This is a genomic window from Streptomyces sp. NPDC020996 (genome assembly GCF_040641355.1).
Classification (GTDB): Bacteria; Actinomycetota; Actinomycetes; order Streptomycetales; family Streptomycetaceae; genus Streptomyces.
In genome coordinates, this window is sequence record NZ_JBFADM010000010.1 from 1 (window position 1) to 57,671 (window position 57,671).

Here is a 57,671-nt window from a genome sequence, read left to right on the forward strand (position 1 = left end):
CGTGCACGGTGACCTGCCCGCCCGGCAGGACGGAGGCCGGGTACACCACGACGTCGTCGTCCTCCCCGGCCGCCTGCGCGGCGGGCGCGGCGGCGTGGCGACCTTGAGGGACTGCTTCTCCAGGGAGTCCACCGTCTTGGTCTCCGTCGTCTTCAGCGCGTCCTTGAGCGTGCCCTGGCCGCCCAGCGCTCCGGCGATGCCGTCGCCCATGAAGCGGTAGGTGTCCGTCATCGTCGGGCCGAAGGTCCAGTCCGTGGTGACGTTCTTGGCGGCGTCCGCGAAGACGTCGAAGATCTTCTGGCCGCCGTAGAAGTCCACCGGCTTCTTCAGCGCCGCCAGGTCGAGGCCCGCGGTGGCCGCGGGGTAGAGACCGCCCTCACGGTTGAGGATCTCCAGCGCCTTCGGGTCGGTGTTCAGCCACAGCGCGAACTTCGCCGCCTCGTAGGGGTGCTTGCTGTCGCCGAGGACCGCCGTCGTCGAGCCGCCCCAGTTGCCGGCCTTGTTCTCGCCCGCGGACCACTGCGGCATCGGAGCCACGCCCCACTTGCCGGCGGTCGCCTTGGCGTTGTCACGGATGGTGCTGTAGCCCCAGGCGGCGCTGACCCAGGTCGCCACCTCGCCGTTGTTCCACGCCTTGTAGAGCGCCGGGGAGAAGCCCTGCAGGTCGGTCGCGACCAGCTTCTCGTCGATCATCTTCTGCCAGTAGTCCGCCACCTCGCCGGCGGCCGCGTTGTCGACGTCGACCTTCCACGTGTCGCCGTCCTGGCCGAACATGTTCGCGCCCTTCTGCCACAGCAGACCGCTGAACCAGTTCGGGTCCGTCTGCGAGAAGTGCGTCATGTACGCCTTCGGGTCGGCCTTCTTCAGCTTCTTGGCCGCCTCGTAGTACTCCTGCCAGGTCTTCGGGACCGATATGCCGTACTTCTTGAACAGGTCCTTGCGGTAGAAGAGGGCCATCGGGCCGGTGTCCTGCGGCACGGCCCAGACGCCGTCCTTGCCGTCGGCGCCGAAGGTCACCTGGGACCAGGTCCAGTCGACGAAGTCGCCCTTGGCCTGCTTGACGCCCGCGCACGAGGCGATGTCGGTGAGGCCGTCCTGGAGGCGGAAGCTCGCCAGCGAGTCGTACTCGATCTGCCCGAGGTCGGGGGCCTTGCCCGCCTTCAGGGCGTTCGACATGTTCTGGTACGTGCCGGCGTTGCCGTTCGGGACCGACTTGACGGTCACCTGGATGTCGGGGTTCTGGCGGTTCCACTCGGCCACCGCCTTGTCCACGCCGGGGATCCAGGACCAGTACGTGAGCTTGACCTTGCCGTCGCTCTTCTCACACTTGGCCTGCTCGCCCGACGCGCTGTCCTTGCTGCCGGAGCCGCCGCACGCCGCGGTGGCGAGCAGGGGGAGTGCGGTAAGGGCCACCAGGGCGCGGCGAAGCGCAGGGCGATGGGTCCGCAGTGACATGGCGTCTCCTCGAGTGCGTGCCGCTCCGCTACGTTCCCGGAGTGGCGGGGTGCGGACACATTGACTGTTACCTCCTCGTAAAGTCAACACACTCGATCGCTGGATAACGGAATCAAACATGAACCGTTATCGGGCGAGAGGGCGGCTCGGGCGTTGCTCCCTGCCTGGGGGGATTGGCTTTGCCGATCACGGGACGGGATTGCCGAACGCTGTCCGGAAACGATTCAGGGAATGTGCACATGTGAATGAGGGGTGTGGTGGGCGGTGCCTGCCCGGCTGCTCCGGAGCCTCCGGTACCCGATGGCCCGCCGCCGGGGTGATGCCCCGAACGGTGCTGTTCGACGGGCTGAACGAGGGGTCGGGCGGGCCTCTCGGGGCGGCGGACCGGATGGGCCTCAGCCGCGGTCCCGGGCCGGATACGGCCTATGCGGGCGCATACGCGCCCTCGGCCGCCGGACGCGGGCCGGCGGGCTCGACACGCCCGCCAGCGGCGGCCGAGGGCCGCGGACTCGGACCGTTCCCTGTGACGCCCGCAACACCGCCCCGGGCACCGGGCCGGCCGGCGCGGTTCCGTGCACATTCGAGCGTGATGTTCTGTCCGACGGGGCCGTGTGCGGCCGAGGGGCCGACGCGGCACGGCACGGGGCGGTTTGCTGGACCCCGGGTGTCTCCGGTCCGGCCGGCCCCGTCACCACGACCTCTTCTCAGGAGTTCCCTCCCATGACCCTTGTCTGCGGGCACGACGCGCATCCCTACGGCCCGCCCCTGTGCGCACATCTCCGTGCTGCTGCCGCGACGGACTACTTCCTGCGCTACACGGGCGCCGGCCTGAGCACCGAGCACGTCTGCGAGGTCTGCCGGGACGGCGGCGCCGCCGCCGGGCGGGTGTGCGAGGAGTGCTTCGACGACGCGCTCGGCAGCGTGCTGGGAGTGGTCGGAGCACCGGAGACCGTCGAGGCGCCCAGGCCGCTGGACCCGACGGTGGACAGCACGCCCCTCCCCGGGCGCGCCGGCAAGGTCGTGGACATCGCCCCCACGGAGCGGGGTCTGCTGCTGCTCTGCGCGGACGGACGCCTCCTGCTCTGGGACGCCCCGGGCGACGACTGCGCGGAGGTGGGCCGCAGCTCCGTCGCCCCGGACGCCGCCGCGGAACCCTGGTGCGGGCGCTCGCAGACCCGACGCCTGCACGCCTCGTCCGACGGCCGTTTCGCCGCCGTGGTGATCGACTACGGGCGGCACGGCGAGGTGATCGATCTGACCCGTGGGACGGTCACCCGCAGCCTGGAGAACGACGGCTACCACAGCGACACCGTTCCCTTCTCGCTCGCCTTCACCACCCTCGGCGAGCGCCAGGCCGTCCTGTACCGGGAGCGGTGGAACCGGATCTTGGTCTGCGATCCGGCGACGGGCGAGACCCTGACGACGACACCGACGGGCGCTGCGGACGCCCCGTGGAACAGCTGCTTCCACGGAGCGCTGCTTCCCAGCCCGGAGGGCACGCGCATCGCCTCGGACGCCTGGCAGTGGCATCCCGTCGGCTCGGTGCTGGTGTGGGACCTGCCCGCGTGGCCGGCCGACGGCGAGGACGCGCGGCCGGGACCGGCCGGCTGGTCCCAGCTCGCCCTGTGCGACTACTACTGGGACCGGCCCCTCGCCTGGCTCGGCGAGAACCGCCTGGCGATCGGCGGCCTCGGGGACGACGAGCAGACGCTGGTGAACGGCGCGACCGTCTACGAGTTCACCGGCGCGGGCGACGCGCGCTGCGTCGAGGCGGGAGCGTTCCCGGGGCCGTACGGCCGTTTCTTCGCCGCGGACGGGCTGCTGTTCTCGACGGGCGAGTCCGGACTGGACGTCTGGGACCCCGCCGAGGGAGCCCGCACCGGTTCGGTTCCCGGCTTCCGGCCCACCCGTCAGGACCCGCGGACCGGGGAACTCCTCCAGCTCGACGCCCACGCGGGCGTCGTCCGCAGCTGGCACGTCGGCAGGGCTGCCCGGGCGGAGACGCCCGGAGCCTAGGCGCCACGGCCCTTCGCGACGGGCCGGAAATCCCGGCTGCCCTCCTGCCTCAGACGGCGGCCGGCGCCTCCGTCGGGGTCAGGAGGGAGGCGCGTACGGCGGGGTACAGCCCCCGGCCACGCCGACGGCGACCGCTCCCAGGACCCGGCGCCGGGGGATCGCTGTCCGCCTGCGGGGCGACGCGCAGCGTGTTCGTACCGAGCGCGGACGGCCGGTCCGTCAGGGCCCGCCGGCTGGAGGCGGGAACGGCGGTCACCACGCCGAGGGCCGCGATGCCGATGGAGACGCCGAGCGCGGACAGCGTGGCCTGCGGCCTGCGGCCCGCGGGTCCGGATGCCGAGCAGGGTCGGCCGGCACCAGTGCGGGGCTGTTGACCAGGGCGCGCGCGATGGCGACCCGCCGGCGCTTGCCCCCGGAGATCTGCTGGGGAAGACGGCCGGCGGGCCGCCCTGCGGGGAGTGACGGTGTTCCAGCTCCACCCTGGCCGGCGCCTCCCGCGCGAGGGGCCTGCCTGCGGTGGGGGACACCCGCGTACAGCAGGCCGGTGGCGACGTTCTCCGCATGCCCCGCGCTGCGGACGACGCCGGTCGTCGGCCGGTCCAGGGCGGCCACAACGTGCAGCAGCGTCGACCTGCCCGGCCCGGACGGCCCAGCGATGGCGGGGAGTTCGCCAGGAGGAACGGGGCCGTGGTGCCGGTGGCGGCAGGCCGGGTCATCCCGTCGTCACCGCGACCGCGGTCGCCGAATCGCGTGCGGTCAGGGTATTGACGCCTCTCCCGGCCGGTGTCATTGTTTCCGGCACATGGACATCAGATGTCTGATGCCAGATATGGACCGGTTAGATGCGATCACCGAACGAAAAGGCTCCCACCATGTCGCTCGCGGACGATCTCGCCGAGCAGCTGCTCACCGCGATCATCGACGGCCAGTACCCGCCGGACTCCGCCCTCCCGCCCGAGGGAGAGCTCTCGGAACTCAGCGGTGTCAGCCGCCTGACCGTGCGCGAGGCGGTCAAGCATCTGCGGGCCCAGAACGTCGTCAGGGTGGTGCGCGGCCGGGGCACCTACGTCAACGCGCCGGACCGGTGGACCGCCCTGGAACCGGTTGTGCGGGCGGCCTCGCGCACCGCCAGCGGCGCCCTGTCGGAGCGGTTGATCGAGGCCCGCCGGCTCATCGAGAACGGCGCGTGCGAGCTGGCCGCCTCCCGCCGCAGCGAGGAGGACCTGGAAGAGCTGCGCCGGCACCTGACGGTCATGCGCGAGGCCGCCGACGCCGGCGACACGGAGCAGTTCGTGCAGGCCGACATCGACTTCCACGACACGGTGATGCGGGCTACGGGCAACCTGTTCGTCCCGCTGCTGTTCGAGCCGTTCGGCCCGCTGCTCGTCGAGGGCCGCCGGGAGACCTCGGCCGTCCCGGAGATCCGCAGTAACGCGATCGCACACCACGAACGGGTGCTCGCCGCGCTCGAGTCCGGCAGTCCCGATGCCGCCAGGGCCGCCATGGACGGCCACATGAACCAGACCGCCGACGACCTGCGCACCCATGTGATCAAGCGCGACCTCGACTGACCAGCCCCTCGCTCGACTCTTCGTCACAGACCAGGAATCCACCATGTCCCTACCCCGCCATGCCCAGACCGGCCCCGTCGCGGAGGCCGCGGTGCTGGAAGGGCTGCCCCCGGTCCGCGCGGTGAGCGCCACCGAGGTGGCCGCCCGTATCTCCGGCGGCCCCCGTCTCGTCGTCCTCGACGACGACCCGACCGGCACCCAGACGGTCGCCGACGTGCCCGTGCTGACCTCCTGGACGGTGGAGGATCTGCGCTGGGCACTGCGTCAGGACAGCGCCGCCTTCTTCGTACTCACCAACACCCGCAGCCTGTCGCCCGAGGACGCCGCCGCCCGCAATCGTGAGGTGGTCCGCGCCCTGCACGCGGCGTCCGAGGCGGAGGGCGCCGACTACGTCCTAGCCAGCCGCAGCGACTCGACCCTGCGCGGCCACTTCCCCCTGGAGACCGACGTCCTCGCCCGGGAACTCACCGAGCTGGGCGCCAAGGCGGCGGACGGCGTGGTGCTGGTCCCCGCCTACATCGAGGCGGGCCGGCTGACCATCGGCTCCCGCCACTGGATGCGGACGCCCGACGGCCTGCTGCCCGTCGGTGAAAGCGAGTTCGCCCGCGACGCCACCTTCGGCTACCGCAGCTCCGCCCTGCCCGAGTGGGTCGAGGAGAAGACGGACGGGCGCGTGCCGGCGGAAGAGGTCATGCGCATCACCCTCGACGATCTGCGGGTGGGCGGGCCGGCACACACGGCACGGCTGCTGTCCGCACTGCGCGGCGGGCGTACGGCCGTGGTCGACGCGGTGTGCGACGACGATCTGCGGGTACTGGCCCTGGCCCTCGCGGAGGCGGAGGAGAACGGCACACGGCTGCTGTACCGGGTCGGCCCGTCCTTCGTCAGGGCCCGCGCGGGCCAGGCCGGGCGGGCCCCGCTCACCCCCGCCGAACTGCGCCGGTCGCGCAGCCAGGCGCGCCACGGCCTGATTGCCGTGGGGTCCCACGTCTCCCTGACGACACGGCAGCTCGGGCGGTTGCGGGAGCGCGGCGGGATCATCGAGTACGAACTCGACATGGCCCTGCTGCTCGACGAGGAGCGGTGCGAAGCCCATCTCGCCGAGGTCGCGGCCGCGGCCGCCGACGCGCTGGACTCGGCCGACGCCGTGATCCGCACCTCGCGCACGCTGGTGGCGGGTGCCGACGCGGACGAGAGTCTGGCGATCTCCCGCCGGGTCTCCGCCGCGCTGGTGGAGACCGTGCGCCGGGTCACCGCCCGGCGCCTGCCCGCCTTCGTCGTCGCCAAGGGCGGCATCACCTCCAGTGACACCGCCACCCATGGCCTTCGGATCCGCCGCGCCTGGGCACGGGGCACGCTGCTGCCGGGCATCGTCTCCCTCTGGGAGGCCGTGGACGGCCCCGCCGCCGGCATTCCCTACATCGTCTTCGCCGGGAACGTCGGCGGCCCCGACGCCCTCGCCGACGCGATCGACCTGCTCAGGAGCGCGTGATGCTGCTGCACGGAACCGAAGCGCTCAAGCAGGCCGCGCACACCGGACACGCCGTGCCGGGGTTCGTCGCCTACAACCTGGAGACGGTCAGCGGCATCACGGCAGCGGCCGAGGCCGCCGGGCGCCCCGTCCTGGTCCAGGCCGGCTCCAGTCCGTTCAAGCACGCCGGACGCCGTGCCCTGATGCGGCTGGCTCTGGACGCCGCCGAACACTCCGGCGCCCTCATCGGCGTCCACCTCGACCACAGCCGCGATCTGCACGAGATCACCGTCTGCCTGGAGGCGGGCTACACCTCCGTCATGGTCGACGGGTCCCACCTGCCGTTCGCCGAGAACATCGCTCTGACGAAGGAGGCGGTACGGCGGGCTCGTGACCACGGCGCCTGGGTGGAGGCCGAACTCGGTGCCCTGGAGGGCGACGAGGACGTCTCCACCGACGCCGTGGCCGAAACCGCGTCGCTGACCGACCCACGGCAGGCGGCCGAGTTCGTGGAGGCGACGGGCGTGGACGCGCTCGCCGTCGCCGTCGGCAACGTCCACGGCTTCACCAAGGACCCCGTCCGCCTCGACCTGGAGCGGCTGGCCTTGATCCACGAGGCCGTCCCGGTCCCGCTCGTCCTGCACGGCGCCAGCGGCCTGCCCGTCGGGCAACTGCACGGAGCCCTCGCGCGTGGCGTCGCCAAGGTCAACGTCAACGCCGAACTGCGCCGCGCCTATCTGGAAGCCGTCCGCACGGCCCTCCCGGCCGCCCTGCCCGGCTCCGACGCCGTCTCCCTGTGGGCGGCAGGCCGCGACGCGGTCCGGGACGCCGCCCTGGAGGTCATCAGCCGTCTGAGTCCGTCCCCCGAAGGGAGGGCCGGGTGACTCCGGCCCAGCCCCGCTGACCAGTCGTCATCCCCACGTCCAAGTTCGATCCGGACAGCACCGCCGTACGGCGCGAGAACCCCGTACGGCCCCGAACCCCCCGCACCCGGTCCCGTGACCCACCGGGCGGCCCCGGGCCCCACAGCCCCCACGCCCCCGTCGCGCCACCCACGCGAGCAGCCCCGGGTCCCCACGCCCCCGTCGCGCCACCCACGCGAGCCGCCGGGAGTCGCCGGCCCTGCGCCATCCCCTCGCAGGCACCCCGACGCGCGTACTCCCTCCCCTTGCCGGACCCTCCCCGCCTCCGGCAGTGAATCCGCTCCTCTCCCCTTACCTCTTCAGGAGTACGAAGATGTCTCCCCACCCCCGTCCCCGAACGGCCGTCATCGGCCTGGGCGCCATGGGACTTCCCATGGCCCGCCGCCTGGCCGGTGAGCTGCCCGTCTCCGTCTACGACATCGCGGAGGACCGGCGGGCCGCCCTGGCCGCCGAGGGCGCCCGCGACGCCGCCTCTCCGGCCGAGGCCGCGCGTGACGCCGATGTCGTCGTGCTCGCCGTCCGCGACCAGACGCAGGTCGAGGGCGCGCTGTTCGGTGAGAACGGCGCAGCCGAAGCCCTCCGCCCCGGCGCGGTGGTGATCCTCACCAGCACCGTGGGCCCCGAGGCGGCACGCACCACCGCCCGACGGCTCGCCGAGCACGACGTGCTGACCGTGGACGCGCCGGTCAGCGGTGGCCCGGTGCGAGCCGGCAACGGCGATCTGCTGATCGTCGTCGGGGCCGAGGACGTCGCGCTGAAGACGGCCCGGCCGGTCCTCGACCTGCTCGCCTCGACACTCACCGTCGTCGGCCCCCGCCCCGGCGACGGCCAGGCGATGAAGGCCGTCAACCAGCTGCTGGCCGGCGTGCACATCGCGGCCGCCGCCGAGGCGATCGCCCTCGCCCGCGGCCTCGGGCTGGACCCGGGCACGGTCGTCGACAGTCTCAAGCACGGGGCCGCCGGCTCCTTCATGTTCGCCGACCGCGGGCCGCGCATGGTCCAGACGTACGGCGACGGCCCCGGTCCCGAGGTCAAGTCGCGGCTCGACATCTTCGTCAAGGACATGGGCATCGTCACCGGCATCGCCAAGGACGCCCACGTCCCCGTGCCGCTGGCCGCCGCGGCCGAACAGCTCTACCTGCTCGGTGAGCACGCCGGGCTCGGTGCCCACGACGACTCCTCCGTCGTCACCGTCCTGTCCCCCAAGTCCCCCAACGCCTCGGAAGGAGAGGGACGATGAGCCACACCGCCCTGCTCACCATCGCGGTCGCCGGTGTCGCGGCCCTCCTCCTGCTCATCCTCAGAGCCAGGGTCCAGCCCTTCGTCGCCCTCGTGGTCGTCAGCATCGGCGTCGCGCTGGCCGCGGGTGTGCCCGCCGCCGACCTGGTGAAGACGATCGAGGAGGGCATGGGCGCCACGCTGGGTCACATAGCCACCATCATCGCGCTGGGCGCGATGATCGGCCGCGTCATCGAACTCTCCGGCGGCGCGCATGCCTTCGCCCACTCCCTCATCGAGAAGTTCGGCTCCAGGCGCACCCCGCTCGCCCTGACCGTCGCCGGGTTCGTCCTGGGCATTCCGGTCTTCTTCGAGGTGGGCCTGATCATCCTGATGCCGATCGCGTACGGCGTCGCCCGTACCGCCCGCAAGCCGCTGCTGGTGTACGCGCTGCCGATGGGCGCCGCGATGCTCACCGTGCACGCCTTCCTGCCGCCGCACCCGGGCGCGGTCGCCGTCGCCGAGGCCATCGGCGCCAGCCAGGGCCTGGTGCTCATGATGGGCATCCCCATCACGGCCCTCGTCGTCCTGACCGGCTACCTCGTCTCCCGGCGCCTGACCCGCCGCGAGTACCCGATGGACCCCGCGGTGCACGCCGAGGTGTACGGCGAACCGGAGACCGGCGGCGGCACCGTGCCGGCTCCCGCGGACACCGGCTCGGCCCCCTCCGGCGACGGCCGCGCCACCGCCGTGCTGAACAGGACCGTGTCCTCGGGCAGCGAAGTGCGGCCGCCGTCCTTCGGCATGGTCCTGGCGCTGATCGTCACCCCGATCCTGCTGATCCTCGTCGGCACCATCGGCCAGAACATCCTCGCCGAGGGCTCCGGCCTGCGCGCCGTGCTCACCGTCCTCGGCGCCCCGATGGTGGCCCTGCTCATCGACGTCGTTCTGTGCGGGTTCTTCCTGGGCGCCCGCCGCGGCTGGGACCGGTCACGCATCGCCGAGGTGATGGGCTCCGCGCTGCCGCCCGTCGCGATGGTGATCCTGGTGGCGGGCGCGGGCGGCGTCTTCGGCAAGGTCCTGGTCGCCAGCGGCATCGGCGACGCGATCGCCGACGTCCTGGAGCACACCGGGCTGCCCGTGCTCCTGCTGGCCTTCCTGACGTCCCTCGCCCTGCGCGCGGCCCAGGGATCGGCGACGGTCGCGCTCATCACCACGGCCGGAATCCTCACCCCGCTGCTGCACCGCGCCGATCTGTCCACCAGCCACCTGTCCCTGGTGGCACTGGCGATGGGCGCGGGCGCCCTCGCGCTGTCCCACATCAACGACGCCGGGTACTGGATGTTCACCAAGCTCGCCGGTCTCGACGTCGCGGCGGGCCTGCGCACCTGGACCGTCCTGACGACCGTCATGGGCTGCGCCGGTTTCGCCCTCACCGCAGCGCTGTGGCCGCTGGTCTGACCACGCGTACCGACGCGCGGTGACTGCCCGCCCAGGCCGGCCAGGTCCTGGGCGGGCAGTCGCCACGCGCGGACCCGCCCCAGAGCCTCGGCAGGGACGACGGGACGGACGGGGCGGACAGGACGGACAGGGCGGACAGGACGGCGAACCGGCGGGCGCGCAACGCGGAGGCCCGAAGCCTCAGCCGAGCGGGGCGGCCAGCCGCCAGCCTTCGTCAAGCAGCCGGTCGACCGCCTCCAGGGCGAGTCGCAGCCGCGTCGGGCGGTCGCCGCGCACCTCCTGCCAGGGCACGCCGCGACCGGACAGCACCTTGCGGAACCGCTCGGTCATCCAGGGCCGCAACTCCTCGCCGTCGCGCAGGCCGTCGTCGTGGAACGGCACGTCCTCATGGCCGGTGAGCAGATACAGCGCCCTGGGCGGCATGGCGTCCGCGAGGAGGTGCACCGCCTCGGTGGTCCGGCCGACGTAGCGCTCCTGCCAGACGGTGGTGGCCAGTGCGTCGGTGTCGCAGACCAGCACGGGCCCGCCGGTCCGGGCGGCGTGTTCCTCCTCGGCCGACTGGCGGGCGGCGACGGCCTCGAAGTCGGCGTCGCTCCATTCCAGGTCGAACACGGTGGGTTCCGGAGCGCCGCGGCGGGCGGCCAGCGCGCGGGCCACCGCGAGCTTGGCGACGGTCAGTTCGCGCCCGTACTCGGGCACCCACCGGGTGAGCGCATGCGGGCCACCGCGGCTGCGCAGCGCCTCCGCCAGGTCGCGGGAGAGCGTGGTGGTGCCGGTGGACTCGGCGCCGAGCACCACCACCCGACGGGCGAACCAGGCCCGCACCGGCGGCTCCAGCGCGTCCCAGTGGCCCACCGGGTCGCCGCGGACCGCGGTGCCGGAGACCGCGAAAGTCTCACGTGCGACGTCCAGGCGGACGTCCGCCGCGCCGAACCGGCGTGCCAGTTCGGCGCCGTACGGCTCCGAGGTGAACACCGCGTCCACCGGGACGGCGGCATGGGCCGCGGCGGCGACCGCCTCACGCATCAGGGCCACGTGCTGGGTCCAGACGCTGTCGCTTTCGTAGTCCACCGGTATGTTGTCGACGACGCCGGCGACGGCCACCCGGGGCCGGTCCGCGTACGCTTCGCGCAGCCAGCCGACCCGGTCGGCCAGCGGTATCGACTCCACGTCCGCTGCCATCACCACGACCGTGACGCGACGGCAGCTGTCCGCCGCGGTGCGCACCAGGAAGTGGTGACCGGCGTGCGGGGGGTAGAACTTGCCGATGACCAGTCCGTGGTCGAAGGGGGCCGTCATGCGCGCACCGGGTCCGCTGCGGCGGCCGGCCGGCCCGCGGCCAGCTCCCGGCGCCAACCGCGCAGTCCGAGCAGGCACATCGTCAGGAAGAGCACGTAGACGATGCCGGTCAGGTAGAGCATCTTGGCGAAGTACAGGGGGATGTAGACCACGTCCGCGGCGATCCAGAAGTACCAGTTCTCATAGGACTTGGTGTTGAGCAGCCACTGGGCGGCCAGCGACAGCACGGTGGTGAGGGCGTCCCAGAACGGTGCGACGTCCTGGGCACGGGTCAGCACCACCGTCAGGCCCCAGGTCGCGGGTACGGCGAGCAGCAGCAGGACGACGAGGGTGCGCGCGGAGGCATGGCCCATCGGGCGGGCGGAGCGGCGCTCGCCGCCGCGCAGCCAGGTCCACCAGCCGACGGCGGCCAGCATCAGGTACACGACCTGCAGCACGGCGTCGGCGTACAGCTGCGCGCTCCAGAACAGAACCAGGAAGAACAGGTTGTTGGCGATGCCGACGGGAAAGTTGGCGATCCTGGCTCTGACGGTCAGCCAGACGCAGGCCGCGCCGGTGGCGAAGCCGAGCAGCTCCGCCCAGGTCACCGCGTCGCGGCCGAAGTCGAACAGCACGGTGTTCAGGGGCGCGACGATATCGCCCAGGACGTCGCTGACAGCCATTCAGAGCTCCTCGGCCGGTAAGTGTCAGCATGACGATAAGGGGTGGGGCCGTCCCGTGCCAAGCCCCTTCCGGCGAGGCGGCGGACCGGCGAACCGGCCGGACGGGTCACGGAACCGGACCGGAGTGCTGACCGGGCAGCCTGAGCGAGAAGATCGAGCCCTCCCCGGGCACGCTCGACACGTGCACGGTGCCGCCGTGCGCCTCGGCGAGCTTGCGGACGATGGACAGGCCCAGCCCGCTTCCGCCGCCCTGCCGGCTCCGTGACTTCTCCGCCCGCCAGAAACGGTCGAAGACCCTGGGCAGGTCCTCGCCGCTGATGCCGGATCCGGTGTCCTCGACGCTGAACACCACATCGTCGTCCTTCATCCGGGTGCAGAGGGTGACCGTGCCGCCGACGGGCGTGTGCCGGATGGCGTTGGACACGAGGTTCCCGATCGCCTGGCGCAGCCGCACGGGATCGGCGTACAGGTGGGGTCCCTCGTCGCCGGACAGCACACGCAGCCGCACTCCGGCGGAACCGGCGCTGCCCTGGTGGGCGCGGGCGACCTGGGCGAGCAGGGCGGCCGCGTCGACGCCCTCGGGGTGCAGCCTGAGCACGCCGGCGTCCGCCGCCGCGAGGTCGCGCAGGTCGTCGATGATGTGCTGCAGGAGCAGCGCCTCCTCCAGCAGCGAGGAGATGAGGTTCTCGTCCGCGGGTACGACACCGTCCTCGACGGCCTCCAGCCAGCCGCGTACGTTGCTGAGCGGGGTGCGCAGTTCGTGGGCGACGTCGCTCACCAGGGCCCGTCGCAGCTCCTCCAGCTGGCGGCGCCTGCTCGCCATCAGGTTGAACGCCTCGGCGAGTCTGCCGAACTCGTCGTCGCCGGTCACCTCGACGTGTGCGCTCTCGTCGCCCTCGGCCATCCGCCGGGCCGCGCCGGTCAGGGCACGCAGCGGCCTGACCATGCGCGTGCCGGCGACGAACGTGACCGTCATGGTGGTCAGCAGCACGGCGACGGTGACTCCTGCGATCCGCGCGCGGTTGGTGTCGGAGAGGTCGAAGAAGGTGGCGATCTTCTGGTCGGGTCCGCTGGTGAAGAGCAGAGCGGCCGGCGCCACGTAGGGGTCGAGCTGTTCCCGCCGGGCGGTGGAGAGGCAGGTCGTCACCGCGCGTGAGTCCGGAGTGCCACGGGCGGTCGACGGGATCCAGGTCAGGTCGTCGGCGAGCTGTACCGGCGGGGCGTGACGGGCGGTGAGGCAACCGTTGACGAGCCGGCCCAGCTGGGCGAGCGCCTTCCGCTCCGTGTCGGTGCGCCGGAGGAGTTCGTCCACCCGGCAGCGGTCACCGGTGTCCAGAGCACGGCCGTCGATCATGACCTGCTCCCGGCCGTTGGGCAGCTGCACGACGCTGACGTCCTGCAGCACTCCGGGCCCGCGCATACAGTTCGCCACCCGGGACGCCGTGGCCTGCTGAGCGGCCCTTTCCCGGGCGGTCAACCGGAAGGGGCCGACGGCGCGGGGATCGATGCGGTCGGCGGGCGCGCCGTCGTAGCGGGGCGCGAGCGCGGTGTCGACGGCGAACGCGTCGACGGTCGCCGACGCCGTCGACGGCAGCGACCGCGCCGGCCTTCGGTCTCCTTCCCCGGAATCCGCGAGCAGGTGACGGTCCTCGTCGGTCAGGGTGATGCGGCGGCCGGTCCGCCGCGACAGCTCGCGGATCACCGGTCCGACGTCTCCCCAGTCCGGGTGCGTGGCCGCGAAACCGACGAGCGCGTCGTAGATCCGTGCGTCGTCGGCGAGGACCTGGCCGCGCTGACGTCCGATGGCGACGGCGGTGAGGCTGACGACGAGCCAGGCGGTCGCGACGATCGAGCAGAGGGAGACCAGGGCGGACAGCAGCAGCAGCCGCGACCGCAGACTTCTGCGCAGCGGTATGTCACCTCGCACGGGGACCGGTCCCGCCGTCGGACGCCTCCGCGGAAGGAGCGTCGGCGACCTTGTAGCCGACGCCGTAGACCGTGAGCAGCCGCTCGGGCCGGGTCGGATCACGCTCGATCTTGCGGCGCAGGTTCATGACGTGCCCGTCGACCGTGCGGGTCGTGACATAGCGGTCGATGCCGTGCAGGTGCTCCAGCACCTGTTTCCTGGTGAACACCCGGCCCGGAGCCGACGCCAGCACCTCGAGCACGCGGAACTCGCCGGGAGTGCAGTCGACCAGCCGTCCCTCCACCCGCACCTCGAACCGGTCGGGGTCGACCACCAGGGCGCCCACGACATACGCCGGTCCGGCCTTCTGGACGGTTCCGGCACCGGGGGCGGCCGCGTGGCCGGCCCGCCTCAGCAGGGTACGGACGCGGGCCACCAGTTCACGCGGGCTGCAGGGCTTGGTCATGTAGTCGTCGGCGCCCAGGTCGAGGGCGAGCAGCAGGTCGTCCTCCTCCGCGCGCGCGGTGAGCATCAGCACGGGAACCTCGGACTCCCTGCGCAGCACCCGGCACACGTCCAGGCCGTCCACGCGCGGCATCATCCAGTCCAGCACCACGAGATCGGGCATCCGCAGCCGGATCTCGTCCAGGGCGGCCCGCCCGTCGTGGACGACAACGACCGAATGGCCTTCTCTCTCCAGGTAACGGCGGATGAGGTCGGCCTGTTTGGGGTCGTCGTCGGCGAGCACAACATACGCACACATGGCGGCCATCGTAGGAAGGGCGAAGGCCCAACTCCCGTGGATGCCACGCAAGTCGTCACGGCACACCGGACCACGACAGGAACCCGACAACTTCCTGACATTCGGCCGGGAATCTGAGCACCGGCATCCCCAGCAGTGTCCCGCGGCCACTTGGACCGCACTTGGAGCCGACTTGGCACGCGGTCACGTCGGCACGTCCGGCGCCTGCCGGGAGGGCGATGCCACCCGCCACCGGATCGACGAACATGCCTCGGAGCCGTACATGTCCCTGCAGAAGGACACCAGTCCGACAGATGGCTCATCCATGCTCCGCCTCCACGTCCTCGGCTCGATGGAGGCCCACGCGGGCGGGGAACGCGTGGCGCTGGGAGGGCCACAGCAACGCGCGGTGCTCGCCATGCTGCTCACCGCTCGCGGCAGTGTGGTTCCGGCCGAGCGCATCACCGACCGTCTGTGGCGTCACACCCCGCATCACCGGGCACGGACCGGGCTGCAGCCGCTGATCTCCCACCTGCGGCGCGCCCTGGAACCGGAACGTCCGCCCAGGGCGCCGTCGAAGGTGCTCCCGAGCACCCCGCCCGGCTACGCCGTGCGCCTGCCGGAGGACTCCGTCGACGCCTGGCGGTTCGAGGCCGCCGTCCGGCGAGCCCGCTCCGACGAACCAGAGAGGGCGTGGCGCCGGCTGCGCGACGCCCTGTCCTGGTGGCAGGGGCCGGCCTACTGCGAATGGGCCGACCACGAATGGGCCGTGGACGAGGTGGCCCGGCTGGACGAGATGCGGCTGATGGCCCGTGAACTGCTGCTGCGGGCGGGCCTCGAAGCGGGCCGGTTTGCGGAAGTCGTGCTCAGCGCCGAAACCCTCGTACGCGACGCGCCGTTGCGGGAGCACGCCTGGTTCATGCTGGCGCTGGCCCTGTGGGCGGGCGGCCGCCAGTCGGATGCCCTGGGAGCTTTGCGGCGGGCGAGGTCCGTCCTGATGGAGACCGTCGGCGTCGCTCCCGGACCGGAGCTCGTGGAGCTGGAACAGTCGATACTCCGGGGTGAGCGTGAGGTGCTGCACCACGCGGTGCCGCTGCCGGGCCGCGGCGGCGACGGCCCCCGGCGCCGCCTCGGGACGAGGACCGACGCCACACCGCCGCATCGTCGGACCCCAGCCCTGCAGGCGTGGGCCTAGGAAGCCGTCCGGGGCTGATCGGGCCGGGGCGCCGGTTCGTGACCCGTCTCCGGCGGCCGGGTGACGGTGATGAACGCCTGGCGACGGGCCTCCGGGGTGTCCTGGGCGGGGTCGGTGCCGTGCGGCAGCTCCGAACCGCGGGACTCCGCCCTGATCGTGATCGCGTCGGACGTCAGCGGGGAGCCCAGGCCGCGCAGGTGGACGTCGAGGCGGCGGGCGAAGACCTCGCGGACTGCGTCGGCGCGCTCCGCGCCGGCCTGCACCGCCCTGCCGAAGTGCGGCCGGCCCGACACCGACGCGGTGGCGTGCCCGGTGACCAGTACTTCCGGCAGAGCGAGCCCGGCACCGGAGCGCCGCACCGCCTCGCGTGCCACCTCCGCGGCCAGCGCGTCGATGCGGGCGGACTCCTCGGGGCCGGGCGTGGTGGCGTCCTCGGCGGCGAACGCCACGCTGCGGGTGAACATCGGGGCGGCGGCCTGCGCCGGAAGCGGGCCGGTCCGAGGAGCGCGGGCGGCGACTTCACCGGCGTGCGAGCGTGACGGACCCGCGGCGGAGGGAGCCGGGCCGGAGCCGGAGGGAGCCGGGCCGGAGGGGCGTGGGGCGGGAGCGGCCGCGGGTTCCCCGACCGGGCCGTGGGCCGAACCGCGGTCCGACGGCGGGGCGGTCACGGACGGGCGGGACCAGTGGAAGACGTGGCCGGTGACGGTGCGGTGGACGGCGTAGCCGCCCTGTTCGTCGTGCCCGTGGACGGCGATCCTGACCGGCTGCCGCCTCAGCACGGCCGGACCGCCGACCTCGGCCTTGCCGGGTTCCGTGGCCTTCATACGGTGCGGCAGGGCCGTGTCGGGGGTGTCCCGGCCGGGTGTGCCGGGCGCCCGGGTGACCGGGCGCGCGGGCTCGTACGACTGCTCGCGGCCCCAGCGGACGGTGTTCAGCGGGAAGTTGAGAACCGGGTTGTCGACGAGGAGCGAGAAGTCGAGCGGGGAGACGTTCCAGTTGTAGCCGTCGCTGAGGGTCGTTCCGGCCTCGTCCTTGACCGTGACGGTGAGTTCGTCCTCGGCCGCGCCCCGGCGGCCCACTTCCTGGGCGGGGCCGATGGCCTCGATCGACAGGGCGACCGAGGTGCTCGGCACGCGGTACCTGCTCTGCCTCGTGGCGAAGTGGTGGAACAGGGCGGGCAGCGACTGCCCGGAGAACGCCTGGCGGATCGCGAACCGTTGCTCCGGAGTCAGGCGCTGCTCCTCGCGCAGGTCGTGCTTCAGCTTCGGGTCGGGCACCTGGCCCGGGTTGTTCTCCCGGCCCGGGGCGTTCTCCTGTTCCAGGTCCTGCCCGGTGCGCAGCCGGGGGTCGGCCGCGAAGGAGTCGAGGAAGCGGGAGACCGCGCCGGTCAGGTGCTCGGGCAGGGCCGACCGCACCGCCCACCGGGCCAGTCCGGCGCCCCGGTTGAGCGCCCACGACGAATAGGCGCCGGTCTGCCCGAGCAGTCCGTCCCCCCAGGGGCGCGGGGTCGCCTGGACCTCGATGGCGGCGTCGTGCAGGGCCCTGGTGTTGTCGAAGCCGACGAGGTCGTGCGCCTCGCGCAGAGCGTTCTGCCATGCGGCACGGGCGGTGTGCCCCTGGGTGTCCGTCCGGCCGAGCTCGATGCCGAACGGGCCGACGCCCAGGGGGGCGGTGAGGCCGGGGTCCTGCGGCATGCCCGGGTGCTCCGGGGCGGTGGCACGCTCGGTGAGCGACTCGGGCACCCAGGCGGTCACCGCGAGCGGGCCGACCTCCTGCGGAGGTTTCGGCAGGTTCACGAAGCGGCCGGTCTCCGCACGCCGGCTGACCGTCACCCGGAACCGCATGGTCGTGCTGAACCGGGCGTTCGTGTCGCCGAACCCGGACGTCCGGTGCCCGACGGTGGCGGTCACCCCCGACTCGGCGCCGCTGCCCCGGCTGCCTTCGAAGGCGGCGGAGGGAGTCCAGGAGGCCGCGTCCAGGTGCCCCGTCGGGGGCCGCAGCGAGGCACGCAGGTTTCCCTCGCCCCCCGCCGACCACTTGCCGGCGGCCTTGCCCTTGACCGTGTCGGAGGCGGTCACCTCACGGGTCAGCGCACGGTCCGAACGGGCGCCGTCGTCGTGCCAGCCGGCCGCGATTCCGCGCACCAGCACCTCGGTGACCACGTGTCCGGAGCGGGTCGTCCTGACGTGCCGGTCGAGGATGCCGGGGCCGACGAGTTCGTCGTACCGGGCGGCGAGGGCGTCGGGCGAGTACGTGTCGGCGAACGGCAGCGCGGCGACGGGCACGGTCTCCCGGCCGGTCCCGCGCAGCTGCCGGTCGATCGCCCGCAGGACGAGATCCGAGTCGGGGAAGTCCACCAGGACGCCGCCCGAGATCCCCTGGTCCAGCATGGTGGCCCGGAGCTTCGGCGGCGTGGCGGCCGTCGGCCCGCCGGACGCGGTGTGCGGTCGTTTCACGTCCTCGTCGGACAGCAGGACGAACACCTCGTGGTCGCGCCGGAGCGGGCGGCCGGTGTGCGGCTCCCCGTCCGGCCGGGTGATCCGTCCGGCGACGCTGATCTCGGCGGTGGCCCGGTACACGTGCCAGGTGCCGGTGTGGCTGACCTTGCGGGCGGTGCCGGTCTGTCCCTTGACCGTTTCGGTGTCGTCCCGCTGGCCGCCGAGCTTGACCTTGGGGCCGCCGCGCACCTGGTAGCTCGTGGTCAGCGCGCCGGTCACGGTCTCGGGGAACCGGCCGAGGTCCGCGTTGAGGTTGCCCTTGGCGGACCACGACGTCTGGTCGGCCAGGGTGGTGGCGCCGCTCGCCTTCAGCTCCAGCTCGAGCGTGCCGTCACCGGCCAGGGTCTCCTGGTAGGTGAGGCCGCCCAGCCGGGTGCGCACCGACAGGCCGACGGTGTCGCGCTCACCTCCGTCGCCGACGTGCCGGTCGAGCGTGTTGGCCCAGCCGGAGTGCGACGCGGAGACCAGCCCGTGCAGCTGGGCCCGGCCGGCCAGCGCGTCCACGGCCTCGTCCAGGTCCGGGACGCGCGGCGGCTCGCTGCCGGGGTCGCGGGACTCGTAGGCGCTGCGCAGAGCGGCGTGCGCCTGATTCCTGAACAGCGCCTCGTCGGTGACGTGGGCGACGGAGTGCAGTTGCGGAAGGCGGCCGGGCCGCAGGTAGCGGGGCGCCGACGGGTCGTCCTGCGACCGCCGCACCTCGACGCGCAGCCGGTCGCCGTCGGCGGGCACGACCTCGGTCGCGGTGCGCGCGCCGGAGCCGGCGGGCCGGGCGCCCGGCGTGTCCCCCGGCCGGTGCGGGCCGACCTCGACGCGGTACGTCACCGGGTAACTGAAGGCGTCGGCCCGTCCCTTGTGCTGGAACGCGCGCTGGACCTGGGTCTCGGCGGAGGCGACGGTCTGCCGCGACGGGGAGTAGGAGCCGTCGGCGCCGCCCCCTCCGAAAACCCGGACGGTGTCGACCGGGTTCAGCGTCCTGCGGAAGGTCCCGTTCGCACTGAGGGTGTGCTTGCCGCCGCGGGTCACGGCCTTCTCGGACACGTGCCCCCGGGTCACCGTGCTCTTCGCCGTCGCCGCCGGAGCTCCCTCGTGGCGGCCCGCCCCGAGGTCGGCCCGGATCACCACCTCGTACCCGCGGCCGGGCAGTACGGGCGAGTGGGGGGCGTCCAGGGTGATGCGGAAGGCGCCGTCGAGGAGCCGCCCGCCGCCCGCGCGCAGGGCGGAGGGCGACAGGCGTTCGCGCAGCAGTCGCTGGTTCTCCATCGCCCGGGGCGTCACGCGGCCCTCCGCGCCGGCGGGCGGCGGAAGGATGCCGGGGGCCAGTTCGCGCAGCCGTTCGGTGATGTGCCGTTCCAGCTCCGCCGAGCCGGGTACCTCGACGAACGCGGTGCGCTGCGCGGTCAGCGGCGCGCGCAGGTCCGCGGGGGCGGCGCGCGTGCCCGGGCCCTGGGCGTCGTGGGGAGCAGGATTCCCCGTCGGCGAGGCCGGGTCCGGGTGCTGGCGGAGCCGGACCACCTCGCCGGTGTGGACGAGCGGAGCGGCCTCCGGATCGGGAGCGGGCCGCGCCGGCGGGGAGTCCGGCCCGGGCTCGGGGCCGACCGCGTGCAGGCCGTCCATGCGGGGGGACAGGTGCTCGCGCAGCACCTCGACCCGGAGCCGCACCTTGGTGGTGACCAGATCGCCCGTGCCGGTGTGCTCCAGGCTGTTCTCCAGCGTGAAGGTCTGCTTGCCCTTGTGCTGGTGCGCGTGGCTGTGCGCGTAGGCGTAGCCGCCGGTGACCGTCAGCCAGGCCGACTCGCTGGTCGTACCGCTGTGCCACACGCGCCGTGCCGCGCCCCCGTTCAGTCCGAGGCCCCAGGTCGAGGTGCCGGTCCTGCCGACCGCGTGCTCGCCGGTCTCCTTGCCGGTGAAGGTGTCCTTGGCGGTGACCGTCCCCTCGCGGACGGACGTCTCGGGCTCCAGGGTGAGACGCAGCCAGGCGTGACCGCCGTCGGAGAGGTCGAGGCGCTTGGAGGTCAGGCCCCAGCCGGCGGCGTGCTCGAAGCCGTCGAGGACGTTCTTCGGGGACAGGAACTCGAGGATGTCGAGGTGGGCGGTGCCGTCGGGGCGTCCCTCGCGCGGGAGACGGCGGAAGACGTCGGCGTGCAGCGCGCTCAGGCCCGTGACGTCGAGCGGACGGCCTCGCGCCGGCCCGGGACGGTCGCTCTGCCAGCCCTCCCATGTGCCGGCCCGTGAGGCTGCCGGGTCCGTCTCGGGGTGGGCGATCTCCGCGGTCACCCGGCCGTGCACCGGACCGCTGCCCGGCTGCGGCAGCGGCCGGCCGTCGGGGCCGATGACGGCCGTCTCGTAGCGGAAGCGGGAGACGTAGGTGCGGGTGGGGCCGGTGAGCGCGGTCTTCGCACCCGTCTCCGCGTCCGCCTTCACCGAGGTGTCGGTCGCGTACGTGGCACCGGACGCCCTGACCGAGGGGATCAGAACGGGCATGACGTCGTCGTGGCCCGCGACCGAGAGCATCACGGTCGGGGCCAGTTCGCCGGGCGCCTTGGACGTGGTGAGGGAGATCTTCTCCGGCTCCGCCCGGCCCTTGGCCCCGATGCTCCGCTCGAACCCCTTTCCGTCGTTCTTCCCGTCCGGCGTCCGCTCCTCCCGCGGAGCCCACTCTCCCGGCCTGGCCGTGAGCACCACGTCGTGCGGTGCACCGCCGGCCCAGAGCCGGAAACGCCAGCCGCCGTTGACCATCTGCTCGTGCCTGGCCCGGAAGTCGGCCGGGGCGAACTCGACGTCGAGCTTCTGGACGACCCGGCGGTCCTCGCGATGTCCGGCGGGCAGGGTCTGAAGGACCCGGGTGCGCAACTCCTCGGGGCCCGGAGCCTGGGTGATCTTGATCCCGGCCAGCGACCTCTGGTACCGGCCACCCAGCTTCCCCGCCGGGCCGGCGGGCGGTTCGGGGGACGGTGCCGCGTGGTGCCCGGGCTCGGGCGGCGCCGCATCACCGTCCCGGCCGGGGGAGCCGCCGGGCGGGCGCGGCGTCTCGGGGTCGCCATCGGGCTCCACGGTCATCGGCTCGGGCTCGGGCTCGGGTTCTCGGGCCGCGCTCCTGACGGCGTCCGCCGGGGCGGTCCTCGGCTCCGGAGCCGTGACCTGGGCCGTGCCGGGCGGCGGTACGGCCGGCGACTCGTGCGGTTCGGGAAGAGCGGTGGCCGGTGGTGCGGGGGTGGGGGACGGTTCGCCTCGGCCGGCGCTGGACTCCGGGTGCGCGAGGGGTGTCGGCGCCGACTCGGCCGGTTTCTCCACCGGCGCCGGTCCGGTGAACCGGAACTCCCGCGGTACGTGGACGAGTTCGACGTCGTTCACGTCGGACCGGAAGCGGAGCAGCGGCTCGCCGCCCTCCCGGTGCGACTCGACGATCTTGGTGAAGATGCTCTTGCTGAAGGGAGTGGACGGCTCCCAGTCCATGTGGGCTCCGTGCATGACGGCCATGTCGTTGGCCATCATCGCCCCGACCACCTCCTCGTACCGGTTCCCCTTCAGCCGGGTACCGCCGGGTGTGCTGATGTCGAACACGTCGTGATCGCCGGTGATCTCCCGCCAGTTCCCCTCACCGTCCCTGCCGAACACCAGGCCGTCCTGGACCTTGAACCGGTCCTCGGCCTGGAGCCGGGCCATGACCGGAGCCAGCGTCCTGAACTCCTCGTCCCGCTGCGCGAACCGCTGCTGGAGCCGGTTCCAGGTCGTGTCGTCGAGAGTCCCACGCTCGGGCCTGACCGGCTGGAAGTACCCGATCAGGCCCCGGTGTTCGGCCTTGGCGCCGAGCAGGACGTCGAGGTCGTTGATCGACTTCGCCTTGATGTCCTTGGGCTTCGGCAGCTTTCCCTCCTCGAGCCACCGCACGGCCGTCGGATTGGTCGGCCGCACGTCGATCGTGAGGTGGTGACCGGCCGCGATCTGCCGGAACTTGCGGAAGTTGGCCGCCGGCATGCCGTAACGCGACCGGGCCTGGTCCTCCGGCACGCCGGTGGACGACGACCGGGCCTCGTCCTCCGGCACGCCGGTGGACGACAGATGCCGCAGTTCGGCGAAGCCGTCGGTGTTCGGGACGGCGGAGAGCGAGGGGTGGTCGGGGGACAGTTCCGCCCGGGTTGCCGCCACGGCGGAGGCCCCGTCCTCCGCCGGCGGGACGCCGTCCGCCGAGGACTGCGCGGGGCGCGTCATCATCGCGGTGCCGTCGGACTGCGCGACGACGCCGTCCGACTGGGGAGCGCGAGGCAGCACCTCGTCACCGCCCTGGGCACCCTGCCACCGACCGTAGTGGCGCTCGGCGTGTTCGAGAGTGCGGCGGACCTGCCACAGGCGCGGGAACTGCGGCAGGACCTGGTCGGCGACGTACTGGTACATGGCGACGGCGCCGCCCTGATCCACCGTCGGCAGATGGCTGAGAAGGCCTTCGTAGTACGCCAGGTGCGGCTCCACGTCGAATCCCAGGTGGTGGTGGTACGCCGAGAGCCGCCGTATCTCCGCCGCCGTCTTGAGATACCTGCGCCGGACCGCGTGCAGGCGGAACGTGTCGAACTCCTCCTGTCCCTGGCGGTTTCCGTCGAGCCCCAGAGCGGTGCGGATGTTCTCCAGGTCCGCGTGGGCGAAGCCGCGTTCCCTGCCGTACACCTCCGTGGGCTTGCGGTACGGGGAGTCCGGGCCGGGCGGCTGGTACGTCCCCTTCAGCTCTGGCTTGTCGAAGTCCTTGGCGTACCGGCCCGAGGCGGTGGCCGCGTCGATGACGACGGTCCGCTCGTACCCGGGAGGCAGGCCGCCCTTGCGGGTCCGTTCGTTGAGCGCCGCGTGCCATGCCTCCATACGCCGGGCACCGGTCGCATCCCCCTCCTCCAGGTAGCGGACCGGGTGTCCGATCAGCGCGACGGCCTCCAGGTTCCCGGAGCGGAAACCGAGGTGCTGCACGCCGTGCCGCCGGTTCAGATGGTCGTACAGACGGAACTGGCCGGTGCGTGTGTCGCCGCCCCAGGCGCTCAGCCGCGGGTCGCGTTCCCGCCAGAAGCCGGTGATCTGGTGGATGTGCTCGTTGCCCAGCTCGGCACGCATCTCCCGGACCAGCTCGTCCCACTTTCCCGCCTTGGCCGGGTGGGGATGCGGGTCACCTGTGATGATCACCGCCTTGTAGTCCCCGGCCAGGTTCCGCAGGAGCTGGCGCATGCCCTCGAAGCTGGTGTCGTGCTCCATCCTGCCGTCCAGGTGCGCCCACTTCGTGGCCTTGCCGGTGAAGCGGGACCACAGCACCAGCACCTGCCCGCCGCCCTCCGGGATCCGTACACCCCGGCCGGCCAGCCAGTCGGTGATCTCCGCGTCGCGATGGTCCTCCAGCTGCCACGCCCGGCGGATCTTCGACCGCAGTCCCTCGGAGAAGTGTTCGGCGACGTGGTCGGTGCCATGCGTGACGCCCCACAGTTCCCGCTTCTGGTGCATCTCGCCGAAGTACTTGTTGATTCCCCACTGGTGCTGGGCGATACGGGTCGCCTCCTCGTTCAGCGCGCGCCAGGTGCTGCGCTTCTCCAGGTTCGGGAGATCCAGGGTCCAGATGCGGTCGGCGTCGATGCCGCTGTCCCGGTAGAACTCCGCGATGTCACGGGACTTGTCCAGGACCGGGTCGTGCCCCGGATGGCCGGGGCCGGGACCGCGCGCGATGAGCACATGCATGTTGGGCTTGTCGAGCAGCGTCGCGAGGATGGCGAACCGGTCGCCGGAGGAGTAACCGGGCTGCATGATCAGCTGGTTGTCGGGCGAGTAGACCGGCCGTCGCTCCGGCTGGTGCATCCGCGGAGGCACCGCCGGTGCCGCCCGCCCGCCGTCCGCGTGGGGACGGGCGGCACGCCCGGCGCCCAGGGGATCGGAGACCGGGTCCACCCACACGTGGCGGCGGTCGTGGCTCTCGGCGCCGTGCCAGGCCCGCGCCCATTCCGCGTCGTGTGCGAGTACCTCGTCGTGCGGGCGGGCGGTGGGCGCCGTCTCCGGCGCCCTGCCCGCCGGTTCTCCGGCATGCCTGGGCCCGGTGCCTTCGCCTAGGTCGCCGACCAGGGTGCCGATCAGGTGCAGGTGCCGTTCGCGCAGCCCCGCCTGCCGCAGGCCCTCGGGTGCGGCGGCCCGGTAGTCGCCCTGGAGGCTGCCCTCGACGGCGGGGCGGTGCGGGGTGCTCCGGTCGCGGTACTCGTCGCGCAGGCCGATCTGGTGGCCGATCTCGTGGGCGAAATCGACGGGTTGCGCGTCCGGCCACCACGACCGCTGGTCCATGGCCCGGTCCCGGCCGACCAGGTCGACCGTCAGGTGCGGCTCCTCGCCGGGGCGGGCGCGCAACACGGTGACGTGCAGGCGGTCGCCGTTGGGGAGGCGGTAACCGGGTGCGTTGAGGAACTGCCGGACACCGTCGGACATCCGGTTCCAGACCCCGTCGGTGTCGTGCCCGTCGCCCCCGTGGCGGAACGCCACCCTGACGGTCAGGTCGGTGACCCGCTCGCTGCGGTAGGTGAACCGCCGGGCCTCGAAGGCCGACCGGACGACGAAGCGCGGCGTGCGGTCCAGCGTCGTCCGGGGCGCCTGGTCCGGCCCGCCCGGGGGCGGAGTGGGACCGGGGCCGGGGGCGGCGGTCTCTCCCCGGGGCGCGGGGACCGGCGCGGTCTCCCGGGGGGCTGTCGTGGTGTGGGGCTCGGTGGCCGTCGCGGCGTGCGGTCCGGTGGCCGTCGCGGCGTGGGGTCCGGCGTTCGCCGTGGTGGCGTCGCGTCCGGGGGTGGCGGTGGATTCCGTGGGGGTGCCGGCGGCGGTGGTCGCGGTCGCCGTCTGTGCGGCGGTGCCGACGGCGGGCTCCGTCGTCCCGGTGGCCTCCGGCCGGCTCTCCGTACGGACCGGTGCCGTCGGCTCTGTCGTGCCAGGGGTGCCGGCGGTGGTGCCGGGGCCGGTGGCGGACTGGCGGGGCGCTCCCGTGCTCTCCGTGGCGGGGCGTCCCGGCCCCGGTGCGGTGCTGCCGGAACCGCCGGTGGTCGCGGGGCGGCCCGCGTTCGCGGCCGTGGCGCCGGCCCCCGCACCGCTGCCGGTGCCGGTGGTACCGGTGGTGCCGCGAGCCGGCGCGGGGACGGCGGTCCCGGATCGGGTCGCGGCACCACCTGCCGCGGTGGACGCCGGGTCGCCCTGCGCGGCGGTGAGGGTGGTCGCGAAGCCGGGCAGCCCACCGTCGTGGTGTGCGGCGAACGGGGTGGACGTGGCCCCGGCCGTCTCCCGTACGACGGCGGAGTTCCCGCCGCGGAAGGTGCCGATCCCCGTCCCGCCGTCGCCGCCGTCGCCGCCGTTGTCCGTGCCCGCCGTAGTCGCGGTGTTCTTCGACGTGCCCGGGAACGTACCCGGGAACGTGCCCGCCCGGGACAGCTCCGGCTTCTCGGCCGTCGGGAGCCCCGGCAGGTCGATCTTCAGCGCGCCGGGCACGTTCACGTGGACCGGATCGATCTTGGCCGTGTCACCCGTGCCGCCGAAGCGTCGTTTCCCGCCGCCGCCCAGTGCCCCCAGGGCACCCGCGCTGATGGACGAGCCGAACTCGTTCTCCCCGCTGTGGTAGATGCCGTACATGATCCCGGCCGTGCTCAGGCCGGTGGCCGCGCCGAGGACGCCCTTGCCCAGCAGCGAGTGCGCGAACTTCGGGGCGAGGACGCTGCCCGCACCGAAGAAGACGCCGCCCATGGCTCCGCCGACGGCGCCCGACACCACCGCAGATACGGTGTTGTCCCTGGACCACTGGGTGCGGTCGCCCTTGAGGAACTGGATGGTCTGGACGGCGACGTCGAGGCCGACGTTCAGGGCGACACCGGTCGCCACCGAGATGAGCAGGCGGCGCAGGATCATCTTCACCGCGAGGCGCGCGCCGGTCACGGCCACCGGGATGACCTCGGGCGCGAAGAAGGCCCACTGGGCGATCTGCCCGGCCAGCAGGACGAGCTGGCCGAGGATCATGTACTTGGAGTACTCAACCTGGACGGCGGTGTGCTTGCCGAGCCTGCCCAGCTGGTTCGCCGACTCCGCCATCTCCGGCAGGCTCGCCTCCAGTTGGGTGACGAAGCCACGGAACTCGTCCGCGACCTGCCCGCCCACGCTCGCCAGGACCGCGTTGCCGGACGCGCCGATCTGCCCGCTGATGCCCTTGAGCTCCTGCGCGGCCTCGTGCCACGCCTGGCCGAGGGCCTGCAGGCCGTCCTCGTCGCCCTTCGGCCAGGACTGCCCGACCGCCAGCCGGGCGACCCAGGCCAGCTCGGGGGGCATGTCGACGCTCATGCGGTGCCGTGTTCCTCTGTGGTCGTGCCGGGTTCCGTCGCGATGCCGGTTCTCATCGCCGGCCGGGGTGCCGCGAAGAGCCGCCCGCGGTCACGGAGCCTGCGGCGGGCGTGACGGCGCGCAGGGCCTCCACATTGTGTTCCTCGGTCCGCGCGAACCCCTTGGCCATGGTCCTGATGCCGTCCACGGTGCTGTCCAGTACGGCGCCGGCGGCGGTGATGCCGGCGCTGAGCTGCCGCTTGGGCTCGGCGTACTGCTCCCTGAACTGTCGTCCGCTCTCGTCGTCGCCCCAGCACGCGCCGAGGGACTCCAGACGGCCGTCCAGCTTCGTGGCGATGGACCTGATCCGCGCGGCCAGCTCCTGCATCTGCGGGGCGGCCTGCTCTAGCCGTTCGGTGTCGACGGAGAAGGTGCCGTCACTCATGGGAGTCCCCCTGGAAGCCGTGGTCGACGTAGTCGCGGACGGACCGAGGCATGGCCGGGTCCTCGGGCAGGACGGCGCCGGGATCGACCCGGCCCTGGAGCAGGTCGGGTACGGTCACGCCGGGCGGCAGCCGGTCGGCCAGCACTCCGGCGACGCTCTCCAGGGCCTCGGACCTGGCCTGCCGCAGGGTGGTGAGCAGGACGTCGGCCAGTTCCCGGGGCGCCATACGGCGGTAGGCGCCGGTGGGGAACTCGATCGCGGTGACCTCTCCCTGGGCACCGACGGTGATCTTCACCGTCTGCCGCGGGGCCGTCACGGTCGACGTCGTCTCGTTGATCCGGCGCCGGGTCTCGGCGGCCTCGTCGCGCTGGCGGCGGTACTGGTCCAGCAGGTCCTCGATCTGCTGGTCGTACGGGCTGGGCATGTGAAGTCGACTCCTTCCGGGCAGTGGCGGCGGACCGGGCGGCCGGTCAGAAGGCGGCGGACCCGCCGGGAACGGCGCCCCAGGCGCTCTCTTCCTGGACGAGCAGGTCGGCGATGCCCCGGACGGCCGGCTCCTCCTCGGGCTCCTCGGTCTCCTCGGATTCCTCGGGCCCCTCGGGCTCCTCCGGTTCGGGCCCCCCGTCGCCGCAGAACGGCTCCCCGGAGGCAGCGACGACGGTCCCGGACGGCGATCCGGTGCCGGCGCCCGCGCGGTCCGGCTGCCACGTGGTACGCGGCTCGGTCTGCTCGTCGTGCCCGTCCGCCTCCGGGTCGCCCGCCCGATCGCCTTCACCGGGCAGCGCCCACAGCAGGGGTACGAACGCGCCGGCTCCGGTCTCCCACGCGGAGAAGTCCTCCTCGCCGTCGTCGGCCAGCGGCTGCCCGGCCATGGCGCCCTCTTCGGCCGGGCGCAGGGGCGGCCCGTCGGTCCCGGCCACGCCCGGAGCGGTCGCGGAGCCGGCGGTGGTGGTCTCCGGTCCGGTCCTGGCGGCACTCGCGCTCTCCTCCGCCGCCGGCTCCCCGGCGCGTTCCCCGGACGGCTCGGACGCGCGGTCCGGGGCGCTGCGGTCGGTGGCGGCGCGGTCGGTGGCGGCGCGGGCCGCCGGCCCGGTGACGCCGAACCCGGGCAGGTACGGCACACCGGGCAGGGCGCCCGTGAGCGAACCCACCTCGTCGTCACCGGCCTCTTCGTCGGCGGCCCAGGGCTCGGCGCTCGGGTCCAACAGCCCGGAGGCGTCGGTCCGTTCGTTCGTGCCGTCCCGTCCCGCACCCGCCGCGCCCGTACCGCCCACGCCCGGCAGGTACGGCATCCCGGCCGTGCCCAGGCCCTCGCCGCCGGCCGCGGCGCCTTCCGCGGAGCCGACCTCGTCCCCGCCGGGGACCTCCTCGCCCTCCCAGGGGTCCGCGCTCGCGTCGAGCAGCCCCGAGGCATCGGTCGGCTCCGCGGACAGACCAGCGCCACCGGACCCGGTACCGCCCATTCCGGGCAGGTAAGGCATCCCGGAGGACGTCGCCAACTGCGCGGGCGATGCCGACCCGGTGGGCAGGCCGTCGGTGAGGCCGCCGTCCAGACCGCCGGTCAGGCCGGCGCCGAGGCCGTCGTCGAGAGCGGTGTCGCCGAAGGCGGCCGGGTCGGCCGTGGACAGACCGCCGAGGGAACTGCCCTCCGAGGCCCCCGCACCGCGGCCGCCCAGACCGGCCAGGCTGCCGGGCCCCGGGTAGGGAACGGGGTTCAGCGTGTTGTCGAGGGCCGACGGGTCGAGGGCCGACGGGTCGAGGCCGTCCAGACCGAGGTCGTCGAGGCCGGACGTGCCCAGGCCGGACGTGCCCAGGCCGGTGTCGTCCAGCCCGGACAGGTCCCCGGGGAAGGGGCTCACGTCGCCGGGCAGGTCCGAGGCGGCGAGATCCCCCGCACCGTCCAGGCCGCCGATGCCGTCGCCGGTGCCGGGCCCGCCGTCGAGACCGCCGCCGGGAAAGCCGGACAGGTCCGACAGGCTTCCGTCTCCGCCGAGGCCGTCCCCGAGGCCGTCGCCGATGCCGTCGCCGGTCCCTCCGCCGAACCCGTCGGGGTCCGGGCCCGGAAGACCGTCTTCGTTCCCCGGGCCGTCCGGGTTGTTCGTGGGCGAGTTCACCGGAGTGGGGTTCACGATCGCGTCGGTGGTGACCTGGTAGGAGTGCGCCAGGCTCTTGAGTACCGCGCGCATGTCGGAGTTCATCATCGCGACGAGTTCGGGCTTCCGGCTGATCGGGATCAGCCCGTTCGCCATCGGGGTGACCCCCATCGCGACGGCCTGCTTGGCGTACCAGATGTCGATCTCCGCGAGCTTGTTCTGCGCGCTCTGGAAGGAGATCGCGTTGTTGGCGAGCTGGTGCGGGACGGAGTGGTCGCCGGTCGAGCCTCCGGACAGCACGTCCGCGTTGGCCTTCACCTGGCGGGAGAAGTTGGTCATCATGTCGAGGAAGGCGTCCGCCGCGCTGCCGCTCCACGGTCCGTTGTCGCCCGCGAGCGCCTTGGCCTGGGCGACCAGGCTCTTCGTGACCCCCTCCAGGGTCCGCTGGACGTGGTAGAAGGCGTTGGCCGCGTCCAGGAGCGACTGCGGGTTGGCGACGGACCGGGCGTGGGCCACGTTGTCGTGGGTCTCGACTCCGGAGGACATGCCGTAGATGGCCGCCTTGATCTGCTTCCAGTCCCAGTTGTCGTAGTCCGTGACGCTTCCGTTGGACGAGCCGTCGGGGTTGCCGAAGATCGTCCCGTCGTCGCCCTGGTGGAAACCGCCGCTGTTGTAGTCCGCCACTTTCGCCCTCCCGCGGAGCCGCCGACCGTTGCCCGGTGAGCCCGCGCCTACGCGGTCGTGGTGTTCGTGTTGCTGCTGGTGTTGCCGGTGCCGGTGCCGGTGCCGGTGGTGGTGGCCATGCCGCTGCCGCCGTTGGACGTCATCATCGTGTTGAAGTCGGCGGTGGTGGCCGCGAACGCGTCGGCGAGGTCGCCGGCCGTCATGCGGTTGGCCTCCTCGGCGGTGCCGTACTTCCGGCTCAGTGCCCGCACCCCGTCCCGAAGATCCGTCAGCCCCTTGACCAGGGCCGAGAGCGCGTCGCCGTAGCTCTTCTTCAGCCCCCCGTCGGCGTTGGGGCCGTTGACCGTCGTCCGCATGACGTTGGCGTGGTAGAAGGCGCCCGGCGCGACGGCGATGCCGCTCAGGCCGGTGGCGACGTCGCGCACCGGCTGGATCAGCAGGTCGATGTTGGTGGCGAACAGGTCCATGGACGGCGTACTGACCGAGGTCCCGTTGTGCCCGTCCCCGCCGGGCACCGGCGGCGGCACGAAGGGATGCAGGTCGGTGAGGATCCCCGGGCCGTGCAGGACGTCGGTGCCGCCGTGGTAGTGGTGGTCGTCCCCGGAACCGGTGGTGCTGTCGTCGGCGTGGTTGTCGGAGGATTCGTACCAGTTGTAGTTCTGGTCGCTGCCGTTGTTGTTGGGGTCCTGGTTGTCGACATCTTTGTTGGGGTGCCCCACGTCACTGCTCCCAGAGGCTCACGCCGTGCCGCTCACCCGCGTAGTAGGACTCGTTGATGTGGCCGAGGGCGTTGGTGGCGTTCTGGGCCTGGGTCACCATGTCGGCGGCGGCCGCGTCCCACTTGGCCTTGGCGATGTCGTAGGTGGTGCGGGCGTCGCTGGTCCACTCGCTCAGGTGGATCTTGGCGCTGTCGTCGAGTTCGGTGAGAGCCGCCTTGATCTTCCCGCTGATCGCGGTCATCTCGCCGATCACGTACTCGACCTGGTTCATGTTGACGGTGTAGGTGGGCACGGGTCGCTCCTCGTGTGGGTGGGGAAGGGGTCTAGAAGCCGGGCAGCGGGGCGGTCATGTTCTTGTGGAGCTGGGTGGCCGTGTCGGTGGTGGCCCGGTGCGTGGTGTCGTAGCTCCCGGTACTGGCCTGAAGCTTGTGCAGCATCAGTTCCAACTGCTGCTTGACGGTGCCGAAGTCGGAGAGCCAGGTGTCCATGGCGGTCTGGAAGGTGCCGGCGGCGTCACCGGTCCAGCTGGCCCGCAGCGCCTCGATCTGGCTCTGCATCTGGGTGTATGTGCTGTTGGCGTCGTCCAGGGCGGTCTGGAAGCTGCCCTGGGCGCTCCTCATGCCCGAGGTGTCCACCGAGGTGTTCGTATTGGCGGCCATGGCCGTTCCTCTCGTCGCGGGGGCGTCGTGGTCGTCGTTGGTGATGGTGGTACGGGGTGGCGCCTGCCATGGGCCGGACCGGGGCCTCGCTGCCCCCGCGGCCGTGATTCCCTGCCCGTGCGGCCGGTCAGGAGACCAACAGCGCGTCCGGCAGCGGGACTTCGCCGGAGAGGTCGCCGAGCACCAGCGCCGGGCCGCCCGCGCGGGCGGCGATCCGGTCCGCGAGCCGGTGTGCGCCGTGCGCGCCGTGGACCGGGTCCTGCGCGGCGAGCGCCGCGAGCACGTCGTCGGGCACGTCGAAGCCCAGGGCCGTGAGCCGCCGCCGGGTCAGCTCGGCGAGACCGGCGCCGGTGCAGGACGGCAGCCTCAGGTAGTCGGCGAAGGCCCCGGCCAGGTCGGTGCGGGTACGCAGCAGTTCCATCAGGTGCGGGGCGCTGCCCGACAGCACGAGCACCGGACCGTACGGATCGCGCGCCGCGGTCTCGGCGGTCAACGCGTCGACCACGGCGTGCCGTTCGGCGTCCGGGCGGTCGTCGAAGGCCGGGTCGGCCTGCACGGCCAGCAGGCCGCCGACCGCACGGCGGAACACGTCGGCGAGGAAGGTGCGCGGCTGTGCCGCCCAGCGGGCCGGGACGGTGGAGAGCGGCAGGTGGGTGAGTACGCCGGACGGGACGATGCCGAGTTCCGCCAGGGCCCTGCCGTAGGCGGCGGCCACGGCCCGGCGCCCGCTGCCGGGCGCGCCCTCCAGGACGACGTCCGCGAGACCCGCTGTGCCCCGGCCGAGCTCGACGAGGGTGTCCAGGCGTGCCGCCAGTGCGTCGGTCACCGGGCCGAGACCGGCGAGGGCGGTCAGGTGACGGGTGGCGACGGGGACGGGCGCGGCCTGGGAGGAAGGGGAGGAAGCGGAGGAAGGGACGGGCGCCTCGGGTGCGGCGGCGGGCGGTGCGGGGGAGCCGGGCACCGGCGGCGGCGCGGGCATGCCGGCGGCGGCGCTCGGGCCGGGGGTGAGGGTCGGCGCGTTGCCGATCGCGGGTGCCGGTGAGGGGTCGGGAAGCGGCGGGGGTTCGGGAATCGGTGCGGGAGCCGGTGCCGGTGCGGGGGAGCCGGCTCGGGCGGGACCTCCCGGGGTCCCGGTGGGTCCCCCGGGCGCCGGAGGCTGGGGCGCCGGCGTGATGTCGGCGGCGGTCAGCAGGCTCAGTTCGCTGTCGTGCCCGGGCGGCCGGGCGGCCAGCCGGGACGCCTGGGTGCTGATCATCGATTCGAAGACCTGGCGGGCGACCCGGCCGTTGCCGAAGGTGGGCCCCTTGGGGACCTCCTCGAAGTAGCGGCTCAGCGCGTCGAGGGCGTCGTCGGACAACTCGTAGCAGTGCTTGGCGCACAGACCCCGCACGATGGTGACCAGTTCCTCCGGAGCGTAGTTCGGGAACTCGATGGTGCGGGCGAAGCGGGAGGCCATACCGGGGTTGGAGGCCAGGAACCGGTCCATGTGCCCGGAGTAGCCCGCCGCGATGACGACGATCTCGTCGCGGTGGTCCTCCATCAGCTTCATCAGGGTCTCCACCGCCTCCTGACCGAAGTCCGGGCCGCTGCCCCGCGACTGGTTGGTCAGGGTGTACGCCTCGTCGATGAAGAGCACCCCGCCCAGCGCCCGGGTGAAGACCTCCGTGGTCTTGATGGCGGTCCCGCCGATGATCTGGGCGACCAGGTCGGCACGGGCCACCTCGACGATGTGGCCCTGCTCTAGGACGCCCAGCTCGGCGAGGACCGCTCCGTACAGCCGGGCCACGGTCGTCTTGCCGGTGCCCGGCGGCCCGGCGAACACGAGATGGCGGCTCACGGGCGGCATGGGCAGGCCCATCTCGGTGCGCCGCCTGGCCATCTTGTTGAGGTTGATCAGCCCGGCGACCTCCAGCTTGACGCTCTCCAGGCCGACCAGCGCCTCCAACTCGGCCAGCGGCCCGTTGTCCGGCCGGGAGACGTCCGCGTCGGCCGCCGCGCCTGCGAGGCCGTCGGCGTCCCGGATGCCCGCGCCCCCGCCGGGACGCGCGTCGGCGCCCCGGCCGGAACCGCCGCGGCCCGCGCCGGCCGGAGCGTCGCGGGCGTTGTCCTGGACGACACAGTTGCTGAGGTCGGTGCGGGCGGCGGCGTGCGCGTTGACGCCATGGCCACGCGCACCGGTCATCCGGCACCCGACGGCGGTGAACGAACCACCCGCCAGAACCTGTACGGCGTCTCCTCCCGAACCGGTGAACTCGGTGTCGTGAGCGGTCAGTTCCGCGTCCTCGCCGACGACGGCACCGCACTCGCGCAGTACCGAGCCGGTCACGAACGCGCTCGCCGACGCGCTCACTCCCACCCCCTGGCCGCCTCCGCTCACCGCGATCTCGGCGCCCAGCAGGGTGAGCCGGGCACCGCCCTGCGCCCGGACCCCGGCACCCGCGGTGCCGGTGACGGCGAGCCGTTCCAGCTCGGCGGCACCGCCGTCGGCGGCCTGCACGGCCGCCGTCGCGGCGTCCCGGACGACGAGACCCGTCGCCGTCACCGCGGTCGCCGCCCCGGTGACGTGCAGCCCCACCGGGGTACCGGTGATCCGGCAGTCCTCCAGGCGGGGGCGGGCGCCCGCGGTGACGTGGACGCCGCTGCGGGCCACGCCGGTGACGGCGCAGCCGCGCAGCCGCGGCGCCGCGCCGTCGGCGATGTGCACGGAGTGGCCGGCCGAACCGGAGAAGGCGCACTCGGTGAGCGTGGTCTCGCCCCGGCCGGCGAGATAGGCGTCCAGGACGGTGCTGCCGGTCACGGTGACCCTCAGCAGGGCGGCACTCGCCTCCTGCTCCACGGCGACGGCGGGTTTGCCGCTGCCGGTGATCGTGGTGGCCTCGACGGTCGCCGAGGCATGGCCGTTGACGCAGACGCCGTTGCCCCGCGGGCGGTCCAGGCGGCAGTCCCGTACGGCGAGACTGCCGTGCTCGGCTACCACGACCGCCGACGATCCCGTCTCGGCGACCTCGGTCTCCACCAGCACGTTGCCGCCGCGCGAGGTGACGACCACACCCGCGCCGTGCGGGTTGGTCACCCGGCAGCCGCGGGCGGCCAGGGTGCCCTCGTTCCACGCCAGCACGGCCGTCCAGGCCTCGCCCTCGATCCGGCAGCCGTCCAGCGCCGACTGGCCGCGCCGCAGGTCGAGGACCGGCGCGTCCCGGTCCGCTCCCGACAGGACGAGCCCGGACAACTGCACCGCCTCCGCGTCCACCACGACCGTGCTGCCCGAGGACGCGTGCACCCGTACGGTCCCGGCGCCGCCCTCGGCGGCCAGGGTCACGGGCCGGACGATGTCCAGTGCCTCCTCGTACCGGCCGGGGGCGATTGTGATCAACGCGCCCTCCGCGGCCTCGGCGAGGGCGTGGGCGATCGTCCGGTGGGCGCCCGGGCGGTCGGGGGAGACCAACAGGACCTGCCTGCTCACTGCTCGGCTCCTTCTCCGCGGACCGCGTGGGAGCTCACGATCAGTCCGGGTGGGTCGGCGCTCTCGGCCGTGGCGGCGGTCCCGGCCCGCTCCAGCGCGTCGAGGATGTTCTCCAGCCCCTTGAGGGCGATCTGGTCGAGCTTCGCCCGCTGCCCGCCGTCCCCGGCCTTCTCGGCATCCCCGCCGTTCCCGCCACCCCCGGCGGTCTCCGACGGTGACACCTCCCGCATCAGCACGGTGGAGCCCTCCGAGCGCAGCACCCTGAAGACGGTGCCGGGCAGGAACAGCACCCGGTCGGGGACGGCCGGGTCCAGTGCGGCGGTGCGGCGGGCGGTCATCGACCAGATCAGGACATCGGTGGCGCCACTGCCGCGCGGGCCCGGGTGCAGGGACGTGCGGGCATGGCAGAAGGCCCACTCGGTGACCGGCCGGTCCTCGCGGTACCAGGCGCGTTCGGCCTCGTTGAGCCGGGTGCGCAGCAGGGCCGGGCCCCGGTAGGAGGGCAGCCGCCGCAGTCCGGCCGTGACGCAGCGCGCCAGGGGTACGTGCGGCCCGGCCGCCGCCTCGCGCACGGCCGCGTCGGCCCGGCGGGTGTCGCCGGACAGGTAAAGCCGGACGGCGACCAGCTCGGTCAGCACGTCCGCCGCCTCCGTCCTGGACCGGCCGCGCAGCCCCGGTGACTCGGACATCACGCGTGAGACGGAGCCGGCCAGCGCGTTGTACTGCTCCTTGAAGGTCCGGCGCACCCAGTCCCGCTCCTGTGCGATGCCCCGCTCGGGCGGCAGCGCGCAGGCCGAGGCCCGCGGCACGGGCTGCACCCGTACCTCCGGCGCCGCGCCCGCCGACGCTGACGGCGACGGCACGACGGGGACGGACGGTGACGGCACGACGGGGACGGACGGCGACGGCGCGTCGGCGATGGACGGCGACGGCGCGGACGGGCCGGCGTCCGGGTCCGGCACCGGCGCGGGCCGGTCGATGCCGTCGGCTTCCGGCTCGGGCACGGCCGACTCCAGCCGGAACCGGGGGGCGGCGGCCGGCGCGAGTCGCTGTGCGGGGGCGCTCGGCGCTTCCGCTTCCGGAATGGGCGGTGGTGCCGGAACGGGTTCCGGCGTCTCCGGGACCGCGGACGGCGCCGGTACCAGGACCCGCGCCGCCCCGGCCGGGGGTTCCGCGACGTCTGCCGGCTCCCGCTCCGGCTCCGGTTCCCGGGTCCCGCCCGCAGTCTCGTCCCGCGCGGAACGGGGTCTGTTCCGTACGGTGGGTGTCTCGTCCGGATCGGCCGTGCCGTCACCGTCGCGCACGGTCGGTGCCTCCGCAAGGTCCGCCGCGCCACCGCCATGAGGCACGGTCGGTGCCTCCGGCAGGTCCGCCGTATGACCCCCCTGGCCCACCGCGGGTGCCTCCGACGGGTTCGTCGTAGGGATTCCGTCAGGCGCGCCGAACGCGGGGGAGCGATCCGTCGAGCCGGTCTCCGCGCGCCACTGGACGGGGACGTGAACCTCGGGCGCCGCGACCGTCGAAGCGATGGGCGGCACCGCAGCCGGGGCCACGGCGTTCCGCGTCAGGACCGCCGACGCCATGGCGTCCCGCGCCGCGGCCGGACTCCGGCCGGGGGGCGGCTCCGTGGGGTGCGCGGGGGCACCGCCCCGGGACTGCGTCCGGACGCCGGCCGGTCCGGAACCCGGGGCCGGGGTCGGGACCGGGGCCGTCGCGCCGGACGCGACCGCTCCCGTGGCGGGCGTGGGCGCAGGCGCGACCGCGGGTGCGGACACCGGGGCCGTCAGGGGAGCCTGGGAAGGGACGTAGACCCACTCGGCCGCCTCCCCCGGCGGTACGGGTTCGTCGAGGACCGGTCCGCCGTACAGGACGGCGCGGTGGCCCAGGGCGTCGGCGAGTGCCTGGCCGGGCGCGCGGTCGCCGACGGCGTCCAGGGCGCCGTACAGCACGAAACGCGCCGCGGGGCGGGCGCCGGAGAGCACCGTGTCCCAGAAGCGGGCCACGTCGTCGAGTGGCAGCGGAGCGGTGCCGGGGCTGCCGAGGACGACCAGGAAGAGGTGCGGGTCGGTCGGCGCGGTCTCGACCGCGCGCCGGTGGCGGTCGGCCGGAAGGTCCCCGTCGGCGCGGCGCAACCACACGCCTGCGGGCACTGGCTGGACGACGGTGCAGGCGCCGACCGGGCGGGCCCGGGTCGGTACGGAGAACTCCCAGTGCGGTTTCGGGAAGCGCTGTGCCACCGGTTCGGGGTCGTGGCCCGGGCGGAACCGCAGCCAGGCACCGCCGTCGTCGCCGGGTACGAACAGCCCGCCGGTGCGGGTCGGGACGAGGTCGCCGTCCGGGGCGAGCACCTCCCGTCCGAGCCGGCCGGCGATGAGCCGGCCGGCCGTGCGGATCTCGTCGCCGGAGCCCCGGCCGAAGACCAGCCGCGGGCTGCCGTACCGGGAGGACGACAGCAGCCGGGCCACCGACTCCCACTCGGTGGCGAGGGCGTCGGCGGGGACGTCCACCACGACGAGGGTGTGGTACGGGTCCTCGGCGATTCCCCCGGCGAAGGCGGCGGCCCGGTCGTCGAACCGGCCCCTGGGGTGGATCACCAGGGCGTCGCCCACGGGCGTCGAGCGCAGCCGGAGTCTGCTCACCGGGCTCAGCCCTTCGCCGCGGCGGCACGGCTGAGCACCGGACCGTCCGGGATCAGGGCGAGGACGCTGGCGGGCAGGGTGAGCCGACGCCCGCGGTCGCCGAACCCGAGGGCCCGCGCGGCGTCGTCGTCGGCGATCCGGTACTTCAGGCCCTGTTCGGTGACCAGGTACTGGCTCCCGCCGCCCTCCGGCACGGCCAGCACCCCGCCCCCCGGCGGCAGCACGATCCCCCTGTCGTCGACCGTGCCCACGGTGATCCGGGCCCGGCCGCCCGGCAGCGGCGTGAGGCAGACGGTGCCGCCGTCCAGGGCGCGGACACCCGACAGGTCTGGCACCCGGCCGGCCGTGTCATGGACCGCCGAGACCGGGACGGCCGCGATGTCCGCCTGCCCGACCTGCCGCGGCGCGTGCGCGCCGGGGCGCGCGGCGAGCAGGGCGAACTCGGTGGCGTCGACGAGTTCCAGCCCGTCGGAGCGCATCAGGTAGTAGTGCTGGACGACGCCCGTGCCGGCGCGGAAGACGTCGCCGACCTCGGCGGTCTGTCCGGCGACCTTGCCGGCCGCCTTTCCGGCACCGGCGGGTACGGCGGGGGCGAGCGCCGCGCCGGTGGGGACGGAGGCCAGCCAGTCGGCGGTGGCGGGCAGCGCCGGCTGGTCGTCCAGTCCGAGGGCGACCAGCGAGGAGTCGCCGGGGACCGGGTACTTGACCCCCCGCAGGAGCACGTACCGGGCGCCCTTCGGTCCGCCGAGCAGCACCTGCCGGTCGTCGGGCAGTGCGGTGAGCGCGGCTGCGGAGCCGCCGAAGACCAGGGTCTGCCCCTTGTGGGCCGCCCCCCGTCCCGGCAGGCAGCGCGCCCAGGAGCCGGAGGCCAGCGCGGACGCCTCGGGGACGGTGTCCGGAGCGTCCTCGATGCCCACCGGGCCGCCGTGCCGGACCCCGGCGAGAGACTTGGCGGAGACCGTCTCGGGCGCGGTCCGCCCGCCCGCGATGAGCAGCGCGGAGGCGTAGTTGCGGACGGGGCGGAGTGCGCCGTTCGCATAGACGTAGCGGTTGCCGGTGTCCTCCTCCAGGACCACGGCTCCGTCCTTGCGCCAGTCGTCCCGGGCGACGGGTGAGATCAGCCCGTACACCCCGAACCCGGCGCACAGCAGCAGCACCAGGCCCGCCCCGAAGACCGTGCCGAGAGTGGACCGCCTGGTCGGGCTGTCGCCCCGGCCGGGATCCCCGCTGACCAGGGCCGAGGCGAGGCGGCCCATGGCGAACTGGTACGCCTGCACATGATCACGTCGCGTCTGCATGCCCGGCGCTCCTAGCCCGCCAGGCCGCGGAAGTACGCGTACGCGTGCAGCACCTGGAGCAGCAGCGGCAGCAGGGCGATCGCCGTGACGATCTCCAGCAGGTCGCCGAGGTGCCCCCACACCGGCAGCAGCCGGGCGCGCGGCAGTCGCCAGGCGCCGACGAGCAGTGCCGCCACGGCCGCCAGGAGCACCGCGAGCGCGGCGGCCCGGCCCGCGGGGCCGGCGGACGCGACGCGGACGACGAGCACGAGCGCCAGGCCCCAGGCGCCCGCCAGCACGGCGGGGACCCGGTGCAGGGTGCCGTTGGCGCCGCGCGCGCGGAGCAGGACGGCCAGGCTGAGCGAGAGCGGCAGCAGCCACCCGGTCCAGCCGCGCTCACGGTCGACGAGCAGCCAGAGGGCGACCGCCCAGACCAGCGCGGAGGAGACGCCGATCACGTCGAGGCAGGCGGTGGCGACGGTGACCCGGCGGTTCACCGTCTCGCCGGGCTCGGGTTCGATGTCCGACTGGAGTTCCTCGGCGTCGTGCGGCAGCCGGGGCACCCGGAGCCGGGCCGTGCGCAGGGCCAGCCGGGGGGCGAGGTGCCCCAGCACGAACAGGGCCACCGCGACCACCGAGGCGGCCTGGACGGCGCCAAGTCCGGCCCCCTCGGTGAGCCCGGCGCCCGCCGCGGCGGCGACCGCCGTGAGCAGGACGGTACCGGGCACCACGAGGGGAAGCGCGTTCAGCGCGAGCAGTACGCCGGCCAGCGCGACCACGAGCGCGGCGCCCATGAACACCCCGGTCGGACCGGGGGCGAAGGCACCGGACGGGCTCTCGCGCAGGGCCGCCCCGGCCAGCGCGGCGAAGCCGAACGCGCCGGCCCCGGCCACCAGGCCGCTGCCCGGGTCGGCGCCCGTACGGGCCGCCGCGGCGCAGCCGACGGCCAGCAGCAGGGCGATCCCCGCGCAGACGGCCGCCGTGCGGGGCCCGGGGCCCGCGCCGAGCGTCGCTGCGGCGAGCGCGGCCAGGGCCAGGCAGGACAGGGCGAGGGCGAGGTTGCGGGTGAGCCGGGGGCGCCACCGGCCGGGCGCGCCGGCGGCGGCGTGCGCGACCCCGTCGGCGATGTCGTCGAAGTGCAGGGCGGGCAGCGCCGCGTCGGCCGGCCGCAGCTGCAGGACGTCGCCGTCGCGGAGCCCGGCGCTCTCGACGGTCGCCCCGGGATCGAGGGGTTCCTCGCCGAGCCGTTGCAGCACCCAGGGGCCGTCCTGCGTGCCGGGGCGGGCGGTGACGTGGCGCAGCAGGACCGGCAGCAGGCCGGAGACCGTCGTGGTGACCGGGGCGGCCAGGTCGGCGCGGCCGTCGGGCGCCTCGACGGTGAAGCGGCAGACCTCGGTGGCCCGGAGGGGCGGAGGTGCGGTGTTGGTCATCGTGTTCCTGTGGGGGTGGAAGCCGCCGGCACCAGGCCGGTCTGGACGAGCGTGACGGTGCGCCGGGTCACCAGCTGGGCCCGGCCGGCCGGCAGGGTGCGGGGCTTGGCCTCGCCGATGAACTTGCCCTCCTCCTTGGGGTAGGAGAAGAGCAGCGCCGGGTTGCCCAGTTCCCACATGCGGCGGATCAGCGGGTCCATGACGGAGCGCATGGCGCCGGACGTGGAGCGGGCGACCACCAGGTGCAGTCCGATGTGGGCGCCCTGCGCGAGCAGCGGCACCAGCGGCGTCATCGGGGACGGCGTGCCGGGCGCGCCGGTGAAGAGGTCGTAGTCGTCGACGAGGACGAACAGCAGCGGACCGGTCCACCAGTCCCGCTTCTCCAGGAGCTCCGGGGTGACGTCGGGACCGGGCTGCCGCTTGGCCACGGAGACCGCGGCGCTGTCGGCGAGTCTGCCCAGCGCGTCGTTGTCGACCACGTAACCGACCCGGTACTCCTCCGGCACGTCCTTGAGGAGTCCGCGGCCGGGGTCGGCCAGCAGGATCTTGGCCTCCTGCGGACGGTAGCGGGCGGTGATGGCACGGATGGCCAGCCTCAGGGCGTTGGTCTTGCCCGTCTCGCCGTCACCGAAGACCAGCAGGTGCGGGGTGGCGCCGAAGTCGTGCCAGACGGGGGAGAGCCGCTGCTCGTCCCAGCCGAGGCAGAACCGCAGGTCGCGGTCGCCCGTCGGGGCCGGCAGCCGGCGCGCGTCCAGCCGGGCCGGCAACAGGCGCACGCCGGGTGCCCGCGGGCCGGTCCAGAACGAGTCGATCTCGGCGACCGCCGCCTTGGTGGCGGCCGTCAGGTCGTCGGTGCGTGAGGAACTGTCGAGCCGGGGCAGCGCGGACAGGAAGTGGTGGCCGGACCCGGTCAGACCGCGGCCCGGCCGGTGCGGGACACCGGCCGCCGCGCGGGAGCCGACCTCGGACTCCATCGAGTCGCCGAGCCGGAGTTCCAGCTTGGTGCCGAGCATGTCCCGCAGCCTGGGCCGCACTTCCGACCAGCGGACCGCGGAGGCGACCACGTGCAGACCGAACGACAGCCCCCGGGCGGCGAGTTCCATGATCCGCTGCTCCAGGTCGTCGAAGTCCTGGCGGAGCGTCGCCCAGCCGTCGACGACCAGGAAGACATCGCCGAACGGGTCGTCGATCGTGCCGTCCGCGCACAGCGCCCGGTAGGCGGCCATCGACTCGAGCCCCCTGGACGTGAACGACTGCTCCCGCTGTTCCAGGAGTTGGCTCAGTTCCTCGACGGTGCGCTGCACCCGGTCGCGTTCCAGCCGGGTGGCCACCGAACCGACGTGCGGCAGCCCCGCGGTGGAGACCAGACCGCCGCCGCCGAAGTCGAGGCAGTAGAACTGCACCTCGCGGGGCGTGTGGGTCAGCGCCAGCGACAGCAGCAGGGTGCGCAGCAGGGTCGACTTGCCGGTCTGCGGCGCGCCCACCAGACCGATGTGGCCGTCCGCCCCCGACAGGTCGGCGACCAGCAGTTCCCGCAGCTGCTCGAACGGGCGGTCCACCAGACCCAGCGGGACGCGCAGCGCGCCCTGGACCTGGCGGTCGGCGGCGCCCATGCCGCGGTCCGGGTCCGGCACGATGGCGGGCAGCAACTGGTCCAGGCCCGGCGACTCGGACAACGGGGACAGCCAGACCTGCCGGGCGGGCGGCCCGCTGTCCTCCAGCCGTCCGACGAAGACCTCCAGCAGGCTGTCCTCGGCGTTCTCGCCGCCGTCCTCGTCGGGCCGTCCGGCACCGGCGCCCCGGTCGCGCAGAGCCTCCTCGGCCGACGAGACCAGGCGGGCGGCCGCTTCCTCCGCCGCGGCCGGAACCGGCGGGCCCTGCCGGGCCAGGCCGAAGGCGGTCACCTCACGCACCGCGCCCTCGCCGTGCCCGGTCTCCTCCGGGCCCGGCGCGGCGGGCGCGGGGCCGGAGACGTACGCGGCCTTGAACCGGACCAGGTTGGTGGTGTCGACCTTGAGGTAGCCGTTGCCGGGGGCGGAGGGCAGCTCGTAGGCACTGGAGGTGCCGATCACGCTGCGCGACTCCATCGAGGAGAAGGTGCGCAGCGCGATGCGGTACGACAGATGGCCCTCGACCCGGTGGATGCGGGACTCGTCCAGCCGCTGGGAGGCCAGCAGCAGATGAACGCCCAGGCTGCGCCCGAGCCGGCCGATGGAGACGAACAGCTCCACGAACTCCGGTTTGCTGGCGAGCAGTTCGGAGAACTCATCCACGATGATCAGCAGCGAGGGAAGCGGTGCCAGGCCGTCCGCCCCGGCCGCGCGGGCCTTCTCGTACTCGTACAGCGAGGCGTGACCGGCCTCGCGCAGCAGCTCCTGACGGCGGATCATCTCGCCGTTGATGGAGTCCCGCATCCGGTCGACGAGGTGCAGCTCGTCGGCGAGGTTGGTGATGACGGCCGAGGTGTGCGGCAGCCGCTCCATGTTGAGGAAGGTGGCGCCGCCCTTGAAGTCGACCAGGACCAGGTTCAGGATCTCGGAGGAATGGGTCGCGGCCAGACCCGTCACGAGGGTGCGCAGCAGTTCGCTCTTGCCGGAGCCGGTGGCGCCGATCAGCAGACCGTGCGGGCCCATGCCGCCCTGGGCGGACTCCTTGAGGTCGAGTTCGACGACGTCGCCGTCCTCGGTGACGCCGACGGGCACCTTCAGCCGGGCCTCCAGGGCCTGGCGCGGGCGCCACTTGGCCGGTACCTCGAAGGCCCGTACGTCGCGGATGCCGAGCATGGTGGCCAGGTCGAAGTCGGATTCCAGGGGGCGGTCCACCAGGTCGACGCCGCCGCCGGTGCGCATCGGGGCGAGGACGCGGGCCAGCGTCTCGGCCTCGACGCGGTCGAGTACGTCGGCGTGGCCGCTGACGTTCTCGTCACCGTTGGGGAAGTCGACCGCGCCGCCGCGGACGACCAGCCGCAGCACCTTGGGGCCGCCGGGCACCGTGCCGGTGAGGTCGAGAAGCACCACGCCGCGTATTCCGGCCCCCAGCAGCCGCGAGGTCTCCGGCAGCCGTACGCCCTGGGCGACGATCACCGTGAACGGCTCGGCCACGCTGGGCGAGGAGGCGGCGTCGTGGTCGGGGCGGTCGCGGACGTCCGGTCCCAGCAGGTCGAGCAGCTCGTCGTGGTCGCCGGCGGCGAGGCGGACCGGACCTGCGGAGTCCTCCTGCGTGGGATGGGCGTTGTGCGGCAGCCACTTGAGCCAGTCCCATTCGAGGCGCGCGGCCTCGTCGCCGAGCACCGCGACGCGCAGTTCGTCCGGGGAATGGAAGACCGCCAGCTGCCCGAGCACCGCCCGCGCCAGGGCCAGCGCGTCCTCGGTCTCGCCGGTGAACTCGACGCTGGTGAAGCGCCGCAGCGCCACCGGCACGGGCAGCAGGGGCACCGTCTGGTGGGCCTTGGTGAACCGGCGCAGCGACACCGCGCACAGCGGTTCCAGGTCCTCCACCGGTTTGGTCTGCGGCGGGAGGAACTCCAGCGCGGCGCGACGGGTTGCCAGGCCGAAGCGGACGCGGGCGAAGTCGTCGTGCCCGGGCCTGCGTTCCCACAGCCGGGGACCGGTCGCGAGCGCCCACAGGTCGGCGGGGGCCGGGTTGTCCCACAGCAGCGCGGCCCGCTGCGCGTCGGCGGCCTGCCGGGCCTGAGCGCGCTTCTGGCCGAGGTAGCGCAGGTAGTCGCGGCGTTCGGCGCGCATCCGGCGCCGCCGTTCGGCGCCGGGCCGGCCGATCTGGGTCAGCGTCATGCTGATCATGGCGACGCCCATCATCCCGGTCATCATGTACATGGACGCGCCGCCGCTGCCGACCGAGTACATCAGCACCATGGCCCCGGCGCCCAGGCCCATCGGCAGGTACGTCAGCACGGATCCGAAGTCGGCGGTGGCCGGTTCGCCGAGGACCGGGGGCTCGGCCAGTTCGACCTGTCCCTCGGGCATCGGGGGACCGTCGGTACGCGGTGGGCGCTTCGCGATGACGGTGCTCAACGTGCTCTCTTCCCTGCTCTCCGAAGGCTGGAACTGCGCGGCGAGCCTAGGCAGCCGGCCGCCCGGAGCCCGGGCCGTACGGCGGATGTCTGTCCCGGCGGACAACGAAACCTGGCCGGACGGGCGCCGTTGCAAGTGCACGCCAAGTCGGCACCAAGACACCCCGGTGAAGATCCTCGTCCACCGTCTCCTCCGCCGGATGGCGCCCACGCCCGGCTCACGGGGGCGACGGCCCGCACCCGGAAGGAAAGCTAAGGACGTTGGGGATGATCTCGATCGCCGTGCTCGCCGGTGACCCGATCACCGGAGAGGGAGCCGTCTGGTGCCTGCGCAGGTACCCGGGGCTGCACGTACTGCCCAAGGAGGAGCATCACCACGCGGACGTCGTGCTCATGATCACGCCGGACGTCGTCGAGGAGACCATGCTGCTCATGGAGTCCATGTCCGCCAACTCGGCCAACCCCGGCATGGGGGTGGTCCTGGTCACCGGGCACATCGGGGAGGCCCACCTGATCCGGGCCGTGCACCTCGGCCTGCGCGGGGTGATGTGGCGTCAGGAAAGCACCTACGACAAGATCGTCGAGGCCGTGCGGGCCGTGGCCGACGGCGGTGCCGCCCTGCCGTTCCCCGTGCAGGGCCGCCTCGTCGACCACATCCGCGCGGTCCAGCGTGACGTGCTGGGCCCGCTGGGACTGACCGCGTCCGGTCTGGAGGCCCGCGAGGTCGACGTGCTGCGGCTGCTGGCCGAGGGCTTCGAGACCAGGGAGATCGCCCAGAAACTGAACTATTCCGAGCGCACCATCAAGAGCATCGTCAGCGTCATGATGACGCGGCTCGGCCTGCGCAACCGCACCCACGCGGTCGCCTTCGCCCTGCGCTCCGGAACGCTGTAGTTCCCCCAGGGCGCACCCCGGTGAACCCGGTACCCAAGGGAAGGAATGTCCGCCCTGCCGGGCAGAACAACCCGCGCCCGACCGCCCCGCAGCCGCCCCGGGCTCTAGGGTCGCTCGCCGACGGACCATCACGCGGAGACGGGCAGGCAGACATGGAGCGCGCAACGGGGCTTCCGGAGTCCCCCGGGGAGTCAGCCGTCTGGGAACGGCCGCTGCCGTGGCTGGAGGAGACCGGCACCCGGGCCGGGGCCGCGACCAGCCCGGAGGCCGACGCCGACGGCGACCCTGCACCCGGCGTACGAACCGGATTGGGCCCCGCTCCCGAAGGGCCGGACCCCGAACTCGCTCCGCACGCGGGGGGCACGCCTGACAGCGAGGGCGGGCCTGCACCCGACGGCGCGAGCGAGACCGGCCCGGAATCGTCACGGACGCCGGAACCGGAACGGGCGTCGGCAGCGGCGTCGGCGTCGCACGATGATGAGGCACCCGCCCCGTCACCGGCGCCCGACACCACACCCGCATCCGACACCACACCCGCACCCGCACTTACATCCCCGCCCGCGCCCGAGGACCCGTCCGCCCGCACGCCGGACGGCGCTGACGGGTCCGGAACGGCGGGCGGCCTGCCCGGAGGGCTGTTCCGGCCGTCGGCGACCAGAGCGCAGGCGCCCGGTCCGCGGGACGGAGAGGGCTCCCGGGAAGCCGAGCCGGAGCGCGGCGCGCGGATCGTCGGGGCCACGGTCGCCGCCTGCGTTCTGCTGGGCCTCGGCCTCGGCGCCGTCGCGTTCCTGGCAGTGCCCGGCGACAGCCACTCCGAGCCGCGCGCCGCGTCCGTCGGTGACGGCGCCGTCCCCCGTCTCGCCACGGACGGAGCGCCGGGACCGAGCGGGTCCCCGTCGGCCTCGGCCAAGGGCCGTCGGGGGCACGACGAGAAGGGGACGGGAACCCACCGCACCGAGGACGTCCACGCCGCCGGAAGTGGGTCCCCCAAGGCGGACCCGGGTCACCAGCACCCGGCGGCCGGCGCCCCGGCCACCGCGGCCGCAGCCGCCGAGAGCGGCGGCACGTCGACGGGCGAGAAGTCGACGGGCGGGAAGTCGACGGGCGGGAAGTCGACGGGCGGGAACTCGGAGCAGACCACCACGACCTCCGTGGCCGGTGACGCGATCGTCGGCTACGGGTCCTCGAAGTGCATCGAGGTGAGCGCCCACGCGGGCGTGGACGGCTCCCCGCTGCGGCTGTGGGGATGCGACGGCCATGCCTGGCAGCAGTGGGTCTTCAAGTCCGACGGCAGCGTGCGATCCATGGGACGGTGCCTGGACATCGCCAACGCCTCGCAGGCCGACGGCGCGGTCATCCAACTGGCCACCTGCAACGGCGGCTGGGCCCAGCGCTTCCGCCTCAACAGCGCCCACGACCTGGTCAACACCCAGATCGGCAAGTGCGTCGACGCCAAGGACTCCGGCACCGCCAACGGCACCCGGCTCCAGTTGTGGGACTGCGCCGGCACGTCCAACCAGAAGTGGCGCCTGGGCTGAGCCGGCCGCCGCGGCACCTCCTCGGCGAGGGCGTACCCGCTGCTCACCTGTGCGCCCAGTAGGGCGCCTGACGGGCATCCGCCCTGTTCAGACGCCCTCCATCCGGTTCAGCCGCCGTCCGTCACCCCGCGCAGGTTCTCCGTGATCGACGCGCCGAAGGGGTGCGCGATGGCCGGCAGCGCTTTCTGCTGGGCCGGCTCCTGGGCCGACTGGGTGGCTTCTCGGATGGCCGCGAGCCCCAGTCCGGATTGCGCTGCATCGCCTGGGCCTGCCGGAGGAACTGCTGCATGTCCGGGCGGTGTGCGCCCAGCGGGCTCGTCATGGTGGGACTCCTGCTTCTGCCGGGGCCGTCTGCCCGAGGGGGACGCCGAAGCGCCCTTGCCGCCGGACACGGCGGAGGGCGAGGCGACCGGGCTCGTCGCACCCATGTGCGGGGTGTACGACGGTGGCTCGTACCGCACCGGGCCGCCGCCCCCCGCCGGAGCCGGACAGCGGAGGGGTGCTCCGCTGTTCGCGCCCCCTCCCGGTGTCGTCGCCCTGGGGCTGGGATGCGGCGGCTTCTCCGCGGCCGCGGCCCGCTCGGCCGCCTGCTTGCGGTCGCGCTGGTAGTCGATCAGTCTGCCCACGCCGAAGACGCCGGCGCCCAGGACCACGATCAACCAGCCCGGACATGAGCACCCGTGACAGCACGCTGGGTGTGTCGCGGCCCCCGGGCTGCCGGGAGCTTGACGCGAAGCTCGCGGCGGAGCCCGGAATTCCTGGTGCTCTGGGCTCCTTACGGGTGGGTTCGCCCACTGCCGTGAATCGTTTCGGGGGTACGGGTCGCCAGAACTGTCGTGACGGCAAGTCAGCGGACCTTCGCCTGAGTCATGACTCTGCGTACATGGTTGCGCACTCCACAACAGGCTTTGTTTCCGTACTTATTGACGCTGGTCGCCTTTTGGTGATTCCCGGACGGGCCGTACGCGAACTCTGCACGAATTGCCGCAGGGGGCCTTTGGTCGGAAGTCGGCCACGCCGGGCCTGAACGCTTCGCCGCGGGTGACCTCCGGGCAGTAAGTGATGTCCGGTCGGGCAAAATTGGGCCTTATCTGTCCTTGTTCGTCTATGGTCGTCCACCGTCTCGGCGAGTTGCGGCCGGAAGCGGGTGCGGGCCCGGGTCCCAGAGGTGCCGAACAGTTCCTGCCGTGCGCTGAACGCTGTGCACTGACAGGCAAGTTGTCGTGCACGGACGGACAATCCCCCGGCGGTCGGCGGACGTACTGTCGCGGAGCGGGATGCCGAAAGCCGATAACGGTTGGAGATGCCTCGTGTCCGACGTCGTCGAGTCGACCGGGTCAGTGTTGAGGAACGAACAGCGAATTCCATCGACCGTCAACCTGGCCTTTTCTTCGCGCGAGCGGTGCTCTGAGGAGTCATTGGGTCCGTGTACCGGCTCAACGAGCTGAAGCGACGGCTCACCCCGCTCGCCGACTCCTGGATCCGGAGCCAGGCCGCGGGCTACTACCAGGAGCGGCAGGCCGAGTGGGACCAGGCCGCCATGGGCCTGTTCGACCCGCAGGTGGGCGTCCTAGGCGAGATCGCCCGGGCGCTGAACATCAGTTGCCAGAACAGCGCGGACGCCGAGCTGTCCAACATCCAGACCTGGAACAACGGCAACTGGGTGGACTGACGTGATCGGCAGACAGGTCCGCACGGCCCCCCACCGACCGAGGCCCGTCCTCACCCTGCCCTTCCCACACCCCACACCCCACACCCCACACTTCCGAGGACAGTACAAGTGGACGACGAACGGTGCCGGATCACGGTGGTGGGTGCCCGGCGGCGGGTCGACCTGGCGATACCCGCCCGGGCCGCCATCGCCGAGTACACCCCGACTCTGCTGCGGCTCACCGGCCAGGAGGAAGAGGACGAGACCTTCCCGGCGGTCTGGTCCCTCGCCCTGCCCGGCGCCAAGCCGTTCTCCCCAGGCGCCTCCCTGACGGAGTCCGGCGTCACGGACGGCGCCACGCTGTACCTGCGGGACGTGGCAGCGGGTGAGTTCGACGAGCCCCTCATCACCGACCTCGACGAACTGGTCCAGGAGGCCGACGAGGAGGGGCTGCGCTGGAACACCCGGCACCGCGCGCTGACCCTGCTCTTCCTCGGCCTGGGCGGGATGGCCGGCGCCCTCGCCCGGTTCGTGGCACTGTCCGTGGACAGCCCCCGTTTCCCGCTCGCCGGGGCGGCGGCGACAGCGGCGGGGTTCGCCCTGGCACTGCTCGCCGGGCACGCCACCCGGCGCGGCTGGCCGCTGGCCCTGCCGGTACGGCTGGGAATGGCGCTGTCGGCCGTACCGCTCCTCGCGGTCAGTGCGCTCCTGCTCCCCTCCGCGCTGGACTCCACCCCCAGGACGGTCGTCGCGGGGGCCGCCGGCGCGCTGGCGGGCGCCCTCGCGGCCCGGCTGGCCGTCAACCATGTGCTCACCCTGACCCCGCTGGTGGTCACCGCCGTGGTGCTGCCCGTCGCGGGTCTGCTGGCCGGCTTCGGCGCCGACGGTACCGAGAGCGCGGCTGTGGTCGCGGTGCTGGCGATGGGCTCGCTGAGCGTGGCCCCGGTGGTCGCCGGACACCTCGTCGCACTGTCCGCCTCCCCCGGCGAGGACACCGCGACCGGCGAGGCCGTCCCGGAGCTGGTCCGCAGGGGCCGCCGGGTGCTGGCCGGGCTGGCCCAACTGCTCTGCGCCGCACTGATCGCCGCTCTGGTGCCACTGGTCACCTCCGAGAATGCCCGCGGCGTGGTCCTGGTGGTGTGCGTGAGCGGTGCACTGCTGCTGCGCGCGGGCGAGCTGAAGATCACCGCGGCGGTGCTGCCGGCGGTCGTGGCCGGTACGACGGGCCTGCTGGCCGTCGCCGTCAGCGTCCCCGGCGAACTCGGCGCGCCAGACTGGGCGGGGCCGCTGGCCGGTCTGCTGGCGGGCGCGGTGATGCTCGGCACCGGCCTGATCCGGTCCTTCCCCGAGGGCGAGCCGATCGGTGAGCGGCCCGCCTGGACCGGCGGGCTGTCCTCGACGCTGGCCCTCGCGGCCGTGCTGCTGGCCGTCGGTTTCTTCGGGGTGTTCGACACCCTGATGAAGCTGGGTGAGTCGATGTGACGACGGCACTGCAGCGCGTCGCCTCCCGCGGCTGGGGGACTCACCGGACCATCGGAGCGGCGGTCCGCGCGGCGGCCGACGGCGCGGTGGTCTCCATCCAGCCCGGCACCTGTACGGAGTCCCTGGTCCTGGACCGCGACATCACCGTGGTGGCCGAGAAGGGCCCGGGGACCGTACGGATCACCGCGGCGCACGGCCAGGCCGTCAGCGTCTCGGCGGGCCGTGTCAGCTCGCGTGAGCTGAAGCTCGAGGGCGAGGACAGGGCCGAACCCGTGGTGCCGGTCAGCGGCGGTTCGCTGGAGCCGGAGCGCTGCGAACTGTCCGGCGGGCGGCTGGAGCCGGCCCGGGACAGCACGGCGCAGGTACGCGGCTGCGCGGTGCACGACGCCGAGCGGGCCGGGGTGCACCTCACCGGGACCGCACGCGGCACCTTGGGAAGCCGGTGGGACGGTCAGGGGGCAGTCGGGCCATGTCGCGTCGGTCATGAGCCGTATCGCCGCCGAGTTCGAGACGGTCGGCGCCGAATGGCAGACCCCCTCCTCCGTGAGCCTCGAAGAGGTGCAGTAGTGGTTCGCGCGCGCACGGAGCGATCTGCACGACCTGCTGGAGGAGGTCGCACGTCGGCTGCGGGTGGCGTACGACAACTACCACGCCATGGAAACCGCCAACTGCCACAACATGACCTGACGTTGCGTGGTCTCCGCCCGGCGGAGCCGCACACCCCGACCGCGGAGTCCCGCATGCCTGGCCTCGCCGACCACGACCTCTCCTCCCTCTCCATCGACCCCACGGGGCTCTCCGACAGCGCCAGGAAGCTGCTGACGCACGCGAAAGAGGTCGCGGACACCATCACCGCGATCAACAACACGCCCGCGGGCCTCGCGCTCGGCTGGGCCGGCCGCACCCAGGAGGAAATGGACAGGATGAACAACCAGTGGACGTCGACCATGCGCGGGCTGTTCGGCACCAAGAACGCCGAGATGTTCCAGAAGTTCCTCCCGGGCCTGAACTCCTCCGGCGGCAGCACCCCCGACTCGTTGCCGCGGGATCGGACGAACGTGTGTCTCGTCGATCTCACAGCCATCACCGCGGACTGGTGAGGGACAGCACGACATGACGCGCATCGCCTTCCACCGTCCCGCCCGGACCTTCCCGCCGTCGTTGCCGGAGAACAGGATCTCGCTGGCCGCCCCGCCCCAGAAACCGCACACCAGCCAGGCAGCGAACTGGCTGGTCGTTCTGGTGCCGCTGCTCAGCAGCGTGAGCATGGCCGCGTACCTGGTCACCTTCGGCCGACCGTGGATGATCATGATGGGCGTGTCCTTCGTGGTGCTGTCCGTCGCCGTCACGCTCCATGTCCGCCGGCAGTCCCGCTCCGCCACCCGGCGGCAGCTGCTGCGCCAGCGGGACCGCGATGTCGAGTACCTCTCGGGCATTCGCGCCCAGGCCCGCGCCTCGGCGGCGGCCCAGCGCGCGGTCGGGGCCTTCCTGCACCCCAGCCCGCACCGGCTGTGGGCCATCGCCGTCGGCCGCCGCCGGGTCTGGGAACGCCGCCCCACCGACGCCGACTTCCTGAAGGTGCGGCTCGGACTCGGCCGTGGCGCAGTGAGGTTGCAGCTCACGCAGAGCGACAAGTCCGACCCGACCGCCCAGTACGAGCCGCTGTCCCAGCGCGCCTCGGAGAAGCCGGCCCGCGACTACGCGACGGTCGGGCTGCAGCCCGCCTGGATCGACCTGGCCGGCAGCGGCGTCGTCAGTCTTCTGGGCCCTGCCGAGCGCACCCGGGTCACCGCCGCGGCGCTGCTGCTCCAGCTCGCCGTGCTGCACGCCCCGGACGACGTCCAACTGGTCGTCCTCGCCGCGCAGGACCCGGACCGGGAGAGCCAGCAGGAGGACGGCTCGCCCTGGGACTGGACCAAATGGCTGCCGCACACCCATGAGACCGCCGCCGGGGGCGTCGCCGCCGGCATCGTGCCGACCGTCGCCCGCCGTCTCGACGGCATCGCCGACGTCATCGAACGACGGCTGGCACGGGCCCGGGCCGAGCGCACCGAGCGCGCCACCCTCTTGTCCTCGGCGCGCGACAAGGCCGCCCCGGGCCGCCGCTGCGTCGTGGTCATCGACGGCTATCGCCCCGACGCCGCCTGGGCCCGTACGCCCCTGCTCGCCGAGCTGCTGGCCGAGGCCGGCCCGGGCAGCGGCATCCATGTGGTCTGTCTGGTGCGCAAGGAGAACGAGGAGCCCGGCCGGGTCGATGTCCGCGCCCGCCTGGAGGACACGGGGGACCTGACCCTGGAGAGCCGGGACCCGAGCCTGTTCAACCCGGTCCAGGACGCCGTCGCCGACGAGGCCGAGCCCGCGCTGTACGAAGCGGTCGCGCGCGCCCTGGCCCCGTTGCGGCTGTCCGGCGAGCGCGACCAGGTGCTCTCCCGTACCGTGTCGCTGCCGCGGATGCTGGGCGTCGGGGACCTCGCCCGGCTCGACCCCACCGCTTTGTGGCGCGCCCCCGACGACGAGAGGCTGCTGAGGATCCCGATCGGGGTGACCGGCACCGGCGAGGACCTGGTGCTCGACCTCAAGGAGTCCGCGCAGGGCGGCATCGGCCCGCACGGGCTGGTCGTGGGCGCCACCGGCTCCGGCAAGAGCGAACTGCTGCGCACCCTGGTCACCGGCCTGGCCATGACCCACTCGCCGGAACACCTCAGCTTCGTCCTGGTCGACTTCAAGGGCGGCGCCACCTTCGCCGGGGTCACCGAACTCCCGCATGTGGCCGGTCTGATCACCAACCTCGCCGACGACCTCGCCCTGGTCGACCGGATGCGTGCCGCGCTCATCGGCGAACAGCAGCGCCGTCGGCGGATGCTGCGCGACGCCGGCAACGTCGACTCCGTCCGCCAGTACCAACTGCTCCAGGCCCAAGGCGGCACCGATGTCCACGGCAGGCCACTGGAGCCAATGCCGTACCTGATGATCGTGGTCGACGAGTTCGGGGAACTCCTCTCCCGGCGCTCGGACTTCATCGAGCTGTTCGTCCAGATCGGCCGGGTCGGCCGGTCGCTGGGCATGCACCTGCTGCTCGCCACCCAGCGGCTGGACGAGGGCCGGCTGCGCGGCCTGGAGTCCCACCTGTCCTACCGGATCTGCCTGCGGACCTTCTCCGCCGCCGAGTCCGAGGCGGTCATCGGCACGGCCGACGCCTACAAGCTGCCGCCGATCCCCGGCTCGGCGTACCTCAAGGTCGACGAGTCGGTCCACGAGCGGTTCCGGGTCGCCCATGTCTCGGGCGTCCACCGGGCGGACGGCGCCGAGCCGGCCCGTACCGGCCCCCCGCCGGAGCCGGTGCCGTACGGGCTGCGCACCGCGGAGCAGGCCCGCACCGGGGACCCGGGGGAGGAACCGGCGCCGGCTCCGGCGCCGCTGCCGGTCGTGGGGGCACGCACCGAGATGCAGGTCGTGGCGGAGCGGCTGCGGCTGTACGGCCGCCCGGTGCACCAGGTGTGGCTGCCCCCGCTGCCACCGCACATCGGCCTCGACTCGCTGCTGGGCCCGGTCGGCGAAGACCCCGACCGGGGCTTCCAGGCCGTGAAGGGCAACATCCCCCTCGGCCGGCTCGTCTTTCCCCTGGGGGTGGTGGACCTGCCGCTGCTGCAGGCGCAGCGCGCCCTGCAGGTCGACCTCGACGGGGCGTACGGCCATGTCGCCATCGTCGGCGCGCCGCAGACCGGCAAGTCCATGGCGCTGCGGACCATCCTGCTCAGCGCGATGCTCACCCACACGCCCGCTGAACTCCATTTCCTCTGCGCGGACTTCGGCGGCGGCTCGCTGGGTCCCTTCGAGCAGGCGCCGCACGTCTCCGGCGTGGCCTCCCGGCACGACGAAGCCGAAGTGCGCCGGGTGCTCGCCGCCGTACGGCAGACCGTCATCGACCGCGAGCGGCTCTTCGAACGGCTCGGGATCGACTCCGCCGCGGACTTCCGCCGGCTGAGGACCCGAGGCGGCCTCCCCGACGGGCAGAACGCGGCCGACATCGTGCTGGTCATCGACAACTGGGCGGCGCTGCGCGCGGCCGTGGACGAGGCCGAGAGCCAGGTGCTCGACATCGCCACGCGCGGCCTCGGCGTGGGAGTCCATCTGCTGATCACCGCCAACCGCTGGATGGAGATACGCACGAACCTGCGTGACGCCATCGGCGGCCGGCTGGAGCTGCGGCTCAACGACACCGGCGAGTCCGCAGTCAACCGCAAGGCCGCCAAGCTGCTGGTCGACACTGTTCCCGGGCGCGGCATCGCACCCCCCGGCGACCTGACGCACATCGCGTTGCCCCGGCTCGACGGGGCGCAGACCACGGAGGGACTCGGCGCCGCGCAGCAGAGCGCGATCGCGGAGTCCGCGGCCCGGTGGACCGGGGCGACCGCCCCGCCGGTGCGGGTGCTGCCGAGCTGATCACCCCCGCCGAGCTGGCTGCCGCGGTCGAGGCCGCGCAGGCGGCCGAGCGCGCCGCGGCGGTGCGGGCTGCCGCGGCGGCTGCCGTCGGCCCAGCGCCCGACACGGAGGCGCTCGCCGCCGCACGAGCCGTCCGCGACGCCCGATCCGCGACGCAGGTGCCCATCCGCATGAGGGAGTCCGACCTGGTCCGGCCACGATCGATCTGGGCGCGGGAGACTCGCACTTCCTGGTCCTGGGCGACTCCGGCTCCGGCAAGACCTCGTTCCTGCGGTCCTGGATGCGGGGAGCGGCAGAGCGCAACTTCGCGCACGACATCCGCTTCATGGTCTTCGACTACCGGCGCTCGCTGCTGGAGACCGTGCCCGACGAGTACCTGGCCGCCCAGGCAGCCGACAACGACCATGCGGCGGTGTACGTCGAGCAGCTCACCGCCAAGCTCAGTGAGCGGATTCCGCCCGCCCCCGGGGATCAGCTCCCGCGAACTGCGGCGGCGCGACTGGTGGACCGGGCCCGAGCTGTACGCCGTCGTCGACGACTACGACCTGGCCGCCGGGCAGGCCGGGCAGCGAGGCCCGCTCGCGCCACTCGCCGAATTCCTCACCCACGCCGCCGACATCGGCTTCCATCTGGTGGTCGCCCGCCGGGTCACCGGGGCAGGGCGCGCACTGATGTCCGATCCTCTGCTCAGCAGGATGCAGGAGTTCGGCACCGGCGGGCTGATCCTCTCCGGCGACCTCCGCGAGGGCGCCCTCATCGGCGACCAGCGCGCGGCCCGCCGTCCTGCGGGCCGCGGTGCCTGGTCAAGCAGCTCAAGGGCACGAAGGCGGTCGCCCAGATGCTGCGCATCTCCCAGCGCACCGTCGAGCGGTACGTGAAGGACCAGATCAAGAAGCCCCGCCCCGACCTCGCCGCGCGCCTGGAGCGCGAGGTGAAGAAGCGGTGGCAGCCTCAGATCCGGGCCAAGGCCAAGGCGAAGGCGGCCAGCACGGGCGGCATCGTCATCGACACCCGGGCCCGCATGGGATACACCGCGCCGATCGGGTCGACGGACCAGGACCGCGTCCGGCACCTGACCGTCGCCCTGCCGCCCGTCTACGCCGCCCGCCTCTTCGACGCCCAGGAGGCCGGAGCCACCGACCAGCAGTTCCAGGAGATCGCGGCCGAAGCGCTGAAGGAGGTGTACTTCCAGGACGGCGGCCGCCGCGCCGACAGCCTGGAGGAGGTCCGGTTCACGGACATCGAGCACCTGGAGTTCGACTTGTAGCAGCCGCGGCGCGAACAGCCCGCGAGCCCCGGTTGTGACTGAGCGCTTCAGTTGGCGAGTGAGCACACGAGTTGGCGACCAGCGCGTTCGCGCTCACGAACCGGGTCGCGATTGAGTTGGACAGACGCAGGGAATGGGCTCACCCACTGGACCTACGTAGCACCGAGAGTCTGTGAGGTGTGCATGGCTGGTTCACGGACCGCGTCGGGGAGCTTATTGGAGCGCTGGGATGAGCGCGGGCTGGCCATAGCCTGTCTTGTCGCCGTCTGCGGATCAGTGACCGCTGCGCTCTTCGGACTGTCTGCCGCCTGGCAGATGCCATTCCTGTTCACGGCAGTCTACGCAATTCTGCGCTCCCTCGTCCCCCTCACCGCATCGAGGCAAGAACTGACCGATCTCCGCGCCGAAGTCGAACTGCTGCGGCGCGACTTCGATCAGGCGAACTCATCACGCATAGAGCATTATCCGGACGCGACGGCTTTTTACAAGGCGGAGGTCGACTATCTCGTCAACCACTGTCCTAGCCATATGGACGCCTGGTATATGCGAATTGAAACGCCGGATGATTTCAGTGCGTCGTCTGCAGCCTTTTCGAACTACTTCCAGGCGGTACTCGACTGGGCGCACAACGGCGGATCGGTGCGGCGCCTGTTCTGCCTCGGCTCGTCCAGAGGGTATGCCAACTGGACAGCACGGCACCGGGAACAGACCCGCCACCTGCGCAGCTACAGCATTCGCCAAGTGAACTGGCCCATCAAGGCCGACCTCATGAGCATGGCCATCATGGACACGAGCGCGGTGTTTCTCGCATTCACCGTCGGTGACCGAGTCCAGGGCATGCGCATTGAGGACAGCGAGGCCGCAGGGTACTTCAAGTCGTACTTCGACCGGCACTGGGAGAACGCCAAGGAGGTGACCCGTACCTCTATGCCGTGAGGTTTGTTCGGAAGGTCTACGCAGCGGGCGCTCGGCTGGTGTAGATAGTCGGCGATCTCTCGCCTTGCATTTCCATGACTGAGTCTGCCGAGAGCGGGAGCTTGCGCATAAGGGGTGAGATCGGCACGCTCGCCACCATAACGCTCAACTCACCAACTGAAGGGCTCAGTCACACCGGTGTGGTCGGGTAGCCGGATCACGTTGCCGGATCCGGCTACCCGACCACATCGGCAATCGAGCTGCCGAGGGGCCAGGCGTTTCGCATCCTCCGCGCTACGTCCTCGACCGGGCCGCGGTCCGGTACTGCTCGACCAGGTTCTCCATGCCGGTCAGGCCGGCCGTCGGGCACCTGGCGCCGGGACCACAGGCGGGCGACGACCTCCTGGTCCACGGGCAGCAGCACCCGGATGGGCACCGGCTCGGGGGCGGAGGGCGTCGTCATGCCCCCCACCGTACGGACGGGCGCCGGGACAGCGGCGCCCGGCGGGACCGGCGCGGGCACCGGCCTCTGTTCACAGGCTGACCATGGCGGACTGGTCCGCATGAGCGATGACGAGCAGCAGCAGGCCCCGCGCCGCGGCAAGGTTCTGGATGCCCTCGCGCGGGCGGAGCGGAAGGTGTTCACCCGACCCGCGCCGAAATCCGCTAGCCTCGCCGTTTCGGTTGGGTACGGCAGCTGGTGGGGCGGAAACGCGAAAGTGCCTTCCTGACCTGGAACGATGAACCTTGCTGAGGGGTTCTGTCGGTCCAGGCGGAGGGCACTTTCTACGTGCAGGCTATCGGGTTGCGTCCCAAGGTCCATGTCAGCGCCGATGGTTCGGGGGTGGTCGGGCATGCCGGGGCACGGCTGCTGGCGGATCTCGCTGATGCCACCGGGCTGACCGCCGCGTACTGCGCCGCTCTCAGGCCGCTTCGGCCGCGCGGGACCGGACACGATCCGGGACGGATCGCCATCGACCTGGCGGTGATGCTCGCTGACGGAGGCGAGGCCATCGCGGACCTGGCAGTACTGCGCGACCAGGGCGAGGTGTTCGGCCCCGTCGCCTCGACACCGACGGCCTGGCGACTGCTCGCCGACACCGACGAGAGGACACTGACCGCTCTGCGCTCGGCCCGTGCCCAGGCCCGGGAAGTCGCCTGGCTGCAAGCCGCCGCGCAAGGTGAGGGAATACCCGCAGTCCGGGCCGCGGGACGCATGCTGCCCGGGCTGGTCCTGGACCTCGACGCCACGCTGGTCACCTGCCACTCCGAGAAAGACCAGGCCGCACCCACCTACAAGGGCGGCTTCGGATTCCACCCGCTGCTGTGC

38 protein-coding genes and 2 pseudogenes (1 of these 40 running past the window's edge) are annotated in these 57,671 nt (G+C 73.2%); 19 read left to right on the forward strand and 21 right to left on the reverse strand.

What is annotated here, in order from left to right; all coding sequences use genetic code 11:
- Positions 1 to 1,455, reverse strand: a 1,455-nt coding sequence (locus tag AB0G63_RS09935) for a sugar ABC transporter substrate-binding protein (protein ID WP_360747070.1), incomplete at its 3' end; no start/stop codon positions are given.
- A 720-nt stretch (positions 1,456 to 2,175) separates the two neighbouring features.
- Between AB0G63_RS09935 and AB0G63_RS09940 the strand changes: the two genes are divergently transcribed.
- Positions 2,176 to 3,471, forward strand: a complete 1,296-nt coding sequence (locus AB0G63_RS09940; protein ID WP_360747073.1) for a hypothetical protein — start codon at positions 2,176 to 2,178, stop codon at positions 3,469 to 3,471.
- Between the two features lie 252 nt (positions 3,472 to 3,723).
- On the opposite strand, the gene AB0G63_RS09945 is transcribed toward AB0G63_RS09940, so the two are convergent.
- Positions 3,724 to 4,128: an ATP-binding cassette domain-containing protein gene (locus AB0G63_RS09945; protein ID WP_360747419.1), complete on the reverse strand. Its 405-nt coding sequence runs from the start codon at positions 4,126 to 4,128 to the stop codon at positions 3,724 to 3,726.
- Positions 4,129 to 4,343: 215 nt separating this feature from the next.
- Between AB0G63_RS09945 and AB0G63_RS09950 the strand changes: the two genes are divergently transcribed.
- The 5 genes from AB0G63_RS09950 (at position 4,344) to AB0G63_RS09970 (ending at position 10,115) form a co-directional block, all read left to right on the forward strand.
- Positions 4,344 to 5,042, forward strand: a complete 699-nt coding sequence (locus AB0G63_RS09950) for a FadR/GntR family transcriptional regulator (protein ID WP_360747076.1) — start codon at positions 4,344 to 4,346, stop codon at positions 5,040 to 5,042.
- 43 nt (positions 5,043 to 5,085) lie between these two features.
- Positions 5,086 to 6,534, forward strand: a complete 1,449-nt coding sequence (locus AB0G63_RS09955; protein WP_360747078.1) for a four-carbon acid sugar kinase family protein — start codon at positions 5,086 to 5,088, stop codon at positions 6,532 to 6,534.
- Positions 6,534 to 7,397 (forward strand): class II fructose-bisphosphate aldolase, encoded by an 864-nt coding sequence (locus AB0G63_RS09960; RefSeq protein WP_360747080.1) that lies wholly within the window; start codon positions 6,534 to 6,536, stop codon positions 7,395 to 7,397. Before AB0G63_RS09955 ends, AB0G63_RS09960 begins: the two co-directional genes overlap by 1 nt.
- A 352-nt stretch (positions 7,398 to 7,749) precedes the next feature.
- A complete protein-coding gene (locus AB0G63_RS09965) occupies positions 7,750 to 8,676 on the forward strand; it encodes an NAD(P)-dependent oxidoreductase (RefSeq protein WP_360747082.1) in 927 nt (308 codons plus the stop codon).
- Positions 8,673 to 10,115 (forward strand): SLC13 family permease, encoded by a 1,443-nt coding sequence (locus tag AB0G63_RS09970; protein WP_360747085.1) that lies wholly within the window; start codon positions 8,673 to 8,675, stop codon positions 10,113 to 10,115. Before AB0G63_RS09965 ends, AB0G63_RS09970 begins: the two co-directional genes overlap by 4 nt.
- A gap of 180 nt (positions 10,116 to 10,295) precedes the next feature.
- Here AB0G63_RS09970 and AB0G63_RS09975 read toward each other — a convergent pair whose 3' ends face one another.
- The 4 genes from AB0G63_RS09975 to AB0G63_RS09990 form a co-directional block, all read right to left on the reverse strand.
- Positions 10,296 to 11,414: an AAA family ATPase gene (locus AB0G63_RS09975; RefSeq protein ID WP_360747087.1), complete on the reverse strand. Its 1,119-nt coding sequence runs from the start codon at positions 11,412 to 11,414 to the stop codon at positions 10,296 to 10,298.
- The gene (pnuC, locus tag AB0G63_RS09980; protein ID WP_360747090.1) at positions 11,411 to 12,076 is read right to left on the reverse strand and encodes a nicotinamide riboside transporter PnuC; all 666 of its coding nucleotides are present in this window, start codon (positions 12,074 to 12,076) and stop codon (positions 11,411 to 11,413) included. The genes AB0G63_RS09975 and pnuC overlap by 4 nt, the downstream gene beginning before the upstream one ends.
- 106 nt (positions 12,077 to 12,182) lie before the next feature.
- Positions 12,183 to 14,003, reverse strand: a complete 1,821-nt coding sequence (locus tag AB0G63_RS09985) for a HAMP domain-containing sensor histidine kinase (protein WP_360747093.1) — start codon at positions 14,001 to 14,003, stop codon at positions 12,183 to 12,185.
- Positions 13,993 to 14,745, reverse strand: coding sequence for a response regulator transcription factor (locus AB0G63_RS09990; RefSeq protein ID WP_360747095.1), 753 nt, complete (start codon positions 14,743 to 14,745; stop codon positions 13,993 to 13,995). Before AB0G63_RS09990 ends, AB0G63_RS09985 begins: the two co-directional genes overlap by 11 nt.
- Positions 14,746 to 15,049: 304 nt before the next feature.
- Between AB0G63_RS09990 and AB0G63_RS09995 the strand changes: the two genes are divergently transcribed.
- A complete protein-coding gene (locus AB0G63_RS09995) occupies positions 15,050 to 15,919 on the forward strand; it encodes a BTAD domain-containing putative transcriptional regulator (RefSeq protein WP_360747098.1) in 870 nt (289 codons plus the stop codon).
- Here the strand turns inward: AB0G63_RS09995 and AB0G63_RS10000 are convergent.
- The 12 genes from AB0G63_RS10000 to eccCa (AB0G63_RS10055) form a co-directional block, all read right to left on the reverse strand.
- Positions 15,916 to 26,733 (reverse strand): hypothetical protein, encoded by a 10,818-nt coding sequence (locus tag AB0G63_RS10000; protein WP_360747101.1) that lies wholly within the window; start codon positions 26,731 to 26,733, stop codon positions 15,916 to 15,918. The genes AB0G63_RS09995 and AB0G63_RS10000 overlap by 4 nt on opposite strands.
- A gap of 52 nt (positions 26,734 to 26,785) precedes the next feature.
- Positions 26,786 to 27,157 carry a WXG100 family type VII secretion target gene (locus AB0G63_RS10005; protein ID WP_360747104.1) on the reverse strand — a complete coding sequence of 124 codons (372 nt, stop codon included), beginning with the start codon at positions 27,155 to 27,157 and terminating at the stop codon, positions 26,786 to 26,788.
- Entirely contained in the window at positions 27,150 to 27,581 is a 432-nt protein-coding gene (locus AB0G63_RS10010; RefSeq protein WP_360747107.1) for a YbaB/EbfC family nucleoid-associated protein, read from the reverse strand. Before AB0G63_RS10010 ends, AB0G63_RS10005 begins: the two co-directional genes overlap by 8 nt.
- A 46-nt stretch (positions 27,582 to 27,627) precedes the next feature.
- Positions 27,628 to 29,934 (reverse strand): WXG100 family type VII secretion target, encoded by a 2,307-nt coding sequence (locus tag AB0G63_RS10015; RefSeq protein ID WP_360747110.1) that lies wholly within the window; start codon positions 29,932 to 29,934, stop codon positions 27,628 to 27,630.
- Between the two features lie 47 nt (positions 29,935 to 29,981).
- The gene (locus AB0G63_RS10020) at positions 29,982 to 30,653 is read right to left on the reverse strand and encodes a hypothetical protein (RefSeq protein ID WP_360747113.1); all 672 of its coding nucleotides are present in this window, start codon (positions 30,651 to 30,653) and stop codon (positions 29,982 to 29,984) included.
- 1 nt (position 30,654) lies between these two features.
- Complete coding sequence (locus AB0G63_RS10025; protein ID WP_360747116.1) at positions 30,655 to 30,945, reverse strand: WXG100 family type VII secretion target; 291 nt, start codon at positions 30,943 to 30,945, stop codon at positions 30,655 to 30,657.
- A 31-nt stretch (positions 30,946 to 30,976) separates the two neighbouring features.
- The gene (locus tag AB0G63_RS10030; protein WP_360747119.1) at positions 30,977 to 31,312 is read right to left on the reverse strand and encodes a WXG100 family type VII secretion target; all 336 of its coding nucleotides are present in this window, start codon (positions 31,310 to 31,312) and stop codon (positions 30,977 to 30,979) included.
- 127 nt (positions 31,313 to 31,439) lie between these two features.
- Positions 31,440 to 34,775, reverse strand: a complete 3,336-nt coding sequence (locus AB0G63_RS10035; RefSeq protein ID WP_360747122.1) for a right-handed parallel beta-helix repeat-containing protein — start codon at positions 34,773 to 34,775, stop codon at positions 31,440 to 31,442.
- The gene (locus AB0G63_RS10040; protein WP_360747125.1) at positions 34,772 to 37,414 is read right to left on the reverse strand and encodes a hypothetical protein; all 2,643 of its coding nucleotides are present in this window, start codon (positions 37,412 to 37,414) and stop codon (positions 34,772 to 34,774) included. The genes AB0G63_RS10035 and AB0G63_RS10040 overlap by 4 nt, the downstream gene beginning before the upstream one ends.
- A gap of 5 nt (positions 37,415 to 37,419) precedes the next feature.
- Positions 37,420 to 38,712: a type VII secretion protein EccB gene (eccB, locus tag AB0G63_RS10045; RefSeq protein ID WP_360747128.1), complete on the reverse strand. Its 1,293-nt coding sequence runs from the start codon at positions 38,710 to 38,712 to the stop codon at positions 37,420 to 37,422.
- 11 nt (positions 38,713 to 38,723) lie between these two features.
- On the reverse strand, positions 38,724 to 40,121 hold the full coding sequence (gene eccD / locus AB0G63_RS10050) for a type VII secretion integral membrane protein EccD (RefSeq protein ID WP_360747131.1): 1,398 nt from the start codon (positions 40,119 to 40,121) through the stop codon (positions 38,724 to 38,726).
- Positions 40,118 to 44,104 (reverse strand): type VII secretion protein EccCa, encoded by a 3,987-nt coding sequence (eccCa, locus tag AB0G63_RS10055; RefSeq protein WP_360747134.1) that lies wholly within the window; start codon positions 44,102 to 44,104, stop codon positions 40,118 to 40,120. The genes eccD (AB0G63_RS10050) and eccCa (AB0G63_RS10055) overlap by 4 nt, the downstream gene beginning before the upstream one ends.
- A gap of 314 nt (positions 44,105 to 44,418) precedes the next feature.
- Between eccCa (AB0G63_RS10055) and AB0G63_RS10060 the strand changes: the two genes are divergently transcribed.
- Both AB0G63_RS10060 and AB0G63_RS10065 read left to right on the forward strand, forming a co-directional pair.
- Positions 44,419 to 45,045, forward strand: a complete 627-nt coding sequence (locus AB0G63_RS10060; RefSeq protein ID WP_360747137.1) for a response regulator transcription factor — start codon at positions 44,419 to 44,421, stop codon at positions 45,043 to 45,045.
- A 152-nt stretch (positions 45,046 to 45,197) separates the two neighbouring features.
- Positions 45,198 to 46,583, forward strand: coding sequence for a ricin-type beta-trefoil lectin domain protein (locus tag AB0G63_RS10065; protein WP_360747140.1), 1,386 nt, complete (start codon positions 45,198 to 45,200; stop codon positions 46,581 to 46,583).
- A gap of 107 nt (positions 46,584 to 46,690) precedes the next feature.
- On the opposite strand, the gene AB0G63_RS10070 is transcribed toward AB0G63_RS10065, so the two are convergent.
- A complete protein-coding gene (locus AB0G63_RS10070) occupies positions 46,691 to 47,242 on the reverse strand; it encodes a hypothetical protein (RefSeq protein ID WP_360747143.1) in 552 nt (183 codons plus the stop codon).
- 767 nt (positions 47,243 to 48,009) lie between these two features.
- On the opposite strand from AB0G63_RS10070, the gene AB0G63_RS10075 reads away from it, so the two are divergent.
- Together AB0G63_RS10075 and eccD (AB0G63_RS10080) are read left to right on the forward strand one after the other, a co-directional pair.
- Positions 48,010 to 48,255 carry a hypothetical protein gene (locus AB0G63_RS10075; protein ID WP_360747146.1) on the forward strand — a complete coding sequence of 82 codons (246 nt, stop codon included), beginning with the start codon at positions 48,010 to 48,012 and terminating at the stop codon, positions 48,253 to 48,255.
- 108 nt (positions 48,256 to 48,363) lie between these two features.
- Positions 48,364 to 49,716 carry a type VII secretion integral membrane protein EccD gene (eccD, locus tag AB0G63_RS10080; RefSeq protein ID WP_360747149.1) on the forward strand — a complete coding sequence of 451 codons (1,353 nt, stop codon included), beginning with the start codon at positions 48,364 to 48,366 and terminating at the stop codon, positions 49,714 to 49,716.
- A 40-nt stretch (positions 49,717 to 49,756) separates the two neighbouring features.
- Here eccD (AB0G63_RS10080) and AB0G63_RS10085 read toward each other — a convergent pair whose 3' ends face one another.
- Positions 49,757 to 50,071, reverse strand: coding sequence for a hypothetical protein (locus tag AB0G63_RS10085; RefSeq protein ID WP_360747152.1), 315 nt, complete (start codon positions 50,069 to 50,071; stop codon positions 49,757 to 49,759).
- A 385-nt stretch (positions 50,072 to 50,456) separates the two neighbouring features.
- Between AB0G63_RS10085 and AB0G63_RS10090 the strand changes: the two genes are divergently transcribed.
- The 6 genes and pseudogenes from AB0G63_RS10090 to AB0G63_RS10115 all read left to right on the forward strand — a co-directional run bounded on the left by AB0G63_RS10090 (position 50,457) and on the right by AB0G63_RS10115 (position 56,362).
- Positions 50,457 to 50,816 carry a hypothetical protein gene (locus tag AB0G63_RS10090; protein ID WP_360747155.1) on the forward strand — a complete coding sequence of 120 codons (360 nt, stop codon included), beginning with the start codon at positions 50,457 to 50,459 and terminating at the stop codon, positions 50,814 to 50,816.
- Positions 50,817 to 50,829: 13 nt separating this feature from the next.
- Positions 50,830 to 54,159, forward strand: a complete 3,330-nt coding sequence (gene eccCa / locus AB0G63_RS10095) for a type VII secretion protein EccCa (RefSeq protein ID WP_360747158.1) — start codon at positions 50,830 to 50,832, stop codon at positions 54,157 to 54,159.
- A 205-nt stretch (positions 54,160 to 54,364) separates the two neighbouring features.
- Positions 54,365 to 54,550 (forward strand): annotated as a pseudogene (locus AB0G63_RS10100) (FtsK/SpoIIIE domain-containing protein); the annotation flags it as partial.
- Positions 54,551 to 54,602: 52 nt separating this feature from the next.
- Positions 54,603 to 55,037, forward strand: a complete 435-nt coding sequence (locus AB0G63_RS10105) for a hypothetical protein (protein ID WP_360747439.1) — start codon at positions 54,603 to 54,605, stop codon at positions 55,035 to 55,037.
- A complete protein-coding gene (locus tag AB0G63_RS10110; protein WP_360747422.1) occupies positions 54,959 to 55,426 on the forward strand; it encodes an XRE family transcriptional regulator in 468 nt (155 codons plus the stop codon). The genes AB0G63_RS10105 and AB0G63_RS10110 overlap by 79 nt, the downstream gene beginning before the upstream one ends.
- Before the next feature lie 183 nt (positions 55,427 to 55,609).
- On the forward strand, positions 55,610 to 56,362 hold the full coding sequence (locus AB0G63_RS10115; protein WP_360747161.1) for a hypothetical protein: 753 nt from the start codon (positions 55,610 to 55,612) through the stop codon (positions 56,360 to 56,362).
- A 214-nt stretch (positions 56,363 to 56,576) separates the two neighbouring features.
- Here AB0G63_RS10115 and AB0G63_RS10120 read toward each other — a convergent pair whose 3' ends face one another.
- A complete protein-coding gene (locus AB0G63_RS10120; protein WP_360747163.1) occupies positions 56,577 to 56,804 on the reverse strand; it encodes a hypothetical protein in 228 nt (75 codons plus the stop codon).
- A gap of 100 nt (positions 56,805 to 56,904) precedes the next feature.
- On the opposite strand from AB0G63_RS10120, the pseudogene AB0G63_RS10125 reads away from it, so the two are divergent.
- Together AB0G63_RS10125 and AB0G63_RS10130 are read left to right on the forward strand one after the other, a co-directional pair.
- A pseudogene (locus tag AB0G63_RS10125) lies at positions 56,905 to 57,009 on the forward strand (terminal protein); the annotation flags it as partial.
- Positions 57,010 to 57,101: 92 nt separating this feature from the next.
- A protein-coding gene (locus AB0G63_RS10130) for an IS1380 family transposase (RefSeq protein ID WP_360747425.1) crosses the window boundary here: on the forward strand, positions 57,102 to 57,671 show its 5' end (the start). Its footprint extends 867 nt past the window's final position; 570 of the gene's 1,437 nt are visible here — the first part of the coding sequence; it begins with the start codon at positions 57,102 to 57,104; the stop codon falls past the right edge of the window.

Bases quoted from the DNA above. Each gene is read 5' to 3' on its own strand.
- AB0G63_RS09940 (WP_360747073.1), top strand. From the start codon at position 2,176: ATGACCCTTGTCTGCGGGCACGACGCGCATCCCTACGGCCCGCCCCTG.
- AB0G63_RS09950 (WP_360747076.1), top strand. From the start codon at position 4,344: ATGTCGCTCGCGGACGATCTCGCCGAGCAGCTGCTCACCGCGATCATC.
- AB0G63_RS09955 (WP_360747078.1), top strand. From the start codon at position 5,086: ATGTCCCTACCCCGCCATGCCCAGACCGGCCCCGTCGCGGAGGCCGCG.
- AB0G63_RS09960 (WP_360747080.1), top strand. From the start codon at position 6,534: ATGCTGCTGCACGGAACCGAAGCGCTCAAGCAGGCCGCGCACACCGGA.
- AB0G63_RS09965 (WP_360747082.1), top strand. From the start codon at position 7,750: ATGTCTCCCCACCCCCGTCCCCGAACGGCCGTCATCGGCCTGGGCGCC.
- AB0G63_RS09970 (WP_360747085.1), top strand. From the start codon at position 8,673: ATGAGCCACACCGCCCTGCTCACCATCGCGGTCGCCGGTGTCGCGGCC.
- AB0G63_RS09975 (WP_360747087.1), bottom strand. From the start codon at position 11,414: ATGACGGCCCCCTTCGACCACGGACTGGTCATCGGCAAGTTCTACCCC.
- pnuC (WP_360747090.1), bottom strand. From the start codon at position 12,076: ATGGCTGTCAGCGACGTCCTGGGCGATATCGTCGCGCCCCTGAACACC.
- AB0G63_RS09990 (WP_360747095.1), bottom strand. From the start codon at position 14,745: ATGTGTGCGTATGTTGTGCTCGCCGACGACGACCCCAAACAGGCCGAC.
- AB0G63_RS09995 (WP_360747098.1), top strand. From the start codon at position 15,050: ATGCTCCGCCTCCACGTCCTCGGCTCGATGGAGGCCCACGCGGGCGGG.
- AB0G63_RS10000 (WP_360747101.1), bottom strand. From the start codon at position 26,733: ATGAGCGTCGACATGCCCCCCGAGCTGGCCTGGGTCGCCCGGCTGGCG.
- AB0G63_RS10005 (WP_360747104.1), bottom strand. From the start codon at position 27,157: ATGAGTGACGGCACCTTCTCCGTCGACACCGAACGGCTAGAGCAGGCC.
- AB0G63_RS10010 (WP_360747107.1), bottom strand. From the start codon at position 27,581: ATGCCCAGCCCGTACGACCAGCAGATCGAGGACCTGCTGGACCAGTAC.
- AB0G63_RS10030 (WP_360747119.1), bottom strand. From the start codon at position 31,312: ATGGCCGCCAATACGAACACCTCGGTGGACACCTCGGGCATGAGGAGC.
- eccB (WP_360747128.1), bottom strand. From the start codon at position 38,712: ATGCAGACGCGACGTGATCATGTGCAGGCGTACCAGTTCGCCATGGGC.
- eccD (WP_360747131.1), bottom strand. From the start codon at position 40,121: ATGACCAACACCGCACCTCCGCCCCTCCGGGCCACCGAGGTCTGCCGC.
- eccCa (WP_360747134.1), bottom strand. From the start codon at position 44,104: ATGCCCGAGGGACAGGTCGAACTGGCCGAGCCCCCGGTCCTCGGCGAA.
- AB0G63_RS10060 (WP_360747137.1), top strand. From the start codon at position 44,419: ATGATCTCGATCGCCGTGCTCGCCGGTGACCCGATCACCGGAGAGGGA.
- AB0G63_RS10065 (WP_360747140.1), top strand. From the start codon at position 45,198: ATGGAGCGCGCAACGGGGCTTCCGGAGTCCCCCGGGGAGTCAGCCGTC.
- AB0G63_RS10090 (WP_360747155.1), top strand. From the start codon at position 50,457: ATGCCTGGCCTCGCCGACCACGACCTCTCCTCCCTCTCCATCGACCCC.
- eccCa (WP_360747158.1), top strand. From the start codon at position 50,830: ATGACGCGCATCGCCTTCCACCGTCCCGCCCGGACCTTCCCGCCGTCG.
- AB0G63_RS10115 (WP_360747161.1), top strand. From the start codon at position 55,610: ATGGCTGGTTCACGGACCGCGTCGGGGAGCTTATTGGAGCGCTGGGAT.
- AB0G63_RS10120 (WP_360747163.1), bottom strand. From the start codon at position 56,804: ATGACGACGCCCTCCGCCCCCGAGCCGGTGCCCATCCGGGTGCTGCTG.